At 63.6% G+C, this 55079-nt stretch carries 56 protein-coding genes and 1 pseudogene (2 of these 57 only partly in view); 26 read left to right on the forward strand and 31 right to left on the reverse strand.

Going from position 1 to position 55079, the window contains the following annotated elements; genetic code table 11:
* From dacB to AC07Y9_RS12590, 4 genes are all read right to left on the reverse strand, one after another.
* Positions 1-611 carry the start of a D-alanyl-D-alanine carboxypeptidase/D-alanyl-D-alanine endopeptidase gene (gene dacB, locus AC07Y9_RS12575; protein WP_102678603.1) on the reverse strand. 838 nt of this gene lie to the left of the window's left edge, so only the first 611 of its 1449 coding nucleotides appear in the window; it begins with the start codon at positions 609-611; its stop codon lies beyond the left edge, outside the window.
* Between the two features lie 140 nt (positions 612-751).
* Positions 752-1075 (reverse strand): DUF3325 domain-containing protein, encoded by a 324-nt coding sequence (locus AC07Y9_RS12580; protein ID WP_102678604.1) that lies wholly within the window; start codon positions 1073-1075, stop codon positions 752-754.
* Positions 1076-2647, reverse strand: coding sequence for a PepSY-associated TM helix domain-containing protein (locus AC07Y9_RS12585; protein WP_102678605.1), 1572 nt, complete (start codon positions 2645-2647; stop codon positions 1076-1078).
* A complete protein-coding gene (locus AC07Y9_RS12590; protein WP_102678691.1) occupies positions 2644-2949 on the reverse strand; it encodes a DUF3649 domain-containing protein in 306 nt (101 codons plus the stop codon). Before AC07Y9_RS12590 ends, AC07Y9_RS12585 begins: the two co-directional genes overlap by 4 nt.
* A gap of 220 nt (positions 2950-3169) precedes the next feature.
* Here AC07Y9_RS12590 and AC07Y9_RS12595 point away from each other — a divergent pair, with 220 nt between their 5' ends.
* The 5 genes from AC07Y9_RS12595 to AC07Y9_RS12615 all read left to right on the forward strand — a co-directional run bounded on the left by AC07Y9_RS12595 (position 3170) and on the right by AC07Y9_RS12615 (position 9881).
* Positions 3170-3658 carry a sigma-70 family RNA polymerase sigma factor gene (locus AC07Y9_RS12595; RefSeq protein ID WP_097135882.1) on the forward strand — a complete coding sequence of 163 codons (489 nt, stop codon included), beginning with the start codon at positions 3170-3172 and terminating at the stop codon, positions 3656-3658.
* Positions 3655-4620, forward strand: coding sequence for a FecR domain-containing protein (locus AC07Y9_RS12600; protein WP_102678606.1), 966 nt, complete (start codon positions 3655-3657; stop codon positions 4618-4620). Before AC07Y9_RS12595 ends, AC07Y9_RS12600 begins: the two co-directional genes overlap by 4 nt.
* Before the next feature lie 231 nt (positions 4621-4851).
* On the forward strand, positions 4852-7212 hold the full coding sequence (gene fecA, locus AC07Y9_RS12605; RefSeq protein ID WP_102678607.1) for a TonB-dependent Fe(3+) dicitrate receptor FecA: 2361 nt from the start codon (positions 4852-4854) through the stop codon (positions 7210-7212).
* A gap of 595 nt (positions 7213-7807) precedes the next feature.
* Positions 7808-8557, forward strand: a complete 750-nt coding sequence (locus tag AC07Y9_RS12610; protein ID WP_102678608.1) for a DUF6875 domain-containing protein — start codon at positions 7808-7810, stop codon at positions 8555-8557.
* A complete protein-coding gene (locus AC07Y9_RS12615; RefSeq protein ID WP_087091290.1) occupies positions 8541-9881 on the forward strand; it encodes an ATP-binding cassette domain-containing protein in 1341 nt (446 codons plus the stop codon). Before AC07Y9_RS12610 ends, AC07Y9_RS12615 begins: the two co-directional genes overlap by 17 nt.
* 238 nt (positions 9882-10119) lie before the next feature.
* Here the strand turns inward: AC07Y9_RS12615 and AC07Y9_RS12620 are convergent, their stop codons facing one another.
* A complete protein-coding gene (locus AC07Y9_RS12620) occupies positions 10120-10527 on the reverse strand; it encodes an HPF/RaiA family ribosome-associated protein (protein WP_007932409.1) in 408 nt (135 codons plus the stop codon).
* A 212-nt stretch (positions 10528-10739) separates the two neighbouring features.
* Positions 10740-11687, reverse strand: a complete 948-nt coding sequence (locus AC07Y9_RS12625; RefSeq protein WP_009042241.1) for a LysR substrate-binding domain-containing protein — start codon at positions 11685-11687, stop codon at positions 10740-10742.
* 135 nt (positions 11688-11822) lie between these two features.
* On the opposite strand from AC07Y9_RS12625, the gene AC07Y9_RS12630 reads away from it, so the two are divergent.
* From AC07Y9_RS12630 to AC07Y9_RS12640, 3 genes are all read left to right on the forward strand, one after another.
* Positions 11823-13199 carry an L-serine ammonia-lyase gene (locus AC07Y9_RS12630; RefSeq protein WP_102678609.1) on the forward strand — a complete coding sequence of 459 codons (1377 nt, stop codon included), beginning with the start codon at positions 11823-11825 and terminating at the stop codon, positions 13197-13199.
* A gap of 63 nt (positions 13200-13262) precedes the next feature.
* Complete coding sequence (locus tag AC07Y9_RS12635; RefSeq protein WP_102678610.1) at positions 13263-14564, forward strand: serine/threonine transporter; 1302 nt, start codon at positions 13263-13265, stop codon at positions 14562-14564.
* Positions 14565-14782: 218 nt separating this feature from the next.
* Positions 14783-15100: a DUF3509 domain-containing protein gene (locus AC07Y9_RS12640; RefSeq protein WP_007932393.1), complete on the forward strand. Its 318-nt coding sequence runs from the start codon at positions 14783-14785 to the stop codon at positions 15098-15100.
* Here the strand turns inward: AC07Y9_RS12640 and AC07Y9_RS12645 are convergent.
* Positions 15097-15597, reverse strand: coding sequence for a phosphate-starvation-inducible protein PsiE (locus AC07Y9_RS12645; protein WP_009042237.1), 501 nt, complete (start codon positions 15595-15597; stop codon positions 15097-15099). The two genes, AC07Y9_RS12640 and AC07Y9_RS12645, sit on opposite strands and share 4 nt — an antisense overlap.
* A 365-nt stretch (positions 15598-15962) precedes the next feature.
* On the opposite strand from AC07Y9_RS12645, the pseudogene AC07Y9_RS12650 reads away from it, so the two are divergent.
* A pseudogene (locus AC07Y9_RS12650) lies at positions 15963-16220 on the forward strand (YebG family protein); the annotation flags it as partial.
* Between the two features lie 155 nt (positions 16221-16375).
* On the opposite strand, the gene AC07Y9_RS12655 reads toward AC07Y9_RS12650, so the two are convergent.
* From AC07Y9_RS12655 to AC07Y9_RS12670, 4 genes are all read right to left on the reverse strand, one after another.
* The gene (locus AC07Y9_RS12655; RefSeq protein WP_102678611.1) at positions 16376-17485 is read right to left on the reverse strand and encodes a dihydrolipoamide acetyltransferase family protein; all 1110 of its coding nucleotides are present in this window, start codon (positions 17483-17485) and stop codon (positions 16376-16378) included.
* Positions 17486-17495: 10 nt separating this feature from the next.
* Complete coding sequence (locus AC07Y9_RS12660) at positions 17496-18482, reverse strand: alpha-ketoacid dehydrogenase subunit beta (protein ID WP_053259683.1); 987 nt, start codon at positions 18480-18482, stop codon at positions 17496-17498.
* A complete protein-coding gene (pdhA, locus tag AC07Y9_RS12665; RefSeq protein WP_102678612.1) occupies positions 18475-19569 on the reverse strand; it encodes a pyruvate dehydrogenase (acetyl-transferring) E1 component subunit alpha in 1095 nt (364 codons plus the stop codon). Before pdhA ends, AC07Y9_RS12660 begins: the two co-directional genes overlap by 8 nt.
* Before the next feature lie 99 nt (positions 19570-19668).
* Entirely contained in the window at positions 19669-20688 is a 1020-nt protein-coding gene (locus AC07Y9_RS12670) for a Leu/Phe/Val dehydrogenase (protein WP_007932382.1), read from the reverse strand.
* Between the two features lie 183 nt (positions 20689-20871).
* Between AC07Y9_RS12670 and AC07Y9_RS12675 the strand changes: the two genes are divergently transcribed.
* The 3 genes from AC07Y9_RS12675 (at position 20872) to AC07Y9_RS12685 (ending at position 23081) form a co-directional block, all read left to right on the forward strand.
* A complete protein-coding gene (locus AC07Y9_RS12675; protein ID WP_009042234.1) occupies positions 20872-21675 on the forward strand; it encodes a SirB1 family protein in 804 nt (267 codons plus the stop codon).
* Between the two features lie 69 nt (positions 21676-21744).
* Entirely contained in the window at positions 21745-22557 is an 813-nt protein-coding gene (locus tag AC07Y9_RS12680; RefSeq protein ID WP_173679748.1) for a class I SAM-dependent methyltransferase, read from the forward strand.
* A gap of 56 nt (positions 22558-22613) precedes the next feature.
* Positions 22614-23081 carry a GNAT family N-acetyltransferase gene (locus AC07Y9_RS12685; RefSeq protein ID WP_102678614.1) on the forward strand — a complete coding sequence of 156 codons (468 nt, stop codon included), beginning with the start codon at positions 22614-22616 and terminating at the stop codon, positions 23079-23081.
* A gap of 12 nt (positions 23082-23093) precedes the next feature.
* Here the strand turns inward: AC07Y9_RS12685 and AC07Y9_RS12690 are convergent, their stop codons facing one another.
* The 4 genes from AC07Y9_RS12690 to hmgA form a co-directional block, all read right to left on the reverse strand.
* The gene (locus tag AC07Y9_RS12690) at positions 23094-24464 is read right to left on the reverse strand and encodes an MFS transporter (protein WP_087091282.1); all 1371 of its coding nucleotides are present in this window, start codon (positions 24462-24464) and stop codon (positions 23094-23096) included.
* A 230-nt stretch (positions 24465-24694) separates the two neighbouring features.
* Complete coding sequence (gene maiA, locus AC07Y9_RS12695; RefSeq protein ID WP_102678615.1) at positions 24695-25333, reverse strand: maleylacetoacetate isomerase; 639 nt, start codon at positions 25331-25333, stop codon at positions 24695-24697.
* A gap of 15 nt (positions 25334-25348) precedes the next feature.
* On the reverse strand, positions 25349-26653 hold the full coding sequence (gene fahA, locus AC07Y9_RS12700; protein WP_101336867.1) for a fumarylacetoacetase: 1305 nt from the start codon (positions 26651-26653) through the stop codon (positions 25349-25351).
* 3 nt (positions 26654-26656) lie between these two features.
* Positions 26657-27961: a homogentisate 1,2-dioxygenase gene (gene hmgA / locus AC07Y9_RS12705; RefSeq protein WP_102678616.1), complete on the reverse strand. Its 1305-nt coding sequence runs from the start codon at positions 27959-27961 to the stop codon at positions 26657-26659.
* Between the two features lie 166 nt (positions 27962-28127).
* Here hmgA and AC07Y9_RS12710 point away from each other — a divergent pair, with 166 nt between their 5' ends.
* The gene (locus AC07Y9_RS12710; RefSeq protein WP_007930806.1) at positions 28128-28919 is read left to right on the forward strand and encodes an IclR family transcriptional regulator; all 792 of its coding nucleotides are present in this window, start codon (positions 28128-28130) and stop codon (positions 28917-28919) included.
* A 196-nt stretch (positions 28920-29115) separates the two neighbouring features.
* Here AC07Y9_RS12710 and AC07Y9_RS12715 read toward each other — a convergent pair whose 3' ends face one another.
* The 10 genes from AC07Y9_RS12715 to AC07Y9_RS12760 form a co-directional block, all read right to left on the reverse strand.
* Positions 29116-31659, reverse strand: coding sequence for a LuxR C-terminal-related transcriptional regulator (locus AC07Y9_RS12715; RefSeq protein WP_102678617.1), 2544 nt, complete (start codon positions 31657-31659; stop codon positions 29116-29118).
* A gap of 148 nt (positions 31660-31807) precedes the next feature.
* On the reverse strand, positions 31808-33175 hold the full coding sequence (locus AC07Y9_RS12720; protein WP_102678618.1) for a DUF1329 domain-containing protein: 1368 nt from the start codon (positions 33173-33175) through the stop codon (positions 31808-31810).
* 25 nt (positions 33176-33200) lie between these two features.
* Positions 33201-34994, reverse strand: a complete 1794-nt coding sequence (locus tag AC07Y9_RS12725; RefSeq protein WP_102678619.1) for a DUF1302 domain-containing protein — start codon at positions 34992-34994, stop codon at positions 33201-33203.
* A gap of 424 nt (positions 34995-35418) precedes the next feature.
* A complete protein-coding gene (locus AC07Y9_RS12730) occupies positions 35419-35559 on the reverse strand; it encodes a hypothetical protein (protein ID WP_156376433.1) in 141 nt (46 codons plus the stop codon).
* 24 nt (positions 35560-35583) lie between these two features.
* A complete protein-coding gene (locus AC07Y9_RS12735; protein ID WP_087091275.1) occupies positions 35584-35940 on the reverse strand; it encodes a hypothetical protein in 357 nt (118 codons plus the stop codon).
* Between the two features lie 114 nt (positions 35941-36054).
* Positions 36055-36966, reverse strand: coding sequence for an SDR family oxidoreductase (locus AC07Y9_RS12740; RefSeq protein ID WP_007929802.1), 912 nt, complete (start codon positions 36964-36966; stop codon positions 36055-36057).
* A gap of 214 nt (positions 36967-37180) precedes the next feature.
* Positions 37181-38083, reverse strand: coding sequence for an alpha/beta fold hydrolase (locus AC07Y9_RS12745; RefSeq protein WP_087091273.1), 903 nt, complete (start codon positions 38081-38083; stop codon positions 37181-37183).
* Positions 38083-38865 carry a class II aldolase/adducin family protein gene (locus AC07Y9_RS12750; protein ID WP_053259672.1) on the reverse strand — a complete coding sequence of 261 codons (783 nt, stop codon included), beginning with the start codon at positions 38863-38865 and terminating at the stop codon, positions 38083-38085. Before AC07Y9_RS12750 ends, AC07Y9_RS12745 begins: the two co-directional genes overlap by 1 nt.
* 154 nt (positions 38866-39019) lie before the next feature.
* The gene (locus AC07Y9_RS12755) at positions 39020-39706 is read right to left on the reverse strand and encodes an LrgB family protein (protein ID WP_007929805.1); all 687 of its coding nucleotides are present in this window, start codon (positions 39704-39706) and stop codon (positions 39020-39022) included.
* Entirely contained in the window at positions 39696-40082 is a 387-nt protein-coding gene (locus AC07Y9_RS12760; RefSeq protein WP_102678620.1) for a CidA/LrgA family protein, read from the reverse strand. The genes AC07Y9_RS12755 and AC07Y9_RS12760 overlap by 11 nt, the downstream gene beginning before the upstream one ends.
* Before the next feature lie 110 nt (positions 40083-40192).
* On the opposite strand from AC07Y9_RS12760, the gene AC07Y9_RS12765 reads away from it, so the two are divergent.
* Entirely contained in the window at positions 40193-41089 is an 897-nt protein-coding gene (locus tag AC07Y9_RS12765; protein WP_007929807.1) for a LysR family transcriptional regulator, read from the forward strand.
* Here AC07Y9_RS12765 and AC07Y9_RS12770 read toward each other — a convergent pair.
* Positions 41070-41525 (reverse strand): flavodoxin, encoded by a 456-nt coding sequence (locus tag AC07Y9_RS12770; RefSeq protein WP_053259670.1) that lies wholly within the window; start codon positions 41523-41525, stop codon positions 41070-41072. The two genes, AC07Y9_RS12765 and AC07Y9_RS12770, sit on opposite strands and share 20 nt — an antisense overlap.
* A 156-nt stretch (positions 41526-41681) precedes the next feature.
* Here AC07Y9_RS12770 and AC07Y9_RS12775 point away from each other — a divergent pair, with 156 nt between their 5' ends.
* Positions 41682-42155 (forward strand): PAS domain-containing protein, encoded by a 474-nt coding sequence (locus tag AC07Y9_RS12775; protein WP_102678621.1) that lies wholly within the window; start codon positions 41682-41684, stop codon positions 42153-42155.
* A gap of 55 nt (positions 42156-42210) precedes the next feature.
* On the forward strand, positions 42211-42816 hold the full coding sequence (locus AC07Y9_RS12780; protein WP_102678622.1) for a hypothetical protein: 606 nt from the start codon (positions 42211-42213) through the stop codon (positions 42814-42816).
* Positions 42817-42847: 31 nt separating this feature from the next.
* Here the strand turns inward: AC07Y9_RS12780 and AC07Y9_RS12785 are convergent, their stop codons facing one another.
* Positions 42848-43807 carry a MerR family transcriptional regulator gene (locus tag AC07Y9_RS12785; protein WP_102678623.1) on the reverse strand — a complete coding sequence of 320 codons (960 nt, stop codon included), beginning with the start codon at positions 43805-43807 and terminating at the stop codon, positions 42848-42850.
* Positions 43808-44020: 213 nt separating this feature from the next.
* Between AC07Y9_RS12785 and AC07Y9_RS12790 the strand changes: the two genes are divergently transcribed.
* From AC07Y9_RS12790 to AC07Y9_RS12815, 6 genes are all read left to right on the forward strand, one after another.
* Positions 44021-44593: an antibiotic biosynthesis monooxygenase gene (locus AC07Y9_RS12790; RefSeq protein WP_102678624.1), complete on the forward strand. Its 573-nt coding sequence runs from the start codon at positions 44021-44023 to the stop codon at positions 44591-44593.
* Positions 44594-44755: 162 nt separating this feature from the next.
* Positions 44756-45466 (forward strand): dihydromonapterin reductase, encoded by a 711-nt coding sequence (gene folM / locus AC07Y9_RS12795; protein ID WP_007929827.1) that lies wholly within the window; start codon positions 44756-44758, stop codon positions 45464-45466.
* A gap of 21 nt (positions 45467-45487) precedes the next feature.
* Complete coding sequence (gene folE / locus AC07Y9_RS12800) at positions 45488-46048, forward strand: GTP cyclohydrolase I FolE (protein WP_007929828.1); 561 nt, start codon at positions 45488-45490, stop codon at positions 46046-46048.
* A 2-nt stretch (positions 46049-46050) separates the two neighbouring features.
* The gene (gene folX / locus AC07Y9_RS12805; RefSeq protein WP_007929829.1) at positions 46051-46422 is read left to right on the forward strand and encodes a dihydroneopterin triphosphate 2'-epimerase; all 372 of its coding nucleotides are present in this window, start codon (positions 46051-46053) and stop codon (positions 46420-46422) included.
* Between the two features lie 94 nt (positions 46423-46516).
* Entirely contained in the window at positions 46517-46813 is a 297-nt protein-coding gene (locus AC07Y9_RS12810) for a DUF1244 domain-containing protein (protein ID WP_053259666.1), read from the forward strand.
* Complete coding sequence (locus AC07Y9_RS12815; RefSeq protein WP_173679749.1) at positions 46806-47144, forward strand: HopJ type III effector protein; 339 nt, start codon at positions 46806-46808, stop codon at positions 47142-47144. The genes AC07Y9_RS12810 and AC07Y9_RS12815 overlap by 8 nt, the downstream gene beginning before the upstream one ends.
* A 165-nt stretch (positions 47145-47309) precedes the next feature.
* Here AC07Y9_RS12815 and trxB read toward each other — a convergent pair whose 3' ends face one another.
* Positions 47310-48266, reverse strand: a complete 957-nt coding sequence (trxB, locus tag AC07Y9_RS12820) for a thioredoxin-disulfide reductase (RefSeq protein WP_007929833.1) — start codon at positions 48264-48266, stop codon at positions 47310-47312.
* Between the two features lie 312 nt (positions 48267-48578).
* On the opposite strand from trxB, the gene cysZ reads away from it, so the two are divergent.
* Both cysZ and AC07Y9_RS12830 read left to right on the forward strand, forming a co-directional pair.
* On the forward strand, positions 48579-49334 hold the full coding sequence (cysZ, locus tag AC07Y9_RS12825) for a sulfate transporter CysZ (protein ID WP_087091266.1): 756 nt from the start codon (positions 48579-48581) through the stop codon (positions 49332-49334).
* 40 nt (positions 49335-49374) lie between these two features.
* Positions 49375-50574, forward strand: coding sequence for a glycosyltransferase family 4 protein (locus AC07Y9_RS12830; protein WP_102678626.1), 1200 nt, complete (start codon positions 49375-49377; stop codon positions 50572-50574).
* A gap of 86 nt (positions 50575-50660) precedes the next feature.
* On the opposite strand, the gene AC07Y9_RS12835 is transcribed toward AC07Y9_RS12830, so the two are convergent.
* The 3 genes from AC07Y9_RS12835 to AC07Y9_RS12845 all read right to left on the reverse strand — a co-directional run bounded on the left by AC07Y9_RS12835 (position 50661) and on the right by AC07Y9_RS12845 (position 53074).
* On the reverse strand, positions 50661-51764 hold the full coding sequence (locus AC07Y9_RS12835; protein ID WP_102678627.1) for an NADH:flavin oxidoreductase: 1104 nt from the start codon (positions 51762-51764) through the stop codon (positions 50661-50663).
* A gap of 206 nt (positions 51765-51970) precedes the next feature.
* Positions 51971-52453, reverse strand: a complete 483-nt coding sequence (locus tag AC07Y9_RS12840; protein ID WP_009042206.1) for a glutathione peroxidase — start codon at positions 52451-52453, stop codon at positions 51971-51973.
* A 135-nt stretch (positions 52454-52588) separates the two neighbouring features.
* Positions 52589-53074: an FKBP-type peptidyl-prolyl cis-trans isomerase gene (locus AC07Y9_RS12845; protein ID WP_007929845.1), complete on the reverse strand. Its 486-nt coding sequence runs from the start codon at positions 53072-53074 to the stop codon at positions 52589-52591.
* Between AC07Y9_RS12845 and AC07Y9_RS12850 the strand changes: the two genes are divergently transcribed.
* Positions 53043-53381 carry a DUF3565 domain-containing protein gene (locus AC07Y9_RS12850; protein ID WP_081002212.1) on the forward strand — a complete coding sequence of 113 codons (339 nt, stop codon included), beginning with the start codon at positions 53043-53045 and terminating at the stop codon, positions 53379-53381. The genes AC07Y9_RS12845 and AC07Y9_RS12850 overlap by 32 nt on opposite strands.
* Positions 53382-53443: 62 nt before the next feature.
* A protein-coding gene (gene pta / locus AC07Y9_RS12855) for a phosphate acetyltransferase (RefSeq protein ID WP_062823656.1) crosses the window boundary here: on the forward strand, positions 53444-55079 show its 5' portion. The gene runs 464 nt beyond the window's last position; 1636 of the gene's 2100 nt are visible here — the first part of the coding sequence; its start codon is at positions 53444-53446; its stop codon lies off the right edge, out of view.

The raw sequence follows: 55079 nt of genomic DNA on the forward strand, positions 1-55079 counted from the left end.
CCCGGCACCGTCGGTGCCGTTACCGCAACCAGTACGCTGCCGGCGTCGAAGTCGTCGTTGGGAGAAATATTGAGCGCGGAAATCTGCGCCGCGTAATACAGGCTTTCATCGTCGCTGGCCCAATCGACGCCAAGTCGTTGATCGTCGAAGGCGGTGTCGTCGAGCACCAGGTCACCCGCGACCTGACGAATGCCGGTACGCGCCACCGCCGCCGCCAGCTCCTGATAATCCTTGGCCTGCATGCTCGGGTCGCCGGAGCCGCGCAGGTAGAGATTGCCGTGCAGCCGCTCGCCCTGTTGCGCACCATCGCCCAGCACCGCGGTGGCGAAACGGTAGTCGGGGCCGAGGACGTCCAGCGCGGCGGCGGTGGTCAGCAGCTTGAGGCTCGAAGCCGGGATCAGGCGGCTGTCGGGGTTGTGCTGATACAAGGCCGCGCCGCTCTCGGCATCGCGCACCGTCAGCGATACCGTGGCGCCCTGGAGCGCCGGGTCGGCGAGGACCTGATCCAGGTCGGCGGCGTACCGGGCGCCGGGATGGCTGGCGCAAGCCGCCAGCGACAAGGCCAGGAACAACCCCAGCCCGCGAGTGTAAAAACGATGTACTGAACCCATGAGAAAGGTATTTCCTTGATGACCTCGAACCCACCGCCGACAGCCTTGCGGCTGCGGCGGGCGCCCAGATAACGATTGGCGAGGGGCCCGTGTCAACGAACAATCGCAGCCGGCGCCTCAGGCCGGACGTTGCGCAGCGCTCATTGCGCCAAGGCGGCCAGCGGACTGACCAGCAACCCCAGCCCGGCCGCCAGCAGCGCCAGGCGCGGCTGATAAGGCAACAACAGCACCAGCGACAAGGCGCTGAGCATCAGGGCCGCGCACCACTGCACCAGGCCAAAAGCCCAGCCAGCCGCCGCGATCGCCGCCCACAGCGAACCCGCCAGCAGCAACCAGCCGCCGAGGCGCAGGCCACTGCGGCGCTGGGCCGTGGGTTTGTAGCCCAGGAGTTCGGCGTGGTGACGGTCCATCGACAGGCACAACCCGGCAAATCCGGGGTAACACAGCAGCAGCGCCAGGAGCATTCAGTTCACCTCGGTTTCAAGGGTGGCCCGTCGCGAGCGGGCGGCGGCGGTGGGATAGGCAGGACGCGACATCTTCCAGGCCGCCCAGGCCAGGAACAGCCCCGCCGCCAGGCAGGTCAGGTCGAACCCGGCCCGGACCCAGTCGCCGTGCACCAGGAAACCATCCAGCACATCGGGCACCGTCAGCGCATCGAGCAGCGGCACACTGGCCAGCAGCAACGCCGCCAGGCCCAACTGCTCGACCCAGGCCTTGCGCCCGCGACGCAGCGCGGCGTGCAGCAGGCTCAGGCCCCAGACAATAAAGAAGCTGTTCACTTCCCAGTCCGCCCGCCCGGCGAGGCTCACCGGCAACAGACGGTTGGCCCAGAAGAAGGCGGCGACAGCCAGCACCAGGCCGGACATGCTGGCGATGTTCAGCACTTCCACCAGCCGCAACTCGAAGGGCGTCACGCCGCTCTTGGCATGCTTGAGCTGGCGCTTGCCGAGCCAGATCACCAGCCCGGTGCCGATCATCGCGGTGGCGGCCAGGCCGCAGATAAAGTACAGCCAGCGCAGCAGCGGCCCGGCGAAGAGGCCCATGTGCAGCCCGTAGAAACCGCCTCGGATAGCGACGATCGGCGACTGCGGCGGGGCAACCTGCAGCAGCTTGCCACTGACGCCGTCGAACGAAACCGCACTGCCAAAATCGCGAACCACCTGGTCGCCACCGTGGCGCATGACATTCACCGAGGCATTGGCATCCCCTGGATTGTTCACCGTGATACGCCCCACGCGGCCGCCCGGCCACTGCTCGCGGGCCTGCTGCAACAGCGGTTCGAGCTGCACCAGCGGCGCCGGCCGGCCCGCGGCCGGTGCGTTGTTGGTGGCGGGAAACGCCTCATTGAACAGTGCCCGGCTGTCTTCGCCGTAGGTGGCCAGGATGCTCGCCGGCATGACCATCGACATGAAGATCACCAGGCTGCTGTAGGTGATCATCAGATGGAACGGCAATACCAGCACACCCACCGCGTTGTGCCCGTCGAGCCAGGAGCGCTGGCCCTTGCGAGGGCGGAAGGTGAAGAAGTCCTTGAAGATTTTCTTGTGGATGATGATGCCGCTGATCAAGGCGACGAACATCAGCATGGCCGCCGCGGTGGACAGCCAGCGGCCCCAGGGATAGGGCATCTGCAACTGGAAATGGAAGCGGTAGAAGAATTCGCCGCCGCGGGTATTGCGGGCCTGCAGCTCGGCGCCGGTGGCCGGGTCCAGCAGTTTCTGGGTGAAGGCGCCGCGCTCGCCGGGCTTGCCCGGAAATTGCCACATCACCGACAACACCGGCTCGCGGGCATCGGGCAGGTTGATGAACCAGCGCGAGGCGCCCTGGGCGTGCTGCTGCAAGTAGCTCTGGGCGAGGATCACGCTGCTCTCGTTGCTGACCGAGCGCGACGGCACTTCGGGCTGCATCCAATGGCTGATTTCATCCTTGAAATAGGCCAGGGTGCCAGTCAGGAAAATCGCCAGCAGCAGCCAGCCGAATACCAGTCCGACCCAAGTGTGCAACCAGGCCATGGACTGGCGAAATCCCTCCTTCATGAGAGGTTCATCCAATACGCCAACGCAGAAATCGCCGCCAACACCAGCGCTGGCAGCAGCAGCCCGAACCAGGCCTGCCAGGCCGTGCGGCAGGCGAAGCACCAGAGCACCGCCACCAGGTAGAACAGGAAGGACGCCATCATGCCGCCGAATACCGCATCGGCGCGGGACACAGGGAGCAGCAGGGTCATGCAAATGCTGGACAACGCCGCCAGCAGGTACCCGCCGAACACCGCGGCCAGCACCCGTGAAGTCACGGCCAGACGATAGGAAAAAGAGATCGCAGCAACTTTGCTTTTCATGTTTCGACCTTGAAACCAGGACAGCCCGGCATTGGCAAATACCTCATGCGGGCTCAAGTCGGCGCAATATTAATGATAAATATTCTCATGTGCAAAAAATCACCAACCCACCGAGGGCTCTTCCGTCGGTCCGGGTTGATTGCCCAATGCCATGTCAGGCCACTACAATGCGAACAATTCTTGTTCTCTTAAGCATTTTCATGCTGCCGGAGCGTTCGGCTTGGCTCACTCCTCTACCGTCGAAGTCCTCTATCACGCCCATCACAGCTGGCTGAACGGCTGGTTGCGGCGTCGGCTCGGCTGCCCCGACAGCGCCGCCGACCTGGCTCAGGACACTTTCATGCGGGTGCTCAGCGCCCGGGAAACGCCGTCGATCGTCGAGCCACGGGCGTTCCTCACCACCATCGCCAAACGGGTGCTGTGCAACCACTACCGGCGCCAGGACCTGGAACGGGCCTACCTCGACACGCTGGCGCAGATGCCGGAACTGCTGGCGCCGTCCGAGGAGGACAAGGCGATCATCCTGCAGACTCTGATGGAGCTGGACCAGTTGCTCGACGGTTTGCCGCGCCTGGTGAAACGCGCGTTCCTGCTGGCCCAGGTCGATGGCCTGAAACACGGCGAGATCGCCCGCGAACTGGGGATCTCCATCGCCACGGTCAAGCGCCACCTGCACAAGGCAGCCCTGCGCTGCTACTTCGCCCTATGAACGCTGCACTCCCCCGCCCGCCGGACATCGGCGCCCAGGTCGCCGAACAGGCCGTGCACTGGCTGCTCGAAATGCAGGCGGGGCCGCTCAGCCCGCGCCAGCAACTGGCCTGGCAGCAGTGGCACGACGCCCACAGCGAACATCAACGGGCCTGGGAACATATCCAGCGGGTCAACCAGCGGCTGCGCGGCCTGTCTTCGCCCCTGGCCCATGCCGCACTCAATGCGCCGAAGTCCTCCAGCCGGCGCCAGGCGCTGAAACTGCTGCTGATCCTCGGCGCCGGTTCCGCCGCGGCCTGGGGCTTGCGCGAACACAATCCGCTGACCCCGCTGATGGCCGACTACCGCAGCCCGGTGGGCCAGCGGCGCACGCTGCAACTGAGCGACGGCAGCCAGCTGCAGCTCAATACCGACAGCGCGGTGGACGTGAGTTTCGATGGCCAGCAACGGCTGATCCGGCTGTTGGCCGGGGAGATCCTGCTGACCGCCGCGGCCGACCGCCGGCCGCTGCTGATCCAGAGCGCCCACGGCCTGCTACGCCCGCAAGGCGCACGCTTGAACCTGCGCCAGTTCAGCCAGCGCACCCAGCTGGCGGTGTTCGAGGGCAACGTCAGCCTCAGCCCGTCGGATTATTCGGCAGCACCATTGCAGGTAAGCAAGGGGCAACAATTGAGCTTCACCCGCAGCGCCTGGGACAACCCGCGGCCGCTGGACGCCGGCAGCGGCGCCTGGAGCGAGGGCATGCTGGTGGCTGCCCATATGCGCCTGGCGGACTTCCTCGACGAGTTGGGCCGCTACCGTCGCGGCCAGCTCAACTGCGATCCACGGGTCGCCGACCTGCTGATCTCCGGCAGTTACCCACTGGACGACAGCGAACGGATCCTCGACCTGCTGGAAATCAGCCTGCCGGTGAAGGTCCGGCGCTTCACCCGTTATTGGGTCACGGTCGAGGCCCGCGCCTGAACCTGTAGCCGCTGCCGCAGGCTGCGATAAGGTCCGAAGGACCTTCGAGGGCCTCAAGAGCACGTCCCCTTCGGGGCCGATCGCAGCCTTCGGCAGCGGCTACAAATCAGCGCCGATTCAATGTTTTTTCCGACGTGCGAATTATTTTCATTTTGTGTGAGCCGTTTTCCAGCACTCGCGTGACAGAGAAGGAAAGCCCCCTTGACTGCAACCTTCTCAGGATCGATGTCCATGCCCCAGCACCCCACTCACCTTACGCCCCTTGCCCGTACCCTGCGCCAGTTGCTGCTGGGCGCCAGCCTGAGCTTTTCCGCCCTGCCGCTGGCCATCGCCGCCGACGGCCCGACGCGCGATTACCACATCGCGGCAGCGTCGCTGGAAAACGCCCTGAACCAGTTCGGCCGTGAAGCCGGGGTGCTGATTTCCTTCGGCTCCCAGGTCACCAGCGGCGTGCAGAGCCAGGGCCTGGAAGGCAGCTACACCACCGAAGAAGGTCTGAATGCCCTGCTCAAGGGCACCGGCCTGCAAGCCCGCGCCGAAGGCAACAATGCCTTCAGCCTGCAACCGGTGAGCGCCGAGGGCGCACCGGCGGCCCTGGAGCTGGGCGCCTCCAGCGTGGTCGGCGACTGGCTGGGCGACGCGGCGCAGAGCAACGTCTTCGAACACCCGGGTGCGCGGGACGTGATCCGCCGCGAAGAATTCGAACGCCAGGGCGCGACCCAGGCCCGCGACGTGCTCAACCGCATCCCCGGGGTCAACGCCCCGGAAAACAACGGCACCGGCAGCCACGACATGGCGCTGAACTTCGGCATTCGCGGGCTCAACCCGCGCCTGGCCTCGCGCTCCACGGTACTGATGGACGGCATTCCGGTGCCCTTCGCGCCCTATGGCCAGCCGCAGCTGTCCTTCGCCCCGGTCAGCATGGGCAACATGGACGCGGTGGATGTGGTGCGTGGCGGTGGCGCGGTGCGTTACGGGCCGCAGAACGTCGGCGGCATCGTCAACTTCGTGACCCGCGCCATCCCCGATGCACCCACGGTCAAGGGCGGCTTTCAGACCGAGACCAGCCCGTCCTCCAGCCACGACGGTTTCAAGACCACCGGCAACCTGCTGGCCGGCGGCACCGCCGACAACGGCTTGGGCGGTGCCCTGCTGTACTCCGGCACCCGTGGCGGTGACTGGCGCGAACACAGCGACACGCAAATCGACGACCTGATCCTCAAGGGCCACTACCAACTCGACGACGCCAACAGCTTCAACGCCATGGCCCAGTACTACGAGGGCGAGGCCGACATGCCCGGCGGCCTGAACGTCGCCGACTACAAGGCCGATCCCTATCAGTCGACCCGCCCGTACGACAAGTTCTGGGGCCGCCGCACGCTGATCAACTTCGGTTATCGCTACCAGGAAGATCGTCGCGAATTCACCGTCAACAGTTTCTTCACCAAGACCCTGCGCAGCGGCTACCTGGACCAGGGCAGCTTCCTGTCGCTGTCGCCGCGCGAATACTGGGTGCGCGGCGTCGAAACCCGCTTCGCCCAAGGCTTCGACCTGGGGCCGACCAGCCATGAGCTGGGCATCGGCTACCGCTACGTCAACGAGGCCGGCCACGAGTTGCGCTACCGCACGCCGATCAGCGCCAACCAGCAACTGCCCAGCACCAGCAGCCGCAACGACCGCGATACCCGCGGCGGCACCGAGGCCAATGCATTCTTCGTCGACGACCGCATCGACATCGGCAAGTGGACCCTCACCCCGGGCATCCGCTACGAGATGATCGAGTCCCAGCAGACCAACAACCTGACCAACGTCAAATACAAGGGCGACTACAACACCGCGCTGCCGGCGCTGAACGTGATGTACCACCTGACCGACAGCTGGAACCTCTACGCCAACACCGAAGGTTCGTTCGGCAGCGTGCAGTACAGCCAGATGCCCAACCGCGTGAGCAGCGGCGAAGTGAAACCGGAGAAGGCCCGCACCTGGGAACTGGGCACCCGCTATGACGACGGCGCCCTGCGGGCGGAGATCGGCGCGTTCCTGATCAACTTCGACAACCAGTACGACAGCAACCAGACCAACGACTCGGTGATCGCCCGTGGCGAAACCCGCCACCAGGGCATCGAGACCAGCGTCAATTACGCACTGGACGGCCTGAGCCCGGCGCTGGCCGGTTTCGATCTGTACGCCACCTACGCCTACGTCGACGCCACCATCCGTGAGGACGGGCCGAACAAGGGCAACCGCGTGCCGTTCTCGTCCAAGCACAAGGGCACCCTCGGCATCGGCTACACCGAAGGCCCGTGGAAGCTGAACTTCGACAGCAGCTACCAGAGCAGCCAGTTCGCCGACAATGCCAACACCTGGGCCGAAAGCGCCGACGGCAGCACCGGGCGGATTCCCGGCTACATGCTGTTCAGCAGCCGCGCCGCCTACGACTTCGGCCCGCAACTGTCGGACCTGAGCGTGGCGATCGGGGTGAAGAACATCTTCAACCACCAGTACTTCACCCGCTCGTTCGACGACAACAACAAAGGCAAGTACGTGGGCGAACCGCGGACCCTGTACGTACAGACCTCCGTGGCGTTCTGATCCACGGCCACCACCTGGCAGTAGGAGCGAAGCTTGCTCGCGATAGCGTCCGGCCTGACACACCGCGCCGCCTTCATCGCCGGCAAGCCTGGCTCCTACAGAACAGCAAATCATTCCGCTCGACATGTTTATCAAGGCGTTCAAGCCAAAAGATCAGTAATCAATTACAACGGCGTCAAAAATCAGCCGCTGATAACTTGCACCCTGTCATTCAGAAATAACCATATAACAAATCAAACCTATAAAAATCCGATGTTGGTTGCACACAGCAATGACGATGAATTGAAGGCAGTAGTCAGTCACGTGATGCCATCCTTTTCAGGAGTATCGATCTCACGGACAACCTCAATTGGAGCTTGCTATGCAAAACGACTTTACGTCCCCAACCTCTGTTGCCTTTTCTAACCGAGGTGCAGATATCGAGTTCAAACCCAGGAAGAAAAATATCCTGATGAGAATCATATCTAAAACCTCCATTTGCAGTCAGTCTCTCGCAGCCGGTGGCTGCGAAGGGTGGAAGTGGTAAACATGATCGTTTGACAGTGGAGAACCTCTTTGCTTGCAAAGAGGTTCTGATAATTGGTTGAAAGCGAGCATGATCAATATGAGTTCAAACTTCTACTCTATTACCGACTTTGATGAAGATAGCGTCCCTGGCTTCGCGGCAAAAGCCTACAAACTGACACTGCCTTATGTTACTCAATTCTTGACAGCCAGACACCCGCATCGAAATGGCGCTGTCTGTCCATTTATCGCTGGCGCTCTTAAAAACGAAACGCTGTATTTCAGCTTTGCCGACTTTCATGACCATCACGACTGGTCCGCCTTCATAGAACAATGCATCAGATTCATGGAAAGCAAGCGGAGTGATAGTAAGCTTGGTCGTGCCTTGATCATCCTGCTTCCCGACGACTTCGACCTGGAGGCCTTGTTACGAATTCATGTAGATAACAAAGTAAAATGTGTAGAGTCCTTTTTAATGCTTGGTGCCCTCTACAAAGACAGCAATGCAAAAAGCCTTCACAGCCCTGACTTTTTCCCTCTGAGAACACCCACCCCAACTCTTGTGATGCGAGAAATTACCGCGGGGGACTTAGTTTTTCTTGAACCTAAGCATTACAGCATTTTTACCCGACTGAAGTTTCTTAAATCATATGTTCGTCGCTTCGAAAGCGACAAATCTTCAGCGTACGAAATGCGCCAGGCTTCTGTTTCAAGGAAGATCATCAAGCAATACAGCATAAAAATAGTTTTGGATTGCCTTTTCCGACTGGCATTGCTCTCTATCATCATCGGCAGCATCACTGTAGCTCTTAAAGGAGCCACGCATGTTTACCTCCAATAGGTATTTCATTTCAGGCATTGTGCTGATCATCTCTCAGCAAGTCTCCCTGGGCATATCAACCTATTATATTGCCATGGCTGGCGCGGCTCTTTCGCTGCAAGACTACCAACTGCTAAAGACTCGGATAATCCTTTTCTTCTCATTTGCCTTGCTGGGATACCTGATCAGTTCCGCAGTAGAATTCATTTCTGCAAAGCTCAAGATTGATTTATGGGAGAAATACATCTTCTCCGTTTACGAGCATCTTCGCCACAATCAACCTCTTTCGTCTGAAGCAAACCGCAAGAATGTCCAGAGCTGGCTGGGCAGTGAAGTACCGACAACGCTGGATGGCACAGTCAATCTCTATTTCGGCATGACTTCCGTGTATAGCAATATCATAGTCACCCTCTATGTATTTTATTGGGTGCTCGGGACCCACATCGCCATACTAATGGCAAGCTCCATTCTGATTTCATACTTTCTGGTAAAGGCCATGAAAAGCAGAATAAGTGTCTCCGCCACAGAAATACAACAGAAGAGGCTCAACGTAGTCAAGCGTGCAAGTTCGCTTTGGGATTACTACCTGAATGCAAACTCATCCATGATTGGCTACTCGGAGGCTTCTTCCAGATCATTGATCGCGGACTTCCTTAAATCCTCCCTGTACTACACCAGGCTTGAGCAATTGGCCGCGTGCTTGCCGATATGTATAGCCGTCGCAATAATTCTGATATACCTGCAAGGACTGCCTCTGAGCCAGTCTGTCCCTTGGGGGATGATCGTTGCGGTTTTACCGCGGTCCCTGCAGGTATTCGGAAATGTTCACTCAATGAGTTTGTATAACAGCAAGTACGTATACTTTTGCAAAAGAATCAGCAATCTGTTGAATTTCACCGATACATTGGAGCCACTGAACCTCAACAAACAAGTCGTTCGCGAAGATATATCGATTTGCAATACCGTGAATGGAAAGACCATCCCCATTGATCAATTGCTCGATGACATTCGCACAATCGCCAGCCTTAAAGGAAGGTTTCTCGTGTCAGGCAAGAATGGTTCTGGAAAGTCGTCTTTTTTAAAACTGATCAAATCAGAGTTTGCCGAGTCCATTTTGCTGCCAAACCACGTAAGTTTTCATGAAACCGACGCTCCACTTTCCACTGGAGAAAGTCAGGTTCAAAAGCTCCTTCATGTACTGAATCAAAAGGCCCGGATAATCCTGCTCGATGAGTGGGATGCAAATCTGGACAGCCAGAACAAGCTACGAATCGGCAACATCCTGAGCCAGAAAGCCGAGGAAATATTGATTATTGAAGTGCGGCATATTCAAGAGGCGATCTGAAATCAACTCCAAATGCCTACTGTCGAGTCCCTTGCCACGCGGGTATCCGTATTTGCCCGATCAGCCAACGACCTTTCGCGAACACAGCAGGATGAGCCTGGGTTGAGCTACAAAAAAAGGCCATCGCAGCGATGGCCTTTATGTGTCTCCCCCAATAATGAGGGCCTGCATTGGATGTCCAGCACCTACAAACATCAGCTGCACAGCAGGCGCATGTTTTTGAACAGTAACTCAGCCGTCAGCTATTGAGCGCGGCCTGTTCGTTTTCCAGGAATTCCTCTTCAAGCAAGGCGTCGGCCTGGCCTTCGCGGGCGCTTGGCGCTGCCGCGGCGCGCTTGTTGCGCAACCGGCCGAACAGGTGTTCCAGGGAATTCTCCAGCTTGGTGGCCGCTCCTTCGATGGCCAGTTCCAGGGATTCGGCTTTGTGGGTCACGGAAATCGGTTGATGGCCTTTTGGCCGCGCCTCCAGTTGGCAGCGCAAATCGTGGGGACCGGGCTTGTCGCCGTTCTCGTCCCGCAGGTGAACCTCGACTCGGGTCAGGTCCTCCTCGTAGCGTTCGAGCGTGCTCTCAATGGTAGTACGTACCCACTCCTCCAGTCGGATGCTGCTTTGAATATGGTTATCGCTATTGACCTGGATTTGCATAGTTCTTCCCTTATTTCAGCTAGCTCGCGAGAGGAACCGCGTGCCCCTGAGGGCGTACTTTTTGCGGCCTCTTGGTTACAGAGTTGGGCAGAGCGCGGAACAATTCAACCCCTAAAAAAAGATAAATATCTATTCGCAAATAAAGCCGGACAAGGAGCAAAAGCGCTGTTAATGTCGGGAGTTGGGTCGCCTCTGTCCCTGGCCTTTTTCACTCACAACTGCCCCTCTCCCAGAGGGTGCTGGCTGCGAAAAATCCCCGCCTCCTCCACCAACCAGTCGTGCACCGCGCGCACGCCCGGATGGCTCAGCGCACCCGGCGCATACAGCAGCACATAACGCTTGTGATTGGGCACCGCGAGGCCGAACGGCACGATCAGGGTGCCGCGCTCCAGCTCATCGTTGAGCAGGGTACGCCGGGCAATCGCCACCCCCATCCCGGCGATCGCCGCCTCGATGGTCAGGTGGTTGCGATTGAAGGTGTGCCCACGCCGCACATCCGCGCCCTCGCAGCCGATGGCATTGAGATAGAACTCCCACTCCGCGTACTCATAGCTGCCGCGCCAGGCGGTGATGTCGTGCAGCAACGGGAAATGCACCAGGTCCGCCGGGCCGTGCAACGGCGGCCGCCCGCGCAACAGCCCCGGGGCACAGACCGGAAATATCTGCTCATCCAGCAGGGCTGTGGATAACAACCCCGGATAGCTGCCGTCGTTGAGGTCGATGGCCAGGTCGAAATCGCCTTCGTGCAAGGCCACGCTGCTGTCCTCGGCCACCAGCCGCAGCTGAATGTCCGGAAAACGCTGCTGCAGCCGGGGCAAACGCGGGGTCAGCCATTTGCCGAGAAACGACGGGATCGAGCGCAGGCGCAAGGTGCCGCTGATCATTCCGGCATCCAGCCGGCGCAATTCGGCGTCGATGCTGCCATAGGCCTCGTTCACCGTGATCGCCAGCCGCTGCCCCTCGGCGCTCAGCTCCACCCCACGGGCGCGCCGATGAAACAGGCGAAAGCCGAGCCGCTCTTCCAGCAAGCGGATCTGCTGGCTGACCGCCCCCGGGGTGATGTGCAGTTCTTCCGCGCAACGGGTGAACGACAAGTGCCGCGCGGCACAGGAAAACACATGCAGCCAGACGTAGGTCTGGGCATGAAACTGACGACTCATCGTTTAGTCCTGCTAAAGGCTGTCTTAGGAAAATTCGTTGGTCAGTCTTGACCGAGCTAGGCAGTATCGCCGACCTGACGCTCGGCCTACAAAAAATGGCAGCGATTTCTCTTCCATTGCTTGTAAGGCTTTAGCATGGCTATCAGCGTTTTCGATCTCTTCAAAGTCGGTATCGGCCCATCCAGCTCCCACACCGTCGGCCCGATGCGCGCCGCCGCGACCTTCGCCCAGGGGCTGTTCGAGCAAGGGTTGCAGGAGCAGGTGCAGCGGGTGGAAATCCGCCTGTACGGCTCCTTGTCCGCCACCGGCGTCGGCCATGCCACCGACCGCGCCTGCGTCATGGGCCTGATGGGCGAATGGCCCGACAGCATCGACCCGAGCAGCATCGGCCCACGCATCCAGCAACTGCGCGAAAGCGGCGAGCTGAGCCTCGGCGGCCGTTCGACCATCGCCTTCGACTGGCACCGCGACCTGTTGCTGCTCGACGAAAGCCTGCCCTACCACCCCAATGCCATGTCGCTGTCAGCCTTTGGTGCGGACGGCCTACTGTGGCAGCAGATCTACTACTCGGTGGGCGGCGGTTTTATCGTCGAGGAAGCCGAAGTGGCCGAAGGCGCCCCGGCGGCCAACGGCGTCGAACTGCCCTACGACTTCAACAGCGCGGTGGAGCTCCTGGCCCTGTGCCAACGGCACCAGCTGCGGGTCTCGGAACTGATGATGGCCAACGAACGGGCCTGGCGCAGCGACGCCGAAATCCGCAGCGGCCTGCTGCACATCTGGGCGGTGATGCGCGAATGCGTCGAGCAGGGCCTGCGCCACGAAGGCACCCTGCCCGGCGGCCTGGATGTGCCGCGCCGCGCGGCCAAGCTGCATCGCAACCTGCTGGAAATCGGCAAGCCCAACGTCATCAGCTCGACCCTGTCGGCCATGGAGTGGGTCAACCTGTTCGCCCTGGCGGTGAACGAGGAAAACGCCGCCGGCGGGCGCATGGTCACCGCACCGACCAACGGCGCGGCGGGGATCATCCCGGCGGTGCTGCATTACTACATGAAGTTCAACCCCGAAGCGTCGGACGACGACGTGGTCGACTTCTTCCTCGGCGCCGCCGCGGTGGGCATCCTCTGCAAGAAAAACGCCTCGATCTCCGGCGCCGAAGTCGGCTGCCAGGGCGAGGTGGGTTCCGCCTGCGCGATGGCCGCCGCCGGCCTGGCCGAGGTGCTTGGGGCCACCCCGGAGCAACTGGAAAACGCCGCCGAAATCGGCCTGGAACATAACCTCGGCCTGACCTGCGACCCGGTCGGCGGCCTGGTGCAGGTGCCCTGCATCGAGCGCAACGCAATCGCCGCGGTGAAAGCGATCAACGCCACCCAGATGGCCCTGCGCGGCGACGGTAAACACTTCATTTCCCTGGACCGGGTGATCCGCACCATGCGCGATACCGGCGCCGATATGCATGACAAATACAAAGAAACTTCACGGGGTGGCCTGGCCGTGAGCTGGGTGGAGTGCTGAGGAGCGCTCCCTGACTGTCCGCCCCACGTGAGCCCGAGCAAAAATAATAACGAGGCAATACCGATGACCGATGTACGAACACCCGCTGCCGAAAACCCTGCCGTAGAGACTGCCCGCGACACCACGACCGCCAACCAGGGCTGGAGCAAGCACGACACCACCTGGATGCTCGGCCTGTACGGCACCGCCATCGGCGCCGGCACCCTGTTCCTGCCGATCAACGCCGGGGTCGGCGGCTTCTGGCCGCTGATCGTGCTGGCGCTGCTGGCCTTCCCGATGACCTTCTTCGCCCACCGCGGACTGACCCGCTTCGTACTGTCCGGGCGTTCCGGCGACATCACCGAGGTGGTGGAAGAGCACTTCGGCATCGGCGCCGGCAAGCTGATCACCCTGCTCTACTTCTTCGCCATCTTCCCGATTCTGCTGGTGTACAGCGTGGCGCTGACCAACACCCTGGGCAGCTTCATGGAGCACCAGCTGCACATGACCCCGCCGCCACGGGCAATCCTGTCGCTGGTGCTGATCCTCGGCCTGATGGCCATCGTGCGCTGCGGCCAGGGCGTGATCGTGCGGGCCATGAGCGTGCTGGTCTATCCCTTTGTCGCCGCGCTGTTGCTACTGGCCCTCAGCCTGATCCCGAACTGGAACGGCGCCTTCTTCGCCTCGGCCAATGACGGCATGTCCACGCCGCTGTTCCTCAAGACCCTGTGGCTGGCGATCCCGGTGATGGTGTTCTCGTTCAACCATTCGCCGATCATCTCGGCCTTTGCCGTCGACCAGAAGCGCCACTACGGCGCCCAGGCCGAAGGCAAGAGCAGCGGCATCCTCGCCGTGGCCCACGGCATGATGGTGCTGACGGTGATGTTCTTCTGCTTCAGCTGCGTGCTGGCCCTGTCGCCGGCCGACCTGGCCGCGGCCAAGGCGCAGAACATCTCGATCCTGTCGTACCTGGCCAACCACTTCCAGACGCCGGTGATCGCCTATGCGGCGCCGCTGATCGCGCTGGTGGCGATCACCAAATCCTTCCTCGGCCACTACATCGGCGCCAGCGAAGGTTTCCAGGGGCTGATCGTGAAAAGCCTGCGCAGCCGCGGCCGGACCCTGTCGTCGCGCTGGCTGGAGCGTTGCACCGCGCTGTTCATGGTCCTGACCTGCTGGGCCGTGGCCACCTTCAACCCGAGCATCCTCGGCATGATCGAAACCCTGGGCGGACCGGTGATCGCCTGCTTGCTGTTCCTGATGCCGATGTACGCGATCCGGCGGGTGCCATCGCTGCGCCAGTATTCGGGCCAGCTGTCGAATCTGTTCGTGGTGCTGATCGGTCTGATCGCACTGTCAGCGATCATTTATTCGTTCATGCCCTGAAACGGGTAGCCAAAGAAAAACGGACCTATTGGTCCGTTTTTTTTCGCCCCCGGGTTTATTGGGCGGCGCTTTTCCCGGCATGCCCTTTGCTTTGCAAGACCCGAGGAATACGGACGTTATCAAACCTCAGCGAACGGCCTGCCAGTGGTCTGGACATGCGAACTAATCCCGATCCCGGCCGGTCAATGACTGCACGATACAATCAGGCGGTGACGCACATGGACAACCCCTTTCAGCTGATTACCGATGCCTTCGCCCCGGAATACCGGGTCAACCTGAGCATCCAGGGCCTGGACGGCAGCATCATGCTGACCCTCTCCAAGGCCGGCCGGGTCGTGGCCAAACGCATGATCAGCGCCGAGCAGCGCAACGATCCGCAGCGGCTCAAGCGCCTGGTGCAAAGCATTCAGTTTGGCATCGCCATCGAGCAGGGCCACAGCGCCGTGGCCATCCTCGAAGCCATGACCAACAGCGACAGCTTCAAGCTGCCGCTGCCGGCCGCCAAGGGCCGGCCGCCCCTGAGCGTGGCGATTTAAAGCTCGCCCTTCTCGACTTCCGGGTGCTCGCTGGAACCCGCGCCGACTTTGCGTTGCGGGTGTTCGATTTTCACCGAGGGGAACTGCGACGAGGCGTAGCGCACCACCAGGATCGAGAACGCCAGCAGCAGGATACCGCCGCACAGGTAGATGATCCCCAGGTCCGGCGGGTTGTGGTGCGACACATTGGAGATCAGCAGGCGGGTCAGCGCGGTGATCGCCACGTAGATCAGGAAGCGCACCGGCATGTGGTTGGTCTTGAAGTAGATGCCGACCATGGCGCCCAGTTCGAGGTAGATGAACAGCAGGAGAATGTCATCGATCTTGATATGACCTTCTTCGAGCATCCCGAGAAACTCCATCACCGCCGCCCAGGCCGTCACTGCGCCGATGGCGAACAGCGCCAGGTAGTGAAAGGTCTCGACGAACAGGTTGCCCAGGGACTCGGCCAGCTGATGGACGTTCTGCCGCAGTTTCTCGGCCCAATTGATTTTCACGATGGTTTTTCCTTAGGTCGACTCGACCGGATGATGCGGGTTGGACGTGACGGTTGTTCTGCATGCAGAAAAAAGGCCAGCGTCGGGGGTGAGATGGTGGCTGATGCAGACAAGGCACGTTCAGGCCGGCGGCAATCTGTAGCAGCGAGCTTGCTGGCGATAGCGTCTGTTCAGACAAGGTGCTGAATGGCCGCTGCGCGGATAGCGGGCAAGCTCGCTCCTACAGGGGAAGGCTGACAAACCCGGAAACCCGACTAGATTAAAAAGCCACTATTCAAAGCAGAAGGATTCGCTTATTCTTCGCGCCTGTATATAAATACAGTAGTAGCAAATACCCATTATCGTGAAGGCATGTGAGGTGGTGAATGGCCGTCGAAGTGGTATACCGCAGCAGCCGAGATCTGGAGCGCTTGTTCATGGATAAAGCCGAAGCTGACCGTCATGACAAAATGCTCGAACTGGCTGAATTGCTGGCGCAAGTGTTGCAAAAAGCCGTGCCGTCCCTGAGCGAGCAGCAGGTGGAAGAAGCCGGGATCTACATGGCGAAGAACCGCGATGTGTTCGCCAAGGCCTTCAAGAGCCAGCCGGACGCCCTGTCCGAACTGCTCAGCGCGCCGGTTGCGGCGGCCGAGCCAGAGGCTCCGCTGGCAGCGCCCGAAGCCGCTGAACCCGCAGCACCGGCCAAGCCCGCCAAGGCGAGCAAAGCCGCCAAGTAAGCAGGCTCGAATTGAACAGGCCCTGGGTTTGCGCCCAGGGCCTTTTTCATGCCTGTGGAAAACTAAAGCTCAGGTTGCTCCAGCGCCTCTACCAGCGCCTTGAAAAACCGCGCCGCCTCGCCGCCGGTGACCACCCGATGATCGAAGGTCAGGGACAGCGGCAGCAGCGGATGCACCACCACCGCGCCGTTCAGGGCCACCGGTTCGTCGCGGATCACCCCGGCGGCGAGGATCGCCACTTGCGGCGGCACCACCACCGGGTTGGCGTAACGGCCAAACAGGGTGCCGAAGTTGGACAGGGTCAGGGTCGCGCCCATCATCTCCTGGGGTGGGATCGAGCGTGCCTGCACGTCGGCGCGCAAGCGCGTCACCCCGGCCTTGAGGTCCGCCGCGTCGCGCTGGCCGACATTGCGCAGCACCGGCACGAACAGGCCATCGGGGGTGTCCACGGCAATGCCCAGGTCGAGGTGCTGGTGCTGCTTGATCGACAGGCTCTTGCCATCGAACGCGCTGTTGAGCACCGGCTCCACCGCGCAGGCCGCCGCCAGCGCCTTGGCCAGGCGGATCAGCGGATCGCGGGCCTGGCCCCAGCGGTGCAGGTCAGCATCGCCGTAAATCGTCACCGGCACCACCTCGGCATGGGAGCGGGCCATGTTCAGCGCCATGCTCCGACGTACCCCGCGCAGCCGGTCACCGCCGAACCGCTCCCGTTCCTGCTCCGCGGCGTTTTCCACATCGCCGCGGCTGATCAGCCCATCCTTGGCCGACCCGCTCAAGGCATTCACGTCCACGCCCAGTTGCCGGGCCATTTGGCGCACCGCTGGCGTGGCGCGGACTGCCATATGCTCGCGGGTCGAGGGCGCGGCGCCGACAAAAAACCGGTCTTCCTGGCTGGCCCCGCCACCTTCGAGGCGCCCGACCACGGTGCCGGCATCCGCCTCGCCTTCGTAGCCGAGCAAGGGTTCGCCGACATGCAGGATGTCACCCGGCGCGCCATAGGTTTTCGCCACCACGCCGTCATAGGGCGCGGGAATGTCCACCAGGGCCTTGGCGGTTTCCACCGACACCAGCAACTGATCGGCCTTGACCGCATCGCCGGCCCTGACGTGCCATTCGACAATCTCCGCTTCCTGCAGGCCTTCGCCCAGATCAGGCAGTTTGAAATATTTCATCGCAGCCTCCTCAGGCGAAGTTCAGGGTGCTGTCGCAGGCGTGAAGAATGTCTTCGACGCCGGGGATGTACAGCGACTCCAGGCGATACAGCGGCGGTGGAATGTCCGGCGCGGTGACCCGCAGGATCGGCGCCTGCAATTCCAGCAACACCCGCTCGTAGAGGCTGGCGGCGATTTCCGCGCCGACGCCGCAGGTGCGTGGCGCCTCGTGCACGATCACGCAGCGCCCGGTCTTGCGCACCGAGGCTTCCAGGGTGTCGAGGTCCAGCGGCTTGATGCAGGCGACGTCGATCACCTCTGCCGACACGCCCTGCTCGGCCAGCGCGCTGGCGGCCTGCAGGGTCTCGACGATGCTCGCGCCCCAGCTGACCAGGGTGATGTCGCTGCCTTCGCGCAGGGTGAAGCAACTGTCCAGCGGCAGGCGCTTGCCGTCGTCCACCAGCGGTTGCGGGTTCATGCGGTAGAGGCGGGTTGGCTCGAGGAACAGCACCGGGTCGGGGTCGTCGATGGCCGCCAGCAGCAGGCCGTAGGCCCGCGCCGGCGAGGACGGCACCAGCACCCGCAGCCCCGGAATGTGGGCGAACAACGCTTCGGTGCTTTCACTGTGATGTTCCGGTGCGCGAATGCCCGCGCCCATGGGCGTGCGCAACACCATCGGGCAGGTGATGCGTCCGCGGGTGCGGTTGCGCATGCGGCTGGCGTGGGACACCAGGTGCTCCATAGTCGCGTAAATAAAGCCCATGAACTGGATTTCCACCACCGGCTTCAGGCCTTGGGCGGCCATGCCCACCACCAGCCCGCCGAGCATGGTTTCCGCCAGCGGCGAATCGATCACCCGCTTGAAGCCAAAACTGTCGCGCAGCCCCAGGGTGGCGCGGAACACCCCGCCGTTCACACCGACGTCCTCACCCAGGACAATCACGTTCTCGTCCTCGGCCATGGCCCGGTGCAACGCCAGGTTCACCGCTTCCAGCAGGCTGAATGTGCCGTTACTCATGGTCCGCACCTCCCGCACGCCGCGCCAGCCGTTCGAGGAACACCTCGCGCTGTTCGGCCAGGGCCGCCGGCCACTGTGCGTAGACGTAGTCCAGTACCGACTCGGGGGCCTGGGTGCCCGCCGCCTCGAAGTTATCCACAGCACGCTGCACCAGCGCCTGGCATTCCACCATCAGCGCCTGCTCGCGGTTTCCGTCCCAGACGCCCTGCCCGACCATGAAGCGTTGCAGGCGTTTGACCGGTTCTTCCAGCCAGGCCTGCTTGACCTCATCCGCGGCCCGATAGCGCGTGGCATCGTCGGCGGTGGTGTGGTCGCCCAGGCGATAGCTCAGGCACTCCAGCAGCACCGGTCCCTTGCCATGCCGGGCACGTTCCAGGGCTGCCCGCACCCGGTCGTACACCGCGAGCATGTCGTTGCCATCGACCTGCTCGCCGTGGAAGCCGGCGCCGATGGCCTTCTGTGCCAGGGTCGGCGCGCCGCACTGGATGCGCCGTGGCACCGAGATCGCCCACTGGTTGTTGTTGACCACGAACACCACCGGCAACTGCCAGGTGCCCGCCACGTTGAGGGCTTCGAGGAAGTCGCCCTTGCTGGTGGCGCCGTCGCCACAGGTGGTCACCACCACCCGGTGCTCGCCACGGATCTTGAATGCGCTGGCCACGCCGCAGGCATGCAGGGCCTGGGTGGCGATCGGCACACAGATCGGGAAATCCTCGGCCACCGCCGGGTCGGCGAAATCACTGCCGCGCTCGTCGCCGCCCCAGTACAGCAGGATCTCTTCCATGCGCACCCCGCGCATCAGTTGCACGGCGGTGTCGCGGTAATAGGGCACCAGCACGTCTTCGGGCTGCATCAGGCTGCCGATGGCCACGCCAATGGCTTCCTGGCCGAGGGTCGGCGCATAGGTGCCGATGCGTCCGGTGCGTTGCAGGGCCACGGCTTTCTGGTCGAACAGGCGGGTCAGGACCATCTGCCGGTAGAGCCGGGTCAGCAGATTGAAGTCGTCGGCCCAGGCCGGCAGGTCGCCGAGCAACTGGCCGTCCGGGGACAAATAGCGGGTATAGGGAAGTGCAACCTTGTGCGGCATCACATGGCTCCTGGCACGCCGGGTCAGCGTGCAGTCGTTGCGCCTCGCGCTTGTGGCGCGGGGCCTACAGGGCGAAATGGCCGGGTAGGGCCCTCGCGCCTAGCGGTACAGCACACGCTCCGCCAAGTCGTCGGCCACCCGCGCCGGGGAGCGCTTTTCAGCCTGGGCATGGGCGAAGACTTCGGTGAGCCGCTGGCTGATCTTCGACAGGTGGGCGGTGATGGTCGCCAGGTCTTCACCGCGATGCTTGAGCGAAACGTAGATCAGCCCGCCGGCGTTGATCACGTAATCCGGCGCGTAGAGGATGCCGCGGTTTTCCAGCTGGTCGGCGACCTGCAGGTTGGTCAGCTGGTTGTTGGCCGAACCGGCCACCGCCGAGCAGCGCAGTTGCGCCACGCTGTGGCTGTTGAGCACGCCGCCCAGCCCGCAGGGCGCGAGGATGTCGCACGGGGTGCTGAGCAAGGCTTCGTTGGCGATCGGATGGGCGCCCAGTTGCTCCATGGCCAGTTGCACCTTGCCGGAATCGATATCGCTGACCAGCAGTTCGGCGCCCGCGGCATGCAGTTGCTCGGCGAGGGCGAAGCCGACATTGCCAAGGCCCTGGATCGCCACCCGCAAGCCTTCGAGGTTGTCGCTGCCCAGGCGCGCCATGGCGGTGGCGCGGATGCCGGCGAACACCCCCATGGCGGCATGCGGTGCCGGATCGCCGGAGGCGGTGGTGCTGGTGACGTGCTGGGTGGTTTGGGCGATGCAGTCCATGTCGGCGACCGAGGTGCCGCTGTCGATGGCGGTGATGTAGCGGCCATCGAGTTGCTCGACGCAGCGCCCGAAGGCTTCGAACAAGGCGGCGCGGCTTTCGACGTGTGGCGGACGGATGATGACCGCCTTGCCGCCACCATGGGGCAAGCCGGCCAGGGCGGCCTTGTAGCTCATGCCTTGGGCCAGGCGCACGGCATCGACCACGGCACTTTCGTCGTCGGGGTAGGCAAGGTAACGACAGCCTCCCAAGGCAGGCCCCAGGCGGCTGCTATGAATGGCAATCACCGCCTTCAACCCGGTGGCCGGGTCAACGCTCAGGTGCAGCGATTCAAGGCGAGTGCTTTGCATGAGAGCGAACATCGTCGGGCTCCCGAATCACTTCTTGTAGTCGCCAGTATAGGCTTGTGCATGAAAATTGCTGGAGCGCGCGGGAATAAGCCCGGTGCCTTTCCGGGCTTTAGGAAATAACCTGCTACGGCATGTGTGCGGCACTGGACGAACGCCCGCGACGGGGCTAAAACGAGGCATTCGCCGGAGATTTCGATGAACCCGCGTCAAGCTTTTTTCGCCTGCCTGCAACAGTCCCCGCCCGCCCTTTTCGAGGCGGCGCTGTGGATCGCCGCCGAGCACGACAAAGAGGTGGCGCCCGAGCAGTTGCTACAGGACTTCAAGGAGCTGCAACAGCGGGTCAGCGCAGGCTTGCCGCTGCTGCCGGTCAGCGAACTGGGCCAGCCGCTGCTGCGGCGCATGAACGACCTGGGCTTCCAGCAGGACGAGTTCCTGCCGCTGCGCCCGCAGGCGGCGCTGCTGGACAAGGTGCTGCACACCCGGCGCGGGCAACCGCTGGCGCTGGGGCTGATCGCCCTGGAGCTGGCGCGGCGCCTGGAGATCCCCATGGTCGGGGTCAACTTCCCCGGGCACTTTCTATTGCGCGTGCCCGGTGCCGATCACCTGCTCGACCCTTGCGGCGGGCGCCGCCTGTACCCCAACGACTGCCGTGAACTGCTGGAGCGCCAGTACGGACCGAACATCAAGCTGGCCGCCGAGCACCTGGCCACGGCCAGCCCGCAGCAAATGCTCCAGCGCCTGTCGCGCAACCTGCGCCAGTTGCACCTGAGCCACGACGATCACCTCAACGCATTGATCGATGCCGAGCGGGTCCTGGAACTGGGCAATGGCAGCGCCTCCGACTACCTGGCCCGCGCCAGCCTCTACCAGCACCTGGACTGCCCCAACGCCGAACGCTTCGACCTGGAGCACGCCCTGCTGCTCAGCGAAGACCCGATCCAGCGCCTGCGCCTGACCGAACGCCTGGGGCACCTGCCGCCCAATACCATCGTCCACTGATGGGGCGCTCTGCCTCCCATGCCACAATGCCCCGGCGACAACTCTCCGTTTGCTTCAAGGATGAACAGCATGAACAGCGCCGAACGCTTTCTTCAGGACTTTCACCAACGTCGCCCCGGCACCACGCCGCCGGCCTTTTCCGGGCTGAGCCTGCCAGGGCGCGGTTCATCCTACGAGATGCTGGCAGCCACGCTCGCCACCGCTCAGCCCGGAGCCCGGGTGCTGGACCTGGGCTGCGGCGACGGGTTCCTGCTGGATCTGCTGGCCAGGGAATATCCCGAAGCCCGGTTGACCGGCGTGGACATGAGCGCGACCGAACTGCAGGCAGCCCGCACCCGCCTCGCGAACCGCAGTGTGCTGCTCAATGAGCGGGCCCAGTGCCTGTCGATTGCCACCGGCAGCATCGATGCCGTGGTATCGCACCTGGCCCTGATGCTGATGAGCGATATCGAACAGGTGCTTGGGGAGATCCATCGAGTCCTGGCCAAGGGTGGGCAACTCTCGGCCATCGTCGGCCGGGCCTTTCTGTTGGGCGAGCCGGGCCAGCACTACTTGCAGGCCTTTCGCGCCGCCGCCCGACGCGATCAGCTCCGTCCCCTGCCCCTGGTGGATCCCCGTACTCAGTCACAGCGTGGATGGCGGGAGCTGTTGGGCCACAGCTTCACCTCGCTGCACTTCGAGGAACTGGACCTTGAGTGGACGCCCACCTTCGAGGAACTCTGGGACTCGTTGGGAGAAACCTACGACCTGGATCGCCTGACACCCGCCAATCGCGCGTTGATGAAGAGCGAACTGCGCACGGCCACACAACCCTTGCTACGGGCAGACGGCACGCTGCTGACCGGCTGGGGGTTGCTGCTGATCCAGGCCAGGGCGGCATGACAGCCCCGCCCGGGCTCTGGCAGGATGCTCGGCTCACACCAGGGAATGGGCACAGCATGCTGATCAGAAAAGCTCATGGCGACGACGCGCAACGCGTCTTCGTCATTCGCAACCGAGCCATCAACCAGCAGTGCAGCGGCCATTACCCCGCCGCCGACCTGCAGGTCTGGACCGCCGGCAGCCTGGGGGACTACTTCATCGAAGTCCTGGAGAAGACCGGGCACGTAGCCGTCATCGACGGCCAGATCGCCGCCAGCGGCATGCTCGATCCGGAGTCGGGGCAGGTCGATGCGGTGTTTGTCGATCCGGCGTACATGGGCCGCGGGATCGGCCGGCAGATGATCGACTATCTCGAACAGCTGGCACTGCAGGCCGGCCTGCCGCACCTGATCCTGGACTCGACCCTGAACGCCGCAGACTTCTATCGCCACTGCGGCTTCGTCGGCGAGCAGGTTGCCCAGTACCATTCGCCCCGGGGCCTGACCCTGGCCTGCGTGCCGATGATCAAGCATCTGGCACGCTGAGCCCGTACACCTTCAGGGTTTGAGCGGCGCCTGCAGTTCTGGGGCAGGCTCCGCGCCTGCCGAAGAAGCCTCGGACGGCGAGCGCACCTGGATGATCAGCAGCGCCGCAATCACCGCCGGAATCGCGCAGAAGAAAAAGATCTGCTGCACCGGGATGTGCATTGCCAGCAGCAGGCTGCCGAACAGCGGGCCGAGGATCGAGCCGAAGCGACCGACGCCCAGGGCCCAGCCGGTGCCGGTGGCGCGGACATGGGCCGGGTAGAAGTTGCTAGCGAAGGCGTTGAGGGTCAGTTGGCCGCCGATGATGCAGAAGCCGGCGGCGAAGACGAAGGCCACCAGGTAACGCGGGTTGTCGTGGTTCAGGCCCAACAGCAGGGTACACAGCGCCGCCCCGGCCAGCACCGCCGAGAGCAGCCGTACCTTGCGTTGCAGGCGGTCGGCGAACCAGGCCATGCAGATCGCCCCCAGGGTGCCGGCGAACAGGAACATCGAGGTCACCAGGTTCGCTTCGTTCAACCCCAGGCCACTTTCCAGCAGCAGCGACGGCAACCAGCTGATCATGAAATACAGCAGGATCAGGCTGACGAAAAAGGTCGACCAGATCAGCAGCGTCGGGCGCGCATAACCGTGGCGGAACAGCTCGATCACCGTGAGCTTGCTGCCCTGCTCGGCTTGGTTCTGCGCGGCCGAGGCGGCCGGTGGTTGCCAGTCCGGCAGCATGCGCGCGGTGACCCTGCGCAGGCGCGCATAAGGCGGCTGATCGCGCAGCAGGCGCGGCAACGATTCGGGGAGGAACCAGGCCAGGAAGGGAAACAGCAGCAACGGCGTGACACCGCCGGCGAGGAACACCGCCTGCCAGCCGAAGCGGTCGATGAAGCCCGCGGCGACAAAACCGCCGGCCGCGCCGCCGAAAGAGAAACCGCAGGCGGCCAGGGTCACCATCAGGGTACGCAGGCGCGGCGGCGAATATTCCGACATCAGCGCCATGGCGCTGGGCATCGCCCCGCCCATGCCGATGCCGCAGATAAAACGCGCGACCATCAGGCTGTTCAGCGAATCGGCGAACACCATCATCACCGTGAGGCTGGCGTAGATCAGCACGCAGGCCAGCAGAATCCGCCGCACGCCAAACCGGTCCGCCAGCGGCGTCACCGCCAGCGAGCCCAGGGTCAGGCCCAGCAGGTTGGCACTGAACACCGGACCGAACGCGGCCTTTTCCAGGCCCCAATCCTGGGCCAGGGCCGGCACCACATAACCCAGCACCTGGGCGTCGTAGCCGTCGGTGACCAGCAACAGGGCCAGGAGCAGAAGAAGCAACCACTGATAACGCGACACCGGACGGGCGTCGAGGGCCGCCCGGAAGCTGGCAATCTGATTGTGCATCGCAAGGTACCTGCTGTTTTTTATGGTTATGGGAGCCGGCAGACCGTCATTGCTCTTGGGCGGCAAGGATCGGTCTTGTGTACATCTTCAGGCGCGGGAGCAAACTGCTCCCGCAGACCTGTCTCCTGTAGCCGCTGCCGCAGGCTGCGATAAGGCCGAAGGCCTTCAGCGATCCTGAGATCTTCGCGACCGTTCCGGTCGATCGCAGCCTGCGGCAGCGGCTACACAGGTCAAGCGGGCGTATCGGGCTGGTTGGCCGGATGGGCCTTCTGGAACGCCGAATGTTCGGCGGCCAGGGCGGCGACCCGGCGAATCCGCGGGTAGGCGTCCAATGGCACCTTGAAGCGCTCGGCCGCGTACAACTGGGGAATCAGGAAGGTGTCGGCCAGCCCCGGTTGCTCGCCGAAGCAATACCCCTGCTCGCCGATCAACTGCTCGACCGCCGCCAGGCCGGTGCTGATCCAGTGGCCGATCCAGTCCAGCACCCGTGCCTCATCGTAGCCCCACTGGCGCAGCAGGTTCTGCGTGCTGGAGTTGTGCAGCGGATGAATATCGCAGCCGATCAGCAACGCCACCGCCCGTTCATGGGCGCGGGCCGCCAGCTCCTGGGAGAGCAGCGGCACCTGTGGATAACGTTCTTCCAGGTATTCGACGATGGCCAGCGACTGGATCAGCAGCTCGCCGTCGTCGGTGCGCAAGGCCGGCACGCGGCCTTGCGGGTTGATCTGCAGGTATTGCGGCTGGCGGTTCGCACCGCCGCCGGCCGCCAGCAGGTTGACCGGCAGCGCCTGGTAGTCCAGGCCCTTGAGCGCCAGCGCGATGCGCACCCGGTAGGACGCGGTCGAACGGTAGTAGGTATAGAGCTCCATAACGCGCACCTCTTCTTAACGGGAAGGCAGGACTTTACCGCGGCATTCGCCGAAACCGATGGACGCGAAACCCTCGCGGCGGCAGCGGCCGCGCAGGATGATTTCGTCGCCGTCCTCAAGAAATTTACGCACTTCGCCGGACGCCAGTTCGATCGGTTTCTTACCGCCTTCGGTGATTTCCAGCAGGCTGCCGAACTGGTTGCTTTGCGGGCCCGACAGGGTGCCCGAACCGAACAGGTCGCCGGCCTGCAACTGGCAGCCGTTGACGCTGTGGTGAGCGACCATCTGCGCCACGGTCCAGTACATGTACTGGGTGTTGCTCAGGGTCAGGCGGTGGGCCGGCAGACCTTGCTCGCGCATCGCTTCGGTGAGCAGCAGCACTTCCAGCTCGATGTCGAAACCACCGGCGGCCTGGTCGCGCTTGTCCAGCAGATACGGCAGCGGCTGCGGGTCGCCTTCGGGACGTGGCGTCTGGGCACGGCGGAACGGCTCCAGGGCTTCGGCCGTCACCACCCAGGGCGAGATGCTGGTGATGAAGCTTTTCGACAGGAACGGGCCCAGCGGCTGGTATTCCCAGGCCTGGATATCCCGCGCCGACCAGTCGTTGAGCAGGCAGAAGCCGGCGATGTGCTCGGCAGCGTCGCCAATGGCGATCGGCTCGCCCAGCTCATTGCCCTGGCCGATCCAGATGCCCAGCTCCAGTTCGTAGTCCAGCCGCGCGCATGGGCCGAAGGTCGGCTCGCTCTGGCCGGCGGGCAGGGTCTGGCCCTTGGGCCGGCGTACGTCGGCACCGGAAGTACGGATGGTGGAAGCGCGGCCGTGGTAACCGATCGGCACGTATTTGTAGTTCGGCAGCAACGGGTTGTCCGGGCGAAACAGCTTGCCGACGTTCTGCGCGTGCTCGATGCCGACATAGAAGTCGGTGTAGTCATTGATCCTTGCCGGCAGGTGCATCTGGCAATCGGCGGCCAGGGGCAGCAGTTTCGCGCCCTGGGCCTCGACCTTGCCACGCAGGCTGCTGCCTTCACCGAGCAATTCCAGCAGGCGCTCGCGCAGGGCCACGCGGGCCGGGCGGCCCAGTTCGAAAAAGGCATTCAACTGGCCGCCACGGGTGGCATCCACCGCGGCCTTGGCCGGGCCCTCGAACAGCCCGGCGTCGAGCGCCGCTTCCAGGTCGAAGATGTGCTCGCCGATGGCCACGCCGCTGCGCGGCGCCGAACCCTTGTGGCTGAACACCCCCAGCGGCAGGTTCTGCAGCGGGAAGTCGGCATGGTCGTTGGCGGAGGCAACCCAGCTGCGGGTGATGGTTGGCTGATTCATGGGTTATTTCCGATTCGGGTTGAAGGTGGCGGGCAGCGAGGCCCAGCAAGCATCGTAGTCGTTCTGCAATTGCGGGCACTCCAGGGCGAACTGGCTCGGACGCAGCACCTGGCTGGTCTCGAACATGAAGGCCATGGTGTTGTCGATCTTGGCCGGTTGCAGCTCGGCGTTGATGGCCTTGGTGCAGCTTTCGCCATCCGGGCCGTGGGCGCTCATGCAGCTGTGCAGCGAAGCGCCGCCGGGTACGAAACCTTCGGCCTTGGCATCGTAGGCGCCCTGGATCAGGCCCATGTATTCGTTCATCAGGTTGCGGTGGAACCACGGCGGACGGAAGGTGTTCTCGGCCACCATCCAGCGCGGAGGGAAGATCACGAGGTCCAGGTTGGCCAGGCCGTGCACGCTGGTGGGCGAGGTCAGCACGGTGAAAATCGATGGGTCCGGGTGATCGAAGCTGACGGTGCCGATGGTGTTGAAACGGCGCAGGTCATATTTGTACGGCACGTTGTTGCCGTGCCAGGCCACCACGTTCAGCGGCGAATGATCCAGCTCGCAGCCCCACAGCTCGCCGAGGAATTTCTGCACCAGGGTCGTCGGCTGCTTGAGGTCTTCGTAGTGGGCGACCGGGGTCAGGAAGTCCCGCGGGTTGGCCAGGCCGTTGCTGCCGATCGGCCCCAGGTCGGGCAGGCGCAGGGGCGCGCCGTGGTTTTCGGCTATATAGCCGCGCGCCTGCGGGTCCAGCAGTTCGACGCGGAACTTCAGGCCGCGGGGCAATACCGCGATCTCCAGCGGTTCGACTTCCAGCACCCCAAGCTCGGTGGCGATGCGCAGGCGACCCTGTTCGGGCACCAGCAGCAACTCGCCGTCGGCGTTGAAGAACACCCGCTCCATGGAGCGGTTGGCGCGGTAGGTGTAGATGCTGATCCCGGCCGGTTTCTGCGCTGCCGAGTTGGCGACCATGTTCACCAGGCCGTCGATGAAGTCGGTCGGCTCACTCGGAATATCCAGCGGGTTCCAGCGCAACCGGTTGGGCGTGATCTCGCCCAGCGGCCCGCCCGCCAGCTGGCGATCCAGCTTGGCGAAGGCCGGGTGGTTGGCCGATGGCTGGATGCGGTACATCCAGGTGCGCCGCGCTTCGCTGCGGACCATGGTGAAGGCCGTGCCGGAGAAGAGTTCGGTGTAGAGACCGTAGGGGGCTTTTTGCGGGGAGTTCTGGCCGACGGGCAAGGCGCCTGGCAGGGCCTCGCTGGAAAACTGGTTGCCGAAGCCCGACTGGTACGCAAGCCCGGACGCCGTGGAATCGAGGTTCATGGAGCCTCCTGGAAGTGGAGTTGGCAGCGGCCTGCGACTCCATGGAGAGAGCTCTCGGCACGCCTGCGTTATTTTTATCGTAATCCAATTACGGATAACGTAATTTGATTGGTATTGACCGTCAAGCTATAAAGACGCCCATTCGTCCCGGGATCACACCGCCTCCATGGAAAAGCCGCGCAGCACCAGCGACAGCAACGGTAAACAGAAAGTCCGCTCGGCCGAGGTCGGCACCGACATCCTCAAGGCCCTGGCCGAGCTGTCGCCGGCGACCTCGCTGTCGCGCCTGGCCGAACATGTGCAGATGCCGGCGAGCAAGGTTCACCGTTACCTGCAGGCGCTGATCGCCAGCGGCTTCGCCGAACAGAACACCGCCACCAACCACTATGGCCTGGGCCGCGAGGCCTTGCGGGTCGGCATGGCCGCGCTGGGCAGCATGGATGTACTGAAGGTCGCCGCCCTGCCCCTGGCCGAGCTGCGCGATGAATTGAACGAGACCTGCTTCCTCGCGGTATGGGGCAACCAGGGCGCGACCGTGGTGCATATCGAACCGGCCGTGCGCGCGGTGACGGTGGTGACCCAACTGGGTTCGGTGCTGCCCTTGCTCAGCTCGTCCACCGGGCTGGTGTTCGGCGCCTACCTGCCGAATCGCGAAACCGTCGATTTGCGCGAGCAGGAACTCAAGGCCCACGCGCCCCATGCGCTGGCGGACGAGCAGGCCTATGCCGCCCTGTGCGAGCAGATCCGCCAGCGCGGCCTGCACCATGTGCACGGCCTGCTGATGCCCGGCGTGGATGCCTTGTCGGCACCGGTGTTCGACGCCACCGGCAAGGTCGCCGCCGTGCTGACGGTGGTCGGCCCGACCTCGCTGTTCCACGCCGACGAAAACGGCCCGGCGGCGCAACGCCTGCTGGCCGCGTCCCAGGCGGTGAGCTGGCGCATGGGTTACCAGCCCTAGACGCGGATCCATCCAACCGTCAGCTTTGCGGCCGCTGCGCGACCGATCGCAGGCTGCGCCAGCGGCTACAACAACCCCGACCTCTGTAGCCGCTGCCGGAGGCTGCGATCGGCGGCGTAGCCGTCGTCAAAGCGGGCCGCGCGTTTTGGCGGGAGGCCGCGTTGTCAGGTTGGCGGCCCTGATATTTGTTCGACCACTACATCAATCCCAACGTCTTGGCCTTGGCCACGGCCTGGGTGCGGCGCTCCACCCCGAGCTTGCTGTGAATGCGCCGCGCATGGGTCTTCACCGTGTGCAGGGAAATGAACAATTGCTCGGCGATCTGCTGGTTGGAACTGCCCAGGGCGATCAGTTGCAGCACCTCCAGCTCCCGCTGGCTCAGCGGGCTCTCCCCTGCCGCCGGCAGCGGCACAGGCGCATCGGGTTCGGCCACCGGCTGGACGTCAAACATCCGCGGCTGACGCAGACGCAACTCATGCAGCGCCTGGTGCAGGTTGCACCGGGCACCGAGTTCCAGCCCCTCCTGCAAGGCACGGGCGGACAACACCCGATCCCCCAGCAGGAAAGCGACCTCGGCCAGGGCCAGGTGCAACTCGGTCTGCAGGCACAGCATGCCCCGTTGCCGGGCCTGTTCGAGCAGGCGCTGCAAGTTTGCCACCGGTGCCTCGGCACGCTGCAGGTACACCTCGGCCAGCACCAGCAGGTACTCGATGCGCGGAATCAGTTCGAGGGTGGCCGGTGGCGCCTGGCGCGCCTGGGGCCCGCGATAGTGACGCAGCACCCGGCTCAAGGCCTCCTGGGCCAGTTCCGGCCGCCCCTGTTGCAACCAGAACACGCTGCTGACCTGCAGCAGCACCGCGCGGTACACCGTGTCCGGGATCTGCCGTTGCTGCATCAGCCGCTCGGCATCGCGCAGGCGCACAAACGCGTGGGCATAGTCGCCCTGGTTGGCGGCCAGGAACGCCTGGCCGAGAAACCCGTACAGGGCGCGCTTGTCGTGACTGAGCAGACAGCGTTCGAGCCCGCTCTGGAAATGCCCGGCGGCCTGTTCCGCCTGCCCCTGGCGCAAGGCCAGGCGCCCTTGGCGCAAGGCGATACGACCCAGCAGCGGGCCGACCCGATAAGCCTGGCGACTCAACAATTGCTGCACATCGTCCAGCAGGCTCTGCGCCCTGTGGGGCGCCCCACGCTGCTCCAGCAGTTGGGCATGGTCCAGCTCCAACAGCGCTTCGAACAGCAATGAACCCTGGGCCCGGGCCAGGCACAGCGCCTCGCGGTTGAGCATCTGCGCCACGTCCAGTTCGCCCCTGAGCAAGGCCTGCTGGGTCAGGCCCGAAAGGCACAGCAGGCGGGTCGGCCAGGCATGGGCCGGCAGTTCGCTCAGCGCCTCGAGAAAATGCATCCGCGCCGGTTCCATCAACCCTTGCAGATGCAGCAGCCAGCCCTGCTGCGCCTGCCAGCGCGCCACCAGTTGCCGCTGCCCGGAGGCCGTCGGCTGCGGCGTGAAACGCGCCATCTGCGCCACGCAGTGTTGCGCCTGGTCGAAACGCCCGGCGAACAGCAAGGCCGCCGTCAACAGCCCGACCAACTGCGGGCTGCCGAGCAGCAGTTCCTCGCCCTGCTGCTCATGCAAACGCAACAGCAACACCACATTCTGCTGCTCGAACAGGTGCTCGAAACTGAAGTGCTGCAACAGGCTGACCGCCACTTCGTATTCCTGCGCCAGCAACGCCTGCTCGAACGCCGCCTGCCAGTCCTCCTGCGCGGCGAACCACTGGCAGGCGCGGCGATGCCAGGAGCGTCCCGCCGGCCAGGGCTCGTCGCGCATCAGCCGGGCCAGGGGCGAGAACACTTGCAGCCACTCCGGCGCAGCCTCCCAGGGTTCGATGAAGCAGCCCAGTTCCTGCAATGTCCGCAGGTACTGGGCCCCCTCCCCGGCGCCGAACAAGTGTTCGCACAACGCGGCATTGAAGCGCGGCAGGTGCGCCAGCACATGCCAGACCTCGGACAGCTCCGCCGGCAACACGCTGAACAGTTCGTGCTCCAGGTATTCCAGCAGGGTATTGGGCCGCCCCTGCCGGCATGGCGTGGCCACCAGCTCGCTGCCTTCGAGCAGGGCGATGCGCACCCCGGCGCACCAGCCGGCACTGCGCTGGAAAATCCGGCTGGCGGTGTGGATCGACAAAGGCTGCGGCAATTGTTGCAGCAGTCGCTCGATGTCCTCCTGGGTGAACGCCAGCTCGGGCCCCGTGCATTCGTAGAGCTGGTCGTCGAGCAGCAGCCGCGGCCAGTTGCATTGCGGCCGGCGGCGGCCGCCCAGCCACCAGGTCAGCGCCGGATTGCTGATCGCCAGCAGGCGGTCGAGCAGCAGGTCCAGCGGCGGCGCGGCGACCCGGCAGTAATCATCGAGGAACAGCCAGGTCGGGCTCTGCACCTGCGCCAGATGGTCCAGCACGGCGGCCTCGTCCGATACGGCCAGGCCCAACGCCCGCGCCAGCTCGCCGCACAATTGCAGCGGTGTCTGCGCGGCCCCGGCCTGGGGCAACCAGCACACCCGGCACCCGGCCGGCGCCTGCAACAGGCATTCGGCGAGCAGGGCCGTCTTGCCGCTGCCAGCCGGCGCACAAAGCAATTTCACCCGGGCGGGCGATGCCAGGAGCGGGGCACTCAAACGGCTGCGGGACAGGTGATGGGAGGACAAACGGGGCAGGAATCCAGGACAGGGAGTCATGGCGGTCATTGCGGCGTGCCTTTTTATAGTTTTAGCCTGCGTGCCCCCACCCTAGCCTTGTCGCCGGTGCTTGTTGAGAAGTATTCAGCGCGCTGATCCGCGCCCATAAAAAAGGCGACCGATCGGTCGCCTTTTGCCATCGTTTGTATCCCGGGCCTTACCGAACGCCGGTTGCGCGCAGGGCGGCCGGAGTGTAGTCGGCGGCCTTGGCGGCGAAACCGAACTCGAAGCTGTGCTTCTCTTCGTTCTTCATCCCCAGGGCGAGGTAGCGCCCGGCGATGATGTCGTACAGCGCTTCGAGGGTGTAGGCCGGTACCTGGGCGTTGTAATAGAACTGCGCATGCCCTTCGGCCACCCGCCACAGCTGGCCGCGACCGTCGTAGTGGTCCACCAGCGCCACCTGCCAGCTGTCCTCGTCGATGTACATGTGGCGCTTGGCGTATATATGCCGCTCGCTCGGCTTGACCGTGCCGACCACTTCCCAGACCCGGTGCAGCTCGTAGCGGGTCAGGTCCTGGTTGATATGCCCGGCCTTGATGATGTCGTCGTACTTGAGGCTCGGCGAATCCAGCTTGTAGCTGTTGTAGGGGATGTACATCTCCTTCTTGCCCACCAGCTTCCAGTCGTAGCGGTCCGGCGCGCCGGAGAACATGTCGAAGTTGTCCGAGGTGCGCAGGCCGTCGGCGGCGGTGCCCGGCCCGTCGTAGGCCACTTGCGGGGCGCGGCGCACACGGCGCTGGCCGGCGTTGTAGATCCACGCCAGGCGCGGTTCCTTCACTTGGTCGAGGGTTTCGTGCACCAGCAGCACGTTACCGGCCAGGCGCGCCGGAGCGGTCACCGCCTGCTTGAAGAAGGTCAGCACGTTGGCGCCTTTCTCCGGGTCCAGGTCAGGGATCTGCTGCGGCACCGCCACCTCTTCCTCGAAGCGGATCGGCGTGTAGCTGCCGTTGGTCTGCGGCGTGGCCTGGGTGATGATCCGGCGCAGGTTGCCGCCGCGATAACGGGTGGTGTGGTTCCACAGCACTTCCACGCCGGTCTTCGGAATCGGGAAGGCGTAGTAGCGGTTGCCGGTGAAATTGGCCAGGCCGTTGCCTTCGTTGATCGAGGTGACGTTCAGCGCGCTGCGCTTGGCCGACTCGTAGATGTCCGCCGGCAGGCCGACCGTGCGGTGGGTCGGGTAGACCGGGATCTTGTAGGTTTCCGGGTAGCGCTTGAACATCGCCACCTGGCCGTCGGACAGCTTGTCCTTGTACTTGTCGACAGTGGCCGCGGTGATGGTGAACAGCGGCTTCTCGTTGGCGAACGGGTCGGCGAGGAAGCCCTTGGCATCCACCGCCCCGGCGTTCTTGCCGATACCACCGGTCCAGGCCGGGATCGAGCCGTCGGCATTGCCGGCCTTTTCCGCGCCGAGCGGGGTCAGGCTGGTGCCGAGCTTGTCCGCTTCCTGCGGGGTGACCGCCGCCATCACGTTGACCGCCAACAGGGTCAAGGCCAGGGCACCGCATTGCAAAATCGTCTTGCGCATAAAGTTGTCCTTCTTCAGGGCCGGATCAGAAGTTCACGCCGAAGCTCAACGCGAGGAAGTCGCGGTCTTTGAGGGTGTTGTAGTCACCGCCGAAAAAGTCGGTGTAACTGAGGCTGGCGGTGTAGGTGTTGCGGTAGTCGGCATCGACCCCGAGGCTCACCGCCTTGGCGCCTTCGTTGAACAGGCCATTGGGGCCGTAGCCATTGACGTCGTGGGACCAGGACAGGTTGGGCTTGAGGTTGATCCCGGCGATCAGGTTGTTGTAATCGAGGATCGCCCGGGCGCGATAACCCCAGGACGTGGCGGTGACGAAACCGTCGGTATCGCCACCGAAACCGTACTGGCCGTAGACCGAATCGCGGCCGTAGCGCAGCTGGCTTTTCGACTCCAGGCCACCGACATGCACGATCGCCGCCTCGCCCACCAGGGTCAGGCGGTCGGCACCCAGCACCTGGTCGAAGAACTGGGTCAGGGTGCTCTGGACCTGGGTGATTTCCTTGCGCCGGTAACCGGTGTTGTCGGCGCCCGCCGAGGTCCGCACCGGCGACGCCAGGCCACCGGCGATGGGGTTGACCAGGGCCAGGGTCAGGTCGTTGGTGTTGATCTGCACCGGGGCGTTGGGCCGGTAGCTGATCTCGCCGGTCCAGGCGGTGCCGGTGGGCAGCGTGGTGGAGAAGCTGGCGCCGTACAGGCGGATGTCTTCCGGGTACTCGAGGTAGTACTGGCCGCGCCCGAGCATCACGCTCTGGGCCAGGGCCGAACCGGTGCCCGGGGCGATGCGGTTGGCGGTGCTGACGATCCCCGGAATGCTCGCCAGGGTGCTGCTCCCGGCGGTGATGGTGCCAACCGTCGGGGTGCGCGCGTGGTAGTTCATGAAGTACAGGCCGTACTCGGTGTCGTCGCCCAGCCAGCGCAAGGCGGTGCCCCACTGCCCGGAGTCGCGGGCATCGCGGTCGCCGGCGCGGCCGATCACCACGCCTTCGGGGGCCACGGTGAAGCCCTGGCCGAACGCCGCGGCAATCGGTTGCAGCGGGCGGATCGCCGGGCTGCCGACGGTGTAGCCAGTGGTGCAGCCGTCCGCCACCACGTCGTTGCCGAAGAAGGTGCCGCAGTTGTCGACCACGGTCTGGTCCCACTCCAGCTGATAGAAACCCTCCACGGTCAACTGGTCGGTCAGGCCCTGGGAAGCGAACAGCATGTTCACCGGGATCAGGCCTTCCTTGATCTCGGCACCCGGGCGGCGAAACGCCGAGACGTCGATCGGGTTGATGCTGTTGATCGAGTTGCCGATGAAGGTGCTTTCGCCCCAGCTGACCACCTGCTTGCCGGCGCGCACAGTACCCGGCAGGTCGGCGATGGAGTAGTTGTGATAGATGAAGGCATCGAGGACCTGCCCGCCGGACGACTTGGCGCCCTCCTTGCGGTTGTGGTCGCTGATGGGCTTGAACTCGCGGTCTTCGTCCTTGAGTTCGAAGTCGTACCAGTATTTGCCACGGACGAAGACGCCGGTGTCGCCGTACTTCAGTTCAAGGTCGTGGATGCCCTTGAATATCTTCGAGAAGGTCTCGCCCTTCTTGAAATTCAGGCGCCCGTCGTCGCCGGTGGAAGACTGCCCGCGACCGCCATTGGACACACCCACCAGGTCCTTGTCGGCATCGCGCATGCCCCAGCTGGCACCGATGGACAGCGACGAATCGAACTGCCCCTCGATCTCCCCGATGTTGAATGAAACGGCCTGCGCCTGGGTGCAGCCCCCCAAGGCCACCGCGACGGCCAGCGCCCGCGGTGTGAAGATGGCGCGCATTGTTGTTTTTGTCATGCGTCTTCCCCGGTGAGTGACAGAAGGCCTCACCCTACTGCCGGCGCACAGGAGCGATAAGCGCACCAAGGAGGTATTCGCGTTGTCGCCCGAAAGGATGAATGCCCTCGCCAGCCGGGCCTTTGCGCGGTGCATCGACGGGCTGGATGGACGGGTATCAGGTGGATGGATTGCGCCCTTGCAGGGCATGTCCCCACGGCGTGCACTACTATTGCCCAGGCTGTAACAGTCCTTGTCCACAATCGCTATTTTTCATTGCGCGGCCAGCCCTTATTCTGGCCTCGCTCTCACGGCAAACCGCCACGCAGAGTCGCCCAGAGGTGTGATCACGCCACCTTGGGGGCAAGAGGATTCAGAAGGTTTGAAGCAACGATATTCAGATCTTCACCGGGTGTTCACTGACGTTGATTTGTTGCTCCTTGATCTAACGTCTTCCTTCGGCCGCTGCCTTGCAGCGGCCTTTTTTATGCCCGGGGTTTTCTGTAGGAACGAGCTTGCTCGCGATAGCCGCAAAGCGGCGCTCCATCAGCCACATTGCATCATCGTTGACGATCTTCGCGAGCAAGCTCGCTCCTACAGAGGAGGCATTTCAGCCTTTGCGCTCATCGGGTTCGCAGTGGAAGCGATGCAACAGGCGATGGGCCACCGGCGCCAGGATCAGGCCGAAAGCGGCGACGAACACCAGGTTGGTATAGAGGCCGTAACTGGCGAAGAACAGCTTGCCCCCCGCCGTGGCGGGCATGGCCGCGGGGCCGATGCCACCAAGAACCATCGCGGCATTGAACAAGGCGTCGTCCCAGCTGACGCCCGGCTCGAAATACAGATGCCCGGCAATCCCCAGCAACAGCGAGATACCGATCAGGCCCAGGGTGGCCAGGACGTGCAGGAACAAGCGACGCAGAAACAGCAGGTGCGACAACAGCGGCTGGTTTTTTGATTCGTACATGGGCTGCCTTCCTTATGCGGTCGATGTTCGTCGAGGATAGGGCCCCACGCATAAGGAGTACAGCCGCGCAGGACGCGGCTGTGGGGACGGTGCAAGCTTGGCTGGGGGAAGCCTTCAGATCGCGTATTTCTGCAGGTTCTGCATCATCTCTTTCAAGGCTTCGATGTTGTCCTTGGGGTGCGCCGCGCCTTCGAAGTCGCAGATCTGCTGCCAGTGGGCGGCGACATCTTCCGGGGAAAAACCTTCACGCGGATCGAAGCCCAGGCCCAGGCTGCGCTCCCAGCGCACCTTGCCCATCCAGCCGCCACCGACCTCGAACAGGCCCGATGTCTCCTGGCAGTTCTCGCTGCCCAGGTACACCACCAGCGGGCTGACCAGCTCCGGCTTGAGTTGCTCGAACACCTGGGGCGGGATCAGCCCTTCGGTCATCCGCGTGCCGCCGGTTGGCGCGATGGCGTTGACCAGGATGTTGTTCTTGCGGCCTTCGATGGCCAGGGTGCGGGTCAGGCCGTAGAGGCCGAGCTTGGCCATGCCGTAGTTGGACTGGCCGAAGTTGCCGTAGATGCCGGAGGTGGACGCGGTGAAGATCACCCGGCCATAACCCTGCTCGCGCATGTGCGGCCAGGCGGCGCGGGTCACCTTGTAGGCGCCTTCGACATGGACGCGGTACACCAGGTCCCAATCGGCGTCTTCCATCTTGTGGAAGGTCTTGTCGCGCAAGATGCCGGCGTTGTTCACCACCACATCCACCCGGCCGAAGGCATCCAGGGCGTTCTGCACGATCTTGTCGCCGTCGGTCACCGAATCGTGGTTAGCCTCGGCGATGCCGCCGGCTTCGCGAATCTGCGCCACCACCCGGTCGGCCGCCGAGGCATTGGCGCCCTCGCCCTGGGTCGAACCGCCCAGGTCGTTGACCAGGACCTTCGCCCCGTGCCGGGCGAACAGCAATGCATGAGCCTGCCCCAGACCGCCGCCGGCACCGGTGACGATCACGACTTTATTCTCGAAGCGCACAGACTCACTCATACCGAACTCCCACAGGCCAGATGGACAACAGACGGACAATGGCTTCGAGTGTCAGGCAGGCGGCTGGTGGTCACAATAAACACGGCTGAAGCTGAATGGTGCGCAATAAGGCAGGGGGATGATCGAGGGGGAACGACGGCGTGGGCCGCATCGGCGTCTGGCATGCACAGGCCAAGGCCGCAGAACCGCGGTAGCTACGGACAGCGCGGGGCGCTCAGGAGCAGGCCAGTTTTCGCGGTGGAAACTCCAGGCTTTCGCGAAAGGCCAGATAATGCTTGAGCACCTGGACCGGGGCCTCGGTCTGCGGGTAGTGACCGATCCCGGCCAGCAGCACGGTATCCGGGGCGGGGATCAGTTGGCAGTAGCGCTCGACCATGTGCGCCCCGGAAATCGGATCCACCGCGCCGTCGATCACCCGTAGCGGCACCTCGCCGCGCTGCATCGCACTCACCCAACGGTCGCGCTGCACCCGGCGCTCGGGAATGTAGCCGATCAATTTATGCAGGATCCGCGGGCCGTTATTGGCCTCCACCAGGCTCCAGAAGTCATCCAGCACGCTTTCGCTGGGCCGGGTCTGCGGGCCGAAAATCTGGCTGAAACTCTTGGCCAGGCCCTCACGGCTGAAGGCGCGGCCGAGCATCCAGCCCAGCGGGCTGAGCAGCAGCTTCTGCGTCAGCACCGGGCGATGGGTTTCCGGGAACAGGCCGCCGTTGAGGAACACACAGCTGGCCATGTTGCAACGCTCTTCGTAGTGCCGGGCGAGCATTTCCTGGGCGACGCTGTCGCCATAGTCGTGGGCCAGCAGATGCACGGGGCTATCGATCCCCAGATGCTCGAGCAAGGCCTGCTGCAGGTCCGCCTGTTCCAGCAGGCTGTACTCGTGGTCCCGCGGCTTGGCCGAATCGCCAAACCCCAGCATGTCGCAGGCGATCACCCGATAGCGCTGCGCCAGGGGCTGCCACAGGTAATGCCAGTCCCAGGCGGCGGTGGGAAAACCATGGATCAGCAGCAGCGGCTCGCCCTGCCCCGCGGTCCAGTAGCGAATGGCATGGCCGCGAAACGCGAAGCTATGTCCGCGCTTGCGCCACACGCACAGAGGAATCTCGGCCATAGGCATCAGAGTTTATAACCCGCGTCTTGTTTATCGAGTTTGCGCAGCAGTGCCGGCCATGCCAGCGCGCCGCCCATGCCTTGAGCGCTTTTGGTGACCCCGGCGATCATCGCCTTGGCCCCGGCCAGAATCTGCGGCTCGATGGCGATCAGTTGCGCCGCACCGTTCTGCGCCAGCACCTGGATCTCGCAGGCGCGCTGGAAGGTGAACATCATCAGGAAGGTGTCGGCGATGGTGCCGCCACAGGTCAGCAGACCGTGGTTGTGCAGCATCAGGAAATTGCTGTCGCCGAGGTCGGCCTGCAGCCGGGCCTTTTCCTCGTGGTTCAGGGCCACGCCCTCATAGGCGTGATAGGCCAGGCTCGACAGCACGAACAGCGACTGCTGGCTGATGGGCAACACCCCCTGCTGCTGCGCGGACACCGCGACCCCGGCCGCGGTGTGGGTGTGCAGCACACAGGCCACATCGTGCCGCACTTCGTGCACGGCGCTGTGGATGGTGTAGCCGGCGGGGTTGATCTCGTAGGGGCTGTCCATCAGCTTGTTGCCGGCCTGGTCGACCTTCACCAGGCTGGAGGCTGTGATCTCATGGAACATCAGGCCGAACGGGTTGATCAGGAAATCTTCGGTGCCAGGGACCTTGGCGGAGATGTGGGTGAAGATCAGATCGTCCCAGCCATGCATCGCCACCAGGCGGTAGCAGGCGGCCAGGTCGACGCGGGTTTGCCATTCGGCGGTGCTGACCTGGTCTTTCACACTCGATGTCGATTGAACGGAGGATAGGCTCACGGCAAGGACCTCAGTGACGGCAGTTTTTTTATTATTTTTTGGACGTGGGGATCAGTCTAGTCAGCCCCTTGGGTTCAGGTAGTTGCCTTGGCAGCCAGCTTACTGACCGAGCGGGTCAGTGGTTATTTTAGTTGCAATCGGCACAGGTCAAACGTCAAAGCAACGACGCCAATAAAGGGGCGGCGAACAGGTTCAGCAGGCCCGTGAGGACCATCACCAACCCAGCCACCGAGCCCTCTTCGCCGCCGACTTCATGGGCGCGGCTGACCCCCGCGCCGTGGGCGCCGACCCCGAACAAAGCACCGCGAGCCAGGGCGCTGCGCAGCGGCAGCCACTTGAGCAGGACACCGCCGAGCATGGCGCCGAACACCCCGGTGAACATCACGAACACCGCCGTCAGTTCGGGCACGCCGCCCAGGTCATGGGCCAGCGGCATGGCGAAGGGCGTGGTGATCGAACGCGGCACCAGCGACAGGGTCACCGAGCTGTCCAGGGCCAGCACCCGCGCCAGGCCGAAGGAGCTGGCGATGGACGCCGCGCTGCCGGCCAGCATGCCCAGGAGCAAGGCCGACCAATGCCGCGCCAACAGTTGCCGCTGCTGCCAGATCGGCACTGCGAAAGCCACGGTGACCGGCCCCAGCACCAGCATCAGCCAATGGGTATTGGCGGCGTATTCGGCATAGGCGGTGTGCAGCGGCACGGCGATCGCCAACAGCAGGGCCGGCACCAGGATCAGCGGCGACAGCAGGTAGCGCCCGGTGCGCCGGTAGATCCAGCGGCTGAACAGATAGGCCGCGAGCGTCAGCAGCAGCCAGAACATCGGCATGGGTTCAAGCGTCATGGCGCATTCTCCAACGGCACACCCATTCCACCGTGAACGCGGTGACCAGCATCACCATCAGCGTACTGACGCCAATCACCAGCAGGATCCGCCAGCCGTCCTGGCGCAGCAGGCCGCCGTAGTCCAGCAGGCTCATCAGGGCCGGAATGAAGAACAGCAGCATCTCGGCCATCAGCAGGCCCGCGCCCATTTGCAGCGCCGCCGGCTTGACCCAGCCCAGGGCGAACGCCAGCAACAGCAGGGCCAGGCCGATCACCCCGCCAGGAATCGGCCACGCCAGCCACCCGGCCAGCTGGCAGCCGAACAGATAAATAGCCAGCAACACCGCCAGTTCGGATAACAGGCGACCCAAGTGTTTGAAGGTGGAAGCGTTCATGGAATTCGGTCCTCGCAGGCCTGCATTTTAGGCAAGCGCCTGCCATCACCGAAGCGAATTGTTAGACTGGAAGCCATTCCAGAATGGAATTAAGAGCACGGACCCAAAACATGGACTTCAAACAACTGCGCAGTTTTGTCGAAGTGATTCACCAGGGCGGTTTCACCCAGGCCGCCAAGACCCTGCACATCAGCCAGTCGGCGGTGAGCAAGCAGATCGCCCAGCTGGAGCAGAGCCTGGGCACGCCATTGCTGGATCGCCAGGGCTCGCACATTCATCTCACCGCCGCCGGCAGCGTGGTGCTGCAACGCGCCGAAGGCATGCTGCGCCTGCGCAATGAGTTGCTCAGCGAGCTGGACGACCTGAGCCTGTTGGCCCGTGGGGAATTGCGCCTGGGCCTGCCCCTGCTGGGCAGCGACGCACTGTTCGCCGGCCTGTTCGCCGAGTACCGCAGGCGCTACCCGAACATCAGCGTGCAGTTGCTTGAAGGCGGCAGCCTGAACATCGAGCAGGCGGTGCTCAACGGGGAACTGGAGATCGGCGGCAGCCTGACGCCCAAGGACCCGACCTTCGCTTACCAGCCTTTCTGCGACGAACCGCTGGATGCCTTGCTACCGGCCGATCATCCACTGGCGATCAAGGCCCAGGTGCGCCTGGAGGAACTGGCGGACACGCCGTTCCTGCTTTATCAGCGCAGTTTCGTGCTCAACGACCGGCTGCTGCAGGCCTGTCAGCAGGTGGGGTTCACCCCGAAGGAAGGTGGGCGCAGCGGCCAGGCGGACTTTCTCGCCGCCCTGGTGGCCGCCGGGCAAGGCGTGGTGCTGTTGCCCAGCGTGGTGGCGCGCGGCCTGGTGCGGCCCGGCGTGGTACGCCTGACGCTGCAAGCGCCCGACTACCTGCGTTGGGACATCGCCTTCATCTGGCGCCAGGGCGCCTATCTGTCCAAGGCCGCGCAAGCCTGGCTGGCGCTTTTGCGCGAGCGTCCGGTCAGCCGCGCAGAGCGCTGATCAACTCGGCCAGCCAAGGCTCGGCGTCGGTTTCCGGGGTCACGCTTTCGCTGGCGTCCAGGCGCAGCATTGCCAGCACTTCACGCACGCCCAGTTCGGCGAACAGCTCGCGCATTTGCTCGCCACCGCCACAGAAGGTGTCGCCATAGCTCGAATCGCCCAGGCCGATCACCGCGCCGGGCAAACCGCGCCAGGCCGCCGGCAGTTGATCGCGAATGGCCGAATACAGCGGCAGCAGGTTGTCCGGCAACTCGCCCATGCCGGTGGTCGAGGTCACGGCCAGGAACGCCTCGGGGCCGAACGCCTGGACATCCGCCAGGGTCGCACGCGGGTTGTGCCAGGCCTCGAAACCTGCGGCATTGAGGAGTTTGGCGGCGTGCCGGGCGACTTCTTCAGCCGTGCCGTACACCGAGCCGGAAAGGATGGCGACTTTCATCAATCTGATCCTGAAGCTGAGTAAAAGACTGGGATATTAACAGTTGCGCGAAAAAATCCAGCCTTGTAGCGCGATTTACCCATAATGGCCAGTGGACAGCTTCGCGCCATGTCTTAGAATTGCCGCCATCTGCCGATCGACTGCGGAAAGCCTCCGATGATCAACGCCCATCTGCTGCAACTGGTGATCAACGCCTCCAACGACGGGATCGTCGTTGCCGAACAGGAAGGCGAAGACAACATCATCATCTACGTGAACCCGGCGTTCGAACGGCTCACCGGCTACAGCGCCGACGAGGTGCTGTACCAGGATTGCCGCTTTCTCCAGTCGGGCGACCGGGACCAGCCGGCAATCCCGCTGATTCGCCAGGCCTTGGATAGCGGCCAGCCCTGCCGCCAGGTGCTGCGCAACTACCGCAAGGACGGCAGTCACTTCTGGAACGAACTGTCGATCACCCCGGTGTTCAACGAAAGCGACCAGTTGACCTATTTTGTCGGGGTGCAGAAAGATGTGACGGCCCAGGTCAAGGCCCAGCAACGGCTGGCGCAGGTGGAAAAGGAGCTGGCCGAAACCCGCGCGGAACTCGCCGCTTTCCAGGCGACGAGCGGCTCTAACAAGATGTCGAATTAGTTGTCAGTACGCTTAATCACCAATGATTTTGTCACCTTCCCCTTCGAGCAACATCATGCGCCGTGACGCTCTCCTCACCCAGGATGAACTGGACTTCATTCAGACCATGCAGCACAACCCGCAACTCAACATGCGGGATGCGAACTCGAGCCTGCTGGTGAATGGGGGCTCACAGATCCGCGACCTGCTCACCCGCCTGGCGGCCAATGAGCAAGTGACCATTCAGGCGCACTTTGAAAACCAGCAGATGACCTTTCCCCTGCACCTGGTGGAAGACGAGTTCCACGCGCTGCATCTGCGCCTGGGCGTGCCGAGCATCTTCGAGGATGGGCCGAGGGTCCGCCCCTGGCGCCTGACGCTGGCGGAGCCGGTGGCCTTGGAAAACGCCAAGGGGCAGCCCACTGCGCTGTGGGTGCATGAGGTGTCGTTCAACAGCGTGTTGCTGGAAATCCGCAACCGGGCCAAAGCGCCAAAGCAGTTCGCCCAGTGGTTCAGCCCATCGGGTTACGAGCGCATCGCCCTGCGCGGCCGCCTCGAACGCCAGACCGACGCCGGTTTCTATGCCTATCGGTTGAACCAGAGCGACACGGATGAAACCGAGCGCCTGCGCCAGTTCATCCTGCAACAGCACCGCCTGGCACACCCCAACCTGCACATCTGAAATCGCAGCTTTTGGCTGCCTGGGCATGAGTTCAGGTATCGAGCGTACCGCTGAGAAACTGCCGCAGGCGCTGCATCATCAAACGCCCGTCACTCCCCAGGCAGCCCACCGGCGAAGCGCTCAGGCTGTCCTGGGCCAGCTCGGCGACATCTCCCGCCAGCATCAGTGGACACCCCAGGGTCAGCGCCAGGCGGTTCAAGCGTCGAGGCAGCTCCGGCGCCGGCGCGTGATTGGAAAACAGCACCAGCGCCTGGGGCTTGATCTTCTCGCAGACCAGGGTCAGCTCGTCGAACGGCTGCCCCAGCGCCAACACCCGGACTTCCAACTCGGCACTGCCCAGCATCAGCGCCGCCACCAGCAATTCCAGCTCCCGGCATTGCCCGGCAAGCGCCGCCAGCAGCACCGGGCGCAGCGCTTGGCCGCGCTGTAACAGCAGGCGCTGGGAGAGCCGCGAACGCAGGAAGTGATCGAAGAACAGCCATTCGCTGGTGTGGCCGTAAGGTTCCTGGTACTGCGCCAGCTGCCGCCAGAACGGCATCAGGATGTCCTGGAACACCACCGACAATGAATAGCTGGCGAAGATCTGGCCGTACAGCCGCTCCAGGTGCGGCTCGTCGAAGCCGCCGACCGCCCGCTTGAGTTGCCCCTGCCACTGCAGGTAATCGCCCGATGCGCTGTCGCCCGGCATGGCCTGCGGCGCCTCGCGGGCGGCCCGGGTCTTGGCGAGGATCTTGCCGACCTTGCCGACCGCGACACCTCGATCGATCCAGCCGAGGATCTCGCGGACCGTCTCGACATCGTGCATCGAATACAAACGGTGCCCACTCTCGGTGCGCGTCGGCTGGATCAATCCATAACGACGCTCCCAGGCCCGCAGGGTCACCGGGTTGATCCCCGTGAGCCGTGAAACTTCCCGGATTGGAAACAGATCGTCCTGCGAGGGTTGGTCGAGGGGCTGTGTCGGGCGGGAAAGTTCAGTAATAACGGGCATCTGGGCAGAAAACACCGATGGATAAAGTGACGGCCATTCTACTCCCCATCGGTGACAGTTCTTCAACACAGGGCGAATCGACCGCTGCCTCTGGTGTATTTGTCACAATCAGGAATAATCCTTGCTTGCTTTCACGACGCAGCCCAACACCCCGGTGCTGCGTCCGGCGTACGGCCTTACCCAGGCAGCGCATTGGTTTTACGGAGATACATAATGTCTACCTCACCCGTCACCCTGATGGTCGCCCGGCGTGTCGCCGATGGCCGTTACCAGGACCTGATCGCCTGGCTGCGCGAAGGCGAACAATTGGCCACCGACTTCCCTGGTTATCTCGGCTCCGGCGTGCTCGCTCCGCCGCCCGACGATGACGAATTCCAGATCATCTTCCGCTTCGCCGACGAGCAGACCCTGCACGTCTGGGAGCACTCCGCCTCGCGCACCGCCTGGCTGGCCCGCGGCAGCGACCTGTTCGCCCATCCCCATGAACACCGGGTCAGCGGCATCGACGGTTGGTTCGGCGCGGCCGGCCAGCGCCCTCCGCGCTGGAAGCAGGCGGTGGCCATCTGGCTGGCGTTCTTCCCGGTGTCGCTGATCTTCAACTTCATCCTCAGCCCGTTGCTGGGCGAACTCAGCCTGGCGCCGCGGGTGCTCGTCAGCACCCTGGCCCTGACGCCGCTGATGGTCTACTGGTTCATTCCACTGTCCACCCGCCTGTTGTCCGGGTGGCTGAATAGCACGCCGCCCCGTCCGCTGCCGGCAGCACCTTCCCCACAGAGCCACATCTAGCAGCCGGCTCGCCGGTGATGAGCGATAACGCGGTCTGCCAGACAGACCGCGGCGCCATCATCGCGGGCAAGTCGGATCGCCGCCCGCTCGCTCCTGCAGCGGCTTGGGCGAACCCCGCCCCGCGCTGGTATAGTTTTGCTCTACCTGCGACGCGAGCCGTTCATGACTACTTCCCCTGCCCCGATCCTGATCACCGGCGCCGGCCAGCGTGTCGGCCTGCATTGCGCATTGCGCCTGCTGGAAGACGGTCACCGGGTGATCATCAGCTATCGCACCGAACGCCCCGGCGTGCAGGCCTTGCGCGAGCGTGGCGCGATAGCCCTGTTCGCTGACTTTTCCAGCGAAGCCGGGATCCAGGCCTTCATCAGCCAATTGCACGAGCACACCGACAGCCTGCGGGCGATCGTGCACAACGCCTCGCAATGGCTGGAGGAAACGCCCGGCCAGGAAAGCGCGGCCTTCGCCGACATGTTCAGCGTGCACATGCTCGCGCCCTACCTGATCAACCTGCATTGCGCCGACCTGCTGCGGCGCTCCAGCCCCGCCGACATCGTGCACATCGGCGACGACGTCACGCGCCGCGGCAGCAGCAAGCACATCGCCTATTGCGCCACCAAGGCCGGCCTCGACAGCCTGACCCTGTCCTTCGCGGCGAAATATGCCCCGACAATCAAGGTCAACGGCATCGCCCCGGCTCTGTTAATGTTCAATCCCGACGACGACGCGGCGTACCGCGCCAAGGCCCTGGCCAAGTCCGCCCTGGGCATCGAACCCGGTTGCGAGGTGGTCTACCAGAGCCTGCGTTATCTGCTCGACAACCCTTATGTCACCGGCACGACCCTGACCGTCAACGGCGGGCGGCACCTCAAGTAAGGCTTCCCGCGAGGACGTTGCATGACGCTTTCCCTGCCCCAGCACTACCGCGAGATCCTCAAGGGTCTCGGCGAAGACCCCGAGCGCGAAGGCCTGCTCGACACCCCGCAACGCGCGGCCAAGGCCATGCAGTACCTGTGTCATGGCTATAGCCAGTCGGTGGACGAGGTGGTCAATGGCGCGCTGTTCGCCTCCGACAACGATGAAATGGTCATAGTCGCCGACATCGAACTCTATTCCCTGTGCGAACATCACCTGCTGCCCTTCATCGGCAAGGCCCATGTGGCTTATATTCCCACCGGCAAGGTGCTGGGCCTGTCGAAGATCGCCCGGATCGTCGACATGTTCGCCCGCCGCCTGCAGATCCAGGAAAACCTCACGCGGGAAATCGCCGACGCGGTGCAGCGGGTAACCCAGGCCGCCGGCGTCGCGGTGGTCGTCGAAGCCCAGCACATGTGCATGATGATGCGCGGTGTCGAGAAGCAGAACTCGACCATGCACACTTCGGTGATGCTCGGCGCCTTTCGCGATTCGAGCACCACGCGCCAGGAATTCCTGCAATTGATCGGACGGAGCAAGTAGCAATGCCACAACTTCAGCCAGGAATGGCTCGCATCCGGGTCAAGGACCTGTGCCTGCGGACCTTCATCGGAATCAACGAAGACGAGATCCTCAACAAGCAGGATGTGCTGATCAACCTGACCATCCTGTATGCCGCGCAAGAAGCCGTGCGCGACAACGACATCGACCATGCGCTGAACTACCGCACCATCACCAAGGCAATCATCGCCCACGTGGAGGGCAACCGCTTTGCCCTGCTCGAGCGCCTGACCCAGGAAATCCTCGATCTGATCATGGCCAACGAATCGGTGCTGTACGCCGAGGTCGAAGTCGACAAACCCCACGCCCTGCGTTTCGCCGAGTCGGTATCGATCACGCTTGCAGCGAGCCGCTAGCTACAAGCGGCAAGCTTCAAGCTGTAAACTTCCAGCCACCGCAATCCATCTTGCAGCTTGAAGCTTGCCACTTGAAGCTGTCTCAGAGAGACCTATGACCCCCCAACAACGCCTGGAACTCGAAGCCGCCGCCTTCCGCCGCCTGGTCGCGCACCTGGACAGCCGCAAGGACGTGCAGAACATCGACCTGATGAACCTCGCCGGCTTCTGCCGCAACTGCCTGTCCAAGTGGTACAAGGCCGAGGCCGACGAGCGCCAGATCGAGGTCAGCCTCGATGACGCCCGTGAAGTGGTGTATGGCATGCCCTACGCCGAGTGGAAGAACCTCTACCAGAAAGAAGCCAGCGCCGAGCAGCAAGCGGCGTTCGCCAAAGGAAAACCCCATGACTGACCTGAACACCCTGCGCGCCAGCCTCAAGAGCGGCGAGCACGCCTTCGCCGACACCCTGGCCTTTATCGCCGCCGGCTACGACTACCAGCCACAAGCCTTCAACAACGGTGGCGTGGAAAACGCCGCCGGGCAGAACGAAGGTTCGTGCAAGACCCTGGGCCTGGCCCTGCTGGAAGGCTTGAGCGACGAGGAAGCGCTGTTGGCGTTCGGCGAGCATTACCGCTCGGTGCTGGCGACCCCTGAAGGCAGCGACCACGGCAATATCCGCGCGCTGATCGCCCATGGCCTGGCGGGTGTGAAGTTTGCCCAGCAGCCACTCAGGCGCCGCTGACCTGTAGGAGCGAGGCTTGCCCGCGATCCAGACAACGCGGTGCTGCAGATAGACCGCGTGGAGCCTATCGCGGGCAAGTCGGATCGCCGCCCGCTCGCTCCTACGGAAACAACAGACACAAAAAAACCGGCCTGGGCCGGTTTTTTCATTGCAACGGTCTGAGAATCAAGCGTTCTGCAGGTCGTCCAGGTAACGCTCGGTGTCCAGGGCGGCCATGCAACCGGCGCCGGCCGAGGTAATGGCCTGGCGGTACACGTGGTCGGCCACGTCGCCGGCGGCGAAGATGCCTGCGATGCTGGTAGCGGTGGCATTGCCTTCACGGCCGCCCTGCACGACCAGGTAGCCGTCCTTCAGCTCCAGCTGGCCTTCGAACAGCGAAGTGTTCGGGGTGTGGCCAATAGCGATGAACACACCGTCGACCTTGATTTCGTCGAAACTGCCATCGTTGTTCTTCAGCCGCGCGCCGGTGACACCCATGTTGTCGCCCAGCACTTCGTCCAGGTTGGCGTTCAGCTTGAGTTCGATCTTGCCTTCGGCAACCCGGGCATTGAGCTTGTCGATCAGGATCTTCTCGGCGCGGAAGGTATCGCGACGGTGGATCAGGGTGACCTTGCTGGCGATGTTGGCCAGGTACAGGGCTTCTTCGACAGCAGTGTTGCCGCCACCGACCACGGCCACTGGCTTGTTGCGATAGAAGAAACCGTCGCAGGTCGCGCAGGCCGACACGCCCTTGCCCATGAACGCTTCCTCCGAAGGCAGGCCCAGGTAACGGGCGCTGGCGCCGGTGGCGATGATCAAGGCGTCGCAGGTGTAGGTCGCGCTGTCACCGGTCAGGGTGTAAGGCTTGGCGGCGAAGTCCACGGCATTGATGTGATCGAAGACGATTTCGGTCTCGAAACGCTCGGCGTGTTCACGCATGCGCTCCATCAGCGCCGGGCCGGTCAGGCCGTGGACGTCGCCCGGCCAGTTGTCGACTTCGGTGGTGGTGGTCAGCTGACCGCCGGCCTGCATGCCGGTAATCAGCAGCGGCTTCAGGTTGGCGCGGGCGGCATAGACCGCGGCGCTGTAACCGGCAGGGCCGGAACCGAGAATAATCACACGCGAATGACGTACATCAGACATGACTCACTCCTATCGACCGGCCCGGATCACTGGCGCGGAACGCCGGATTGCCGGCTGGAATAAAAAAGGACGGCGAAAGCACTTGGGGAAGGCTTCAGGTTCGCCCGTCCGAAAAATAATGGGTGCAGCGTATAGAGGGGGCGAAGATTAAGGAAATACGGTTTAACAATCCAGCTCATAGGAGGTCTCTATCCTGTATCGGCGTATTTACCGGCGCCTTTGTTACAGTTGATGTCGACCTAACGACCGCGCTTTCGCCGGTGGGGCAAAGCCGGTAAGGTCGGCGCGTTTTCCCCCTGCACGGAGCTCCCTATGCCCGCCCCCGTTCTGTCCGGCCCGCAATACCTGCGCGAAGGCCTCAAGCTGGTGCTCAGCCCCGGCCTGCGTCTGTTCGTCCTTTTGCCCCTGGCCATCAACCTGGTGCTGTTCGTCGGATTGATCTATTTCGCCGGCCATCAGTTCAGCCTGTGGGTCGACACCCTGATGCCGTCCCTGCCGGACTGGCTGAGCTTTCTCAGCTACATCCTCTGGCCGCTGTTCGTGGTGCTGGTGCTGCTGATGGTGTTTTTCACCTTCACCATGCTGGCCAACGTGATTGCCGCGCCCTTCAACGGGTTTCTCGCGGAGAAAGTCGAAGTGGTGGTCCGTGGCACCGACGATTTCCCGCCCTTCAGCTGGGCCGAACTGCTGGCCATGATCCCGCGCACCCTGGCCCGGGAAATGCGCAAGCTGGGTTATTTCCTGCCGCGGGCCATCGGCCTGTTCATCCTGTCCTTCATCCCGGTGGTGAACCTGGTGGCCGCGCCGCTGTGGCTGCTGTTCGGCGTATGGATGATGGCGATCCAGTACATCGACTACCCGGCGGACAACCACAAGCTGGGCTGGAACGAGATGCTCGCCTGGCTACGGGAAAAGCGCTGGCAGAGCATGAGCTTTGGCGGGATCGTCTATCTGGTGCTGCTGATCCCGGTGGTCAACATCCTGATGATGCCGGCGGCGGTGGCCGGGGCGACGCTGTTCTGGGTGAGTGAGCGCGGCGCGGAAAGCCTGGTGACCCAGCAGCGCTGAGCGGGTCACAAATCCATCATCGCAACGTCACAATGACGACATGGCCTCGGTTGAAACTGAGGCCATGACGACAGCTCTGCATATCACTCTGATCACCGAAACCTTCCCACCGGAAATCAATGGCGTGGCCAATACCCTTGGCCGCCTGTGCGATGGATTGCGCGCCCGTGGACACCAGGTGGAACTGATCCGCCCACGTCAGGGCGCCGATCAGAGCCGGATCAGCGACGAAGGTCTGCTGCTGTGCCGTGGCTGGCCGCTGCCGGGTTATCCGGGGCTGCAATGGGGCCAGTCGTCGATGCACAAGCTGTTGCGGCGCTGGAAACGTCATCGCCCGGATGTGCTGTACATCGCCACCGAGGGCCCGCTGGGCCTGTCCGCGCTGCGGGCGGCGCGGCGCCTGGGGATTTCCGTGGTCAGCGGTTTCCACACCAACTTCCAGCAGTACTCCAGCCAGTACGGCCTGGGTTTGCTGACCCGCCTGTTGACCCACTACCTGCGCTGGTTCCACAACCGCTCCAAGCTGACCCTGGTGCCCAGCGCCAGCCAGCGCCTGGAGCTGGAGCGGCGCAACTTCGAACGCCTGGCGCTGCTGTCGCGCGGGGTCGACAGCCAGCTGTTCCACCCGGCCAAGCGCCTCAACGAACTGCGCCAAGGCTGGGGCCTGGGCAACGACGATATCGCGGTGATTCACGTTGGCCGCCTGGCGCCGGAGAAAAACCTGGGCCTGCTCAAACGCTGCTTCGCTCAGCTGCAGGACACTTATCCACAGCAGTCCATGAAATTGATCGTGGTGGGCGATGGCCCGCAACGCGCGGTCCTGCAGAGGGAGTTGCCGGACGCGGTGTTCTGCGGCTCGCAACGCGGCGAAGCACTGGCCAGTCACTACGCGTCGGGGGATCTGTTCCTGTTCCCGAGCCTGACCGAAACCTTCGGCAACGTGGTGCTCGAGGCCCTGGCCTCGGGGCTGGCCGTGGTGGCCTACGACCAGGCCGCGGCGGCCCAGCATATTCGCCATGGCTACAACGGTGTGCTGGCGATGCCCGGGGACGAATGCGCGTTCTGCGATGCCGCCAGCTGGCTGCTGGAAGATCCCGAGACCTTGCGCCGGGTGCGCCTCAATGCCCGCCAGCACGCCAGCCGCCAGGGCTGGGCGGCGATCATCGAGCAGTTTGAAACCCAGCTGCGTGGCGCTTGCACGGAAGAAGTGGTGGTGCCTGAGGGGCGGTTGTTGCCCTGAAAACATCGCGAGCAAGCTCGCTCCTACATAGACAGTGCCCGTTGTAGGAGCGAGCTTGCTCGCGATAGCGTTTCCAGAGGCCGCTCTTAGACCAGCGTCATCAACGCCTCACGGCTGAACGGCAGGATGTCCTGCTCGCGACCGTCCCGCACCTTCTGCGCCCAGTCCGGGTCCACCAGCAACGCGCGACCTACCGCCACCAGGTCGAACTCATCGTTGTTCAGACGCTCCAGGAGCTTTTCCAGGCTCGCCGGCTGCGCGACCTTGTCGGTGTTGACCATGAACTGCAGGAACTCGCCGTCGAGGCCGACGCTGCCCACGGTAATGGTCGGCTTGCCGGTGAGCTGACGGGTCCAGCCGGCCAGGTTCAGCTCGGAACCCTCGAACTCCGGCTCCCAGAAACGCCGGGTGGAGCAGTGGAAGATGTCCACGCCAGCGTCCGCCAGCGGCTTGAGGAACTCGCCCAGGGCCTCGGAGGTTTGGACCAGGCGGGCGCTGTAGTCCTGCTGCTTCCACTGCGAAAAACGGAAGATGATCGGGAAGCCTGGGCCCACCGCGGCGCGCACGGCTTGGATCAGCTCGATGGCAAACCGCGAACGCTGGGCCAGGTCGCCACCGTACTCGTCGGTACGCTGGTTGCTGCCCTCCCAGAAGAACTGGTCGACCAGGTAACCGTGGGCACCGTGGATCTCCACGCCGTCCATGCCGATGTCCTGGGCATCCTTGGCGGCCTGGGCGAAGGCGGCAATCACTTCGCCGATGTCGTCCCGGGTCATGCCGTGGACCACCACCTGGCCATCCTTGAGTTTTTCCGACGGGCCGTAACCCGGCACGCTGGCGTCCGGCTCGGTGCCCAGGCGGCGCACATTGCCCACATGCCACAGCTGCGGAACGATCTTGCCGCCTTCGGCGTGCACCGCGTCCACCACCTTCTTCCAGCCGGCCAGGGCCGCTTCGCCATAAAAGCGCGGAACGTTCGGATAGCCGTTGGAGGCCTTGTGCCCGACCGTGGTGCCTTCGGTGATGATCAGGCCGACCCCGGCCGCGGCGCGACGACGGTAGTACTCGATGACTTTCGAGTTCGGCACGCCACCCGGGGAAAACGAGCGGGTCATCGGCGCCATCACCACCCGGCTCGACAGCTCCAGGGCACCCAGCTGAAAGGGTTTGAACAAGGCTTGAACGGGCATGCGGTACTCCAGGGCTGACGGTCTTAATCGCGGGGAATGGCAAGTCGGGCGGGTACATCGACGGCCTTATGATGGCGATAATATTCCGTGCTCCAGGCAACGCCCAGCACTATTGATCGGGGTGATTAAGGTGCCAAAGCGGAGGAAAGCGAAGGTGCGCGAACGCGCGGTAAAACCGGCCGGGCAGCGGGGCCCGGCGTGCAGATTCAGCTCAAGGCTTTTTCGATGGCCTGGATGACCGTCGAATCGTCGGGCGCGGTGCGTGGGGAGAAACGCGCCAGGACGCGGCCGTCCTTGCCCAGCAGGAATTTCTCGAAATTCCAGGTGATGTCGCCCGGGAACTCCGCCCCTTCGCCCGCCAGCAGACGGTACAACTGATGGCGCTCCGGACCGTTGACGTCCAGCTTGCTGCTCAACGGAAAGGTCACCCCGTAATTGAGGCTGCAGAATTCCTGGATCTCCTGCTCGGAGCCTGGCTCCTGCCCGGCGAACTGATTACACGGCAGGCCCAGCACACTGAACCCCTGGCCTTTGTATTGCTGGTAGAGGTTCTCCAGCGCCGCGTATTGTGGTGTCAGACCACACTTGGAGGCGACGTTGACCACCAGCACGACGTGCCCCTTGAAAGGCGCGAGCGGTAGCTCCTGACCATCCAGGGCTTTCAATTTAAGGTCGTGAAAAGCACTCATGACGAACTCCAAATTCCCGTGTTCTTGCAGAAAACAGCCACTCGACAGTACCGCCTGTTGCCCGGCGATAAAAGCCGCCGACTAAAAAGGCGCCCTCGGGCGCCTCTCCAGTCAGACTTGAGCTTAGCGCAGAAATCAGTGGTGATGGCCACCTTCGCCATGGACGTGGCCATGGGCGATTTCTTCCTGGCTGGCGTCACGGATGTCGACAACCTTGACCTTGAAGTTCAGGCGCTGGCCGGCCAGCGGGTGGTTGCCGTCGACGGTCACGTCGTCGCCGTCCAGGTCGCGGATGGTGACGATCTGCATCTGGCCGTCCGGAGCGGAAGCGTGGAACTGCATGCCCACTTCCAGTTCGTCGACGCCTTCGAACATGCTGCGGCTCAGGGTGCTGACCAGTTCGGCGGCGTATTCGCCGTAGGCATCTTCCGGCTCAACGGCAACGCTCAGCTCGTCGCCGACGTTCTTGCCTTCCAGGGCCTTTTCCAGGCCTGGAATGATGTTTCCTGCGCCATGCAGGTAGACCAGCGGTGCGCCGCCGGCGGAGCTGTCGATGACCTCACCAGCGTCGTTGGTGAGGGTATAGTCGATGGAGACAGCCTTGTTGGCGGCGATCAGCATGGGGCGAGACCTTTTGCATAAGAATGAAGAACGTCCAAGTTTAGCGAAGCAATCGCCCGAAAGCGAACGGAACCCGGACAAACGGAACCTGACGCCAGGCTCGACGATCGTCGGCTTTCATCAGGATGAAGACGGCCACTGGGTCGTCGAGCTGTCCTGTGGCCATACCCAGCACCTGCGCCACCAGCCGCCCTGGCAATCCCGGGCCTGGATCCTGGATCCGCTCAAGCGTGCGGAAAAAATAGGCCAGCCCTTTGCCTGCGGTTGGTGCGCACAAGGCTCGGTTAGCGCTAACCTTGGCGCCTGAATTTCCGGTAGAGCAGTAAACATAAGCGACTCACCGTTGCCATGCACCCGTCGAGAATCCGCATGCAAACTTTTTTTATCGCGCCCACCGATTTTGGTGTGGGTCTGACCTCCATCAGCCTCGGGCTGGTGCGTACCCTGGAACGAGCCGGCCTCAAGGTCGGCTTCTTCAAACCCATTGCCCAGCCTCACCCAGGCGATACCGGCCCTGAACGCTCGACCGAGCTGGTGGCCCGCACCCATGGCCTGAAACCGCCGCAGCCGCTGGGCCTGGCCCATGTCGAACGGATGCTCGGCGACGGCCAGCTGGACGAACTGCTGGAAGAAATCATCACCCTGTATCAGCAGGCGGCCGTCGGCAAGGACGTGCTGGTGGTCGAAGGCATGGTGCCGACCCGCAGCGCCAGCTATGCCGCGCGGGTCAACCTGCACCTGGCGAAAAGCCTGGACGCCGAGGTGATCCTGGTGTCCGCCCCGGAAAACGAAGTGCTCACCGAGCTGTCCGGTCGCGTGGAGTTGCAGGCGCAGCTGTTCGGCGGCCCGCGAGATCCGAAAGTGCTGGGGGTGATCCTCAACAAGGTGCAGACCGACGAAAGCATGGAGGCCTTTTCCGCCCGCCTGAAAGAGCACTCGCCCCTGCTGCGCAGCGGCGACTTCCGCCTGCTCGGCTGCATCCCCTTCCAGCCGGAACTGAACGCGCCGCGCACCCGCGACGTCGCCGACCTGATGGGCGCCCAGGTGCTCAACGCCGGCGACTACGAAAGCCGGCGCATGACCAAAATCATCATCTGCGCGCGCACCATGCGTAACACCGTGGAGCTACTCAAGCCCGGCGTATTGGTGGTGACGCCCGGCGATCGCGACGACATCATCCTCGCCGTGAGCCTGGCCGCGATCAACGGCGTGCCCCTGGCCGGGTTGCTGCTGACCAGCGACACCCTGCCCGACCCTCGGATCATGGAGCTGTGCCGCGGCGCCTTGAATGCCGGCCTGCCGGTGCTGTCGGTGAGCACCGGCTCCTACGACACCGCCAACCAGTTGAACGGCCTGAACAAGGAAATCCCCATCGACGACCGCGAGCGCGCGGAGATCATCACCGACTTCGTCGCCAGCCACCTGGACGCCAAGTGGCTGCACCAGCGCTGCGGCACGCCGCGGGAAATGCGCCTGTCGCCGGCGGTGTTCCGCTACCAGTTGATCCAGCGCGCCCAGGAAGCCAACAAGCGCATCGTCCTGCCCGAAGGCAGCGAACCGCTGACCGTGCAGGCCGCGGCGATCTGCCAGGCGCGCGGCATCGCCCGTTGCGTGCTGCTGGCCAAGCCGGCGGATGTCGAGGCGGTCGCCCGGGCCCAGGGCATCGAGCTGCCGCCCGGCCTGGAAGTCATCGACCCGGACCAGATCCGCGAACGCTACGTCGAGCCGATGGTGGCGCTGCGCAAGAGCAAGAGCCTCAACGCGCCAATGGCCGAACAGCAACTGGAAGACCCAGTGGTGATCGGCACCATGATGCTGGCCCTGGACGAAGTCGATGGCCTGGTGTCCGGCCTGATCCACTCCACCGCCAATACCATCCGCCCGGCCCTGCAGTTGATCAAGACCGCGCCGGGCTGCACCCTGGTGTCGTCGGTGTTTTTCATGCTGTTCCCCGAGCAGGTGCTGGTCTACGGCGACTGTGTGATGAACCCGCACCCAAGCGCCA

This window comes from Pseudomonas sp. GW456-L12 (genome assembly GCF_059424045.1).

Bases quoted from the DNA above. Each gene is read 5' to 3' on its own strand.
- AC07Y9_RS12580 (WP_102678604.1), bottom strand. From the start codon at position 1,075: ATGCTCCTGGCGCTGCTGCTGTGTTACCCCGGATTTGCCGGGTTGTGC.
- AC07Y9_RS12585 (WP_102678605.1), bottom strand. From the start codon at position 2,647: ATGAAGGAGGGATTTCGCCAGTCCATGGCCTGGTTGCACACTTGGGTC.
- AC07Y9_RS12590 (WP_102678691.1), bottom strand. From the start codon at position 2,949: ATGAAAAGCAAAGTTGCTGCGATCTCTTTTTCCTATCGTCTGGCCGTG.
- AC07Y9_RS12600 (WP_102678606.1), top strand. From the start codon at position 3,655: ATGAACGCTGCACTCCCCCGCCCGCCGGACATCGGCGCCCAGGTCGCC.
- fecA (WP_102678607.1), top strand. From the start codon at position 4,852: ATGCCCCAGCACCCCACTCACCTTACGCCCCTTGCCCGTACCCTGCGC.
- AC07Y9_RS12610 (WP_102678608.1), top strand. From the start codon at position 7,808: ATGATCAATATGAGTTCAAACTTCTACTCTATTACCGACTTTGATGAA.
- AC07Y9_RS12615 (WP_087091290.1), top strand. From the start codon at position 8,541: ATGTTTACCTCCAATAGGTATTTCATTTCAGGCATTGTGCTGATCATC.
- AC07Y9_RS12620 (WP_007932409.1), bottom strand. From the start codon at position 10,527: ATGCAAATCCAGGTCAATAGCGATAACCATATTCAAAGCAGCATCCGA.
- AC07Y9_RS12625 (WP_009042241.1), bottom strand. From the start codon at position 11,687: ATGAGTCGTCAGTTTCATGCCCAGACCTACGTCTGGCTGCATGTGTTT.
- AC07Y9_RS12630 (WP_102678609.1), top strand. From the start codon at position 11,823: ATGGCTATCAGCGTTTTCGATCTCTTCAAAGTCGGTATCGGCCCATCC.
- AC07Y9_RS12635 (WP_102678610.1), top strand. From the start codon at position 13,263: ATGACCGATGTACGAACACCCGCTGCCGAAAACCCTGCCGTAGAGACT.
- AC07Y9_RS12640 (WP_007932393.1), top strand. From the start codon at position 14,783: ATGGACAACCCCTTTCAGCTGATTACCGATGCCTTCGCCCCGGAATAC.
- AC07Y9_RS12655 (WP_102678611.1), bottom strand. From the start codon at position 17,485: ATGAAATATTTCAAACTGCCTGATCTGGGCGAAGGCCTGCAGGAAGCG.
- AC07Y9_RS12660 (WP_053259683.1), bottom strand. From the start codon at position 18,482: ATGAGTAACGGCACATTCAGCCTGCTGGAAGCGGTGAACCTGGCGTTG.
- pdhA (WP_102678612.1), bottom strand. From the start codon at position 19,569: ATGCCGCACAAGGTTGCACTTCCCTATACCCGCTATTTGTCCCCGGAC.
- AC07Y9_RS12670 (WP_007932382.1), bottom strand. From the start codon at position 20,688: ATGTTCGCTCTCATGCAAAGCACTCGCCTTGAATCGCTGCACCTGAGC.
- AC07Y9_RS12675 (WP_009042234.1), top strand. From the start codon at position 20,872: ATGAACCCGCGTCAAGCTTTTTTCGCCTGCCTGCAACAGTCCCCGCCC.
- AC07Y9_RS12680 (WP_173679748.1), top strand. From the start codon at position 21,745: ATGAACAGCGCCGAACGCTTTCTTCAGGACTTTCACCAACGTCGCCCC.
- AC07Y9_RS12685 (WP_102678614.1), top strand. From the start codon at position 22,614: ATGCTGATCAGAAAAGCTCATGGCGACGACGCGCAACGCGTCTTCGTC.
- AC07Y9_RS12690 (WP_087091282.1), bottom strand. From the start codon at position 24,464: ATGCACAATCAGATTGCCAGCTTCCGGGCGGCCCTCGACGCCCGTCCG.
- maiA (WP_102678615.1), bottom strand. From the start codon at position 25,333: ATGGAGCTCTATACCTACTACCGTTCGACCGCGTCCTACCGGGTGCGC.
- fahA (WP_101336867.1), bottom strand. From the start codon at position 26,653: ATGAATCAGCCAACCATCACCCGCAGCTGGGTTGCCTCCGCCAACGAC.
- hmgA (WP_102678616.1), bottom strand. From the start codon at position 27,961: ATGAACCTCGATTCCACGGCGTCCGGGCTTGCGTACCAGTCGGGCTTC.
- AC07Y9_RS12710 (WP_007930806.1), top strand. From the start codon at position 28,128: ATGGAAAAGCCGCGCAGCACCAGCGACAGCAACGGTAAACAGAAAGTC.
- AC07Y9_RS12715 (WP_102678617.1), bottom strand. From the start codon at position 31,659: ATGACCGCCATGACTCCCTGTCCTGGATTCCTGCCCCGTTTGTCCTCC.
- AC07Y9_RS12720 (WP_102678618.1), bottom strand. From the start codon at position 33,175: ATGCGCAAGACGATTTTGCAATGCGGTGCCCTGGCCTTGACCCTGTTG.
- AC07Y9_RS12725 (WP_102678619.1), bottom strand. From the start codon at position 34,994: ATGACAAAAACAACAATGCGCGCCATCTTCACACCGCGGGCGCTGGCC.
- AC07Y9_RS12735 (WP_087091275.1), bottom strand. From the start codon at position 35,940: ATGTACGAATCAAAAAACCAGCCGCTGTTGTCGCACCTGCTGTTTCTG.
- AC07Y9_RS12740 (WP_007929802.1), bottom strand. From the start codon at position 36,966: ATGAGTGAGTCTGTGCGCTTCGAGAATAAAGTCGTGATCGTCACCGGT.
- AC07Y9_RS12745 (WP_087091273.1), bottom strand. From the start codon at position 38,083: ATGCCTATGGCCGAGATTCCTCTGTGCGTGTGGCGCAAGCGCGGACAT.
- AC07Y9_RS12755 (WP_007929805.1), bottom strand. From the start codon at position 39,706: ATGACGCTTGAACCCATGCCGATGTTCTGGCTGCTGCTGACGCTCGCG.
- AC07Y9_RS12760 (WP_102678620.1), bottom strand. From the start codon at position 40,082: ATGAACGCTTCCACCTTCAAACACTTGGGTCGCCTGTTATCCGAACTG.
- AC07Y9_RS12765 (WP_007929807.1), top strand. From the start codon at position 40,193: ATGGACTTCAAACAACTGCGCAGTTTTGTCGAAGTGATTCACCAGGGC.
- AC07Y9_RS12770 (WP_053259670.1), bottom strand. From the start codon at position 41,525: ATGAAAGTCGCCATCCTTTCCGGCTCGGTGTACGGCACGGCTGAAGAA.
- AC07Y9_RS12775 (WP_102678621.1), top strand. From the start codon at position 41,682: ATGATCAACGCCCATCTGCTGCAACTGGTGATCAACGCCTCCAACGAC.
- AC07Y9_RS12780 (WP_102678622.1), top strand. From the start codon at position 42,211: ATGCGCCGTGACGCTCTCCTCACCCAGGATGAACTGGACTTCATTCAG.
- AC07Y9_RS12785 (WP_102678623.1), bottom strand. From the start codon at position 43,807: ATGCCCGTTATTACTGAACTTTCCCGCCCGACACAGCCCCTCGACCAA.
- AC07Y9_RS12790 (WP_102678624.1), top strand. From the start codon at position 44,021: ATGTCTACCTCACCCGTCACCCTGATGGTCGCCCGGCGTGTCGCCGAT.
- folM (WP_007929827.1), top strand. From the start codon at position 44,756: ATGACTACTTCCCCTGCCCCGATCCTGATCACCGGCGCCGGCCAGCGT.
- folE (WP_007929828.1), top strand. From the start codon at position 45,488: ATGACGCTTTCCCTGCCCCAGCACTACCGCGAGATCCTCAAGGGTCTC.
- folX (WP_007929829.1), top strand. From the start codon at position 46,051: ATGCCACAACTTCAGCCAGGAATGGCTCGCATCCGGGTCAAGGACCTG.
- AC07Y9_RS12810 (WP_053259666.1), top strand. From the start codon at position 46,517: ATGACCCCCCAACAACGCCTGGAACTCGAAGCCGCCGCCTTCCGCCGC.
- AC07Y9_RS12815 (WP_173679749.1), top strand. From the start codon at position 46,806: ATGACTGACCTGAACACCCTGCGCGCCAGCCTCAAGAGCGGCGAGCAC.
- trxB (WP_007929833.1), bottom strand. From the start codon at position 48,266: ATGTCTGATGTACGTCATTCGCGTGTGATTATTCTCGGTTCCGGCCCT.
- cysZ (WP_087091266.1), top strand. From the start codon at position 48,579: ATGCCCGCCCCCGTTCTGTCCGGCCCGCAATACCTGCGCGAAGGCCTC.
- AC07Y9_RS12830 (WP_102678626.1), top strand. From the start codon at position 49,375: ATGGCCTCGGTTGAAACTGAGGCCATGACGACAGCTCTGCATATCACT.
- AC07Y9_RS12835 (WP_102678627.1), bottom strand. From the start codon at position 51,764: ATGCCCGTTCAAGCCTTGTTCAAACCCTTTCAGCTGGGTGCCCTGGAG.
- AC07Y9_RS12840 (WP_009042206.1), bottom strand. From the start codon at position 52,453: ATGAGTGCTTTTCACGACCTTAAATTGAAAGCCCTGGATGGTCAGGAG.
- AC07Y9_RS12850 (WP_081002212.1), top strand. From the start codon at position 53,043: ATGGAGACAGCCTTGTTGGCGGCGATCAGCATGGGGCGAGACCTTTTG.
- AC07Y9_RS12845 (WP_007929845.1), bottom strand. From the start codon at position 53,074: ATGCTGATCGCCGCCAACAAGGCTGTCTCCATCGACTATACCCTCACC.